Source organism: Streptomyces sp. NPDC043680 (assembly GCF_056436685.1).
Genome location: NZ_JBWKCE010000002.1, coordinates 209596 through 267266, shown reverse-complemented (window position 1 = coordinate 267266; position 57671 = coordinate 209596). Strand labels below are relative to the sequence as shown.

The window sequence follows — 57671 nt, the reverse complement described above, 5'->3', positions numbered from 1 at the left end:
CCACGGCCGCCGCGATCGACACGCTGCGCGACGGCACCTCGTTCGCCGTCATCGCCGGTACGCACGTGGCCAAGGAGGTCTACCCGGGCCAGGGCCGCCTCGCCGTCGCCGACCCCGCCACCCGCGCCCAGGCCAAGGAGGCGCTCCGGGCCCTGACTTCCGGCGGCGGCACCGCCATCGGCACCTGGCTGCGCCTCGCCGACGGCCTGCTGCGCCAGTCCACCGCGACCATCCGGCACGGCATCCTGCTCACCGACGGCCGCAACGAGCACGAGGACCCGGCCGCCCTCCGCGCCACCCTCGACGCGGTCGCGGGCCGCTTCACCTGCGATGCCCGCGGGGTGGGCACCGATTGGGAGGTCAAGGAGGTCACCGGCATCGCGAGCGCGCTGCTCGGCTCCGCCGACATCGTGGCCGATCCGGCGCACCTCACCGAGGACTTCACGCGCATGATGGAGAACGTCATGGGCAAGGAGGTCGCGGACGTCGCGCTGCGGCTTTGGACCCCGGTCGGCGTCGAGATCCAGTACGTGAAGCAGGTCGCGCCCACCCTCCAGGACCTCTCCGACCGCCGCAGCGAGGCGGGCCCGCGCGCCGGTGACTACCCGACCGGTTCCTGGGGGGACGAGTCCCGCGAGTACCACGTGTGCGTCCGCGTCCCGGCGGCCAACGTCGGCCAGGAGATGCTGGCCGCCCGGGCCACGCTCGTGCTGCCCGGCGCTGCCGGGGAGCCGGCGACCACGCTCGCCCAGGGACTCGTGCGGGCCGTGTGGACGAACGACCTGGCCGCCTCCACCGCCATCAACCCGCAGGTGGCGCACTACACGGGTCAGGCGGAGCTGGCGCAGGCTATCCAACAGGGCCTCGAAGCCCGCAAACTGGGCGATGTCGGCGGTGCGACGGCCAAGCTCGGCCGTGCCGTGCAGCTGGCGAGTGCCTCCGGAAACGCGGACACGGCCAAACTGCTGGCGAAGGTGGTGGATGTCGTCGACGCCGCGGCGGGTACTGTGCGGCTGAAAGCAAAGGTCGCGGATGCGGACGAGATGACTCTTGAAACGCGTTCGACGCAGACCGTTCGAGTGAAGAAGACCTGAGACACCTGAGAAGACCTGACGCGATGACGCAGGCTGAAGGGGGAAGAGCCGCCATGCCGACCTGCCCGAACGGGCACCAGTCCGCCTCCGACGACTGGTGCGAGGTCTGCGGCCACCGCATGGCTGCCGGCCCGGCTCCCTCCTACGGCTACCCGCCCACCACCGGCGAGCCCACGGCCCAGGCGGAGCTCTGCCCGCAGTGCCGGACGCCGCGCGAGGCCATGGCCCCGTTCTGCGAGGAATGCCGGTACAACTTCCTGACGCGTACGCCCACTGGCGCCGGGTTCACCCCGCCGCCGCCCCCGCCGCCGACGGCGGCCCAGGCCCCCTTCTCCCAGGACCACTTCGAGTACCAGGGCTCCCGCCCGTCCCGGGTCAACCGGCCGGCCGAGCCGCTGCAGCGCGAGGACGACTGGCTGCTGCCGCCTCCGGCGCACGAGCAGCACCAGATGCAGCCGACGCAGGGGGTGCAGGCGATGCACCAGGGGCAGGCCCAGACGTCTGCGCCGCCGTACCAGCAGCAGACCCCTGCGCCGCAGGAGTACCACCAGCCCTTCCCGCCCCAGAACGGCGGTTCCTGGACCGCGACGATCGGCCCCGACCGCTCGTACTTCATGGCGATGATGCAGCGCAGCGGCCCTGAGGCGGCCGGGCTCAACCTGCCCGCGTACTCCCCGGAGCAGCACCTGCCGCTGTCCGGCAGCCAGATCACGATCGGCCGCCGCCGCGCCTCCACGGGCGAGTCCCCGGACATCGACCTGTCGGTGCCCCCGGAGGACCCGGGCGTCTCGCACCAGCACGCGGTGCTGGTCCAGCAGCCCGACCGCAGCTGGGCGGTGGTGGACCAGAACTCCACCAACGGCACCACCATCAACGGCGGCGAGGAACCGATCCAGCCGTACGTCCCGGTCCCGCTCTCCGACGGGGACCGGGTCCACGTGGGCGCCTGGACCACGATCACCATCCGCCGGGGCTGAGCAGGCCCCGCGGGGCATGATCGGGCCGGGACCTGATCCGGCCTGGCCTGCGCGAAAGGCGGGCCCTCAGACCGTCTGCGGCTCCCCCAGGGGCCACACGTAGGGACCCTGGGGGTCGTCGAGCCACGACCACTGCCCCTCGGCGGTGACGGTCACCCCGAAGCGCTCCCGGCCCGGGCGGCCCTCACCGCGCCACAGGTCCAGCGCCTCGCGGGGGTGCAGCGTGCCCGCCGTCAGCAGCAGCATGAACTGGAAGCGCTCGTTCTCCACCATCTCGTACGGGAGCTCGTGCGCCGCCCCGGACAGCTCGGCGGGCGCCGCCGTGGCCCCGCGCAGCGGGACGAAGTACGCCGGGGTGTGCAGGAAGCGGCCTTCCGCCAAAGCGGCGTCCCGGACCGTCAGCGCGATCAGCCCGGTCGACAGGGGAGCCAGGATCCGCGCCCCCGGTCGGCACTGGCCGAGCCAGGCGTGCGGGATCAGCGGCAGGGTGCAGGTCACCAGGATCCGGTCGAAGGGGGCCCGGGAGGGGCAGCCGCGCGCGCCGTCGCCGGTGACCACGGTGGGCCGGTAGCCGAGCCGGGCCAGGTGCTCCCGGGCGGATTCGGTGATCTCCTCGTCGAGGTCCACGGTGGTGACCCGGTCGTCGCCGAGCCGGTGGCAGAGCAGGGCGGCGTTGTAGCCGGTGCCCGTGCCGATCTCCAGGACGCTGTCCCCCTCGCGCACGTCCAGCGCGTGCAGCATCTTCGCCATCAGGGAGGGCTGGCTGCTGGAGGACACCAGCACGCCGTCGCGCAGCCGGGTGGCGAGCGGGGTGTCCGCATAGACCCCGCGCAGCCAGCGGGCCCGGTGGGCGGGGTCGGGGTCCTCGCCCCACAGCCTCTCGTGTCCGGCGCCCCGGCCGGTGAAGAAGTACGGGACGAAGACGTGCCGGGGCACCGCCGAGAAGGCCGCCCGCCAGGCGGGGTCCTCCAGCACCCCGGCGGCGGTCAGCTCACGCACCTGGGCGGCGTGCGCGACCTCCCGCAGGTCCCGCGCCTCGGCGGGTGCGGTGCTGCCGTGTGTGCGTGCGGAGCGAGCGGAGTGGGCACCCATGGGTCCACTGTCCTGCGCGCGGGCCCGGGAGGCGAGCTCATGGGCCCGCGTACGGGCGAACGCACGTCCCGCGCCCCGGCGGACGGAGCAGCTGACGTACCGGTCCTAGGACCCCGGTCCTCCGTCCGGGTGTCTGAGACGATGGTCGGGTGAATGAGATTCCGCGGGGCACGCTTCAGGAGCAGACCTTCTACGAGCAGGTGGGCGGCGAGGAGACCTTCCGCCGTCTGGTCCGGCGCTTCTACGAGGGAGTCGCGCAGGACCCCCTGCTGCGCCCGATGTACCCGGAGGGGGACCTCGGTCCGGCCGAGGAGCGGTTCGCGCTGTTCCTCATGCAGTACTGGGGCGGGCCGAACACGTACAGCGAGAACAGGGGGCACCCGCGCCTGCGGATGCGGCACGCCCCGTTCCAGGTGGACGCGGCGGCGCACGACGCCTGGCTGGGGCACATGCGGGTCGCGGTGGACGAGCTCGGGCTGGCGCCGGAGCACGAGGCGCAGCTGTGGCGCTACCTGACGTACGCCGCTGCTTCGATGATCAACACGGCGGGCTGATCCGGCGCCGGGCGCGGGCCGGAGCGCTGGACCGGCCGGAGCGCTAGACCGGCCGGACCTGGAGGGCGCCCAGCGCGCCGGTCCCGCCGGGGCGGCGCAGCGCGATCGACCCGTACGGGGTCCGCAGCCGCAGCCAGCCGCCGGAGGCGAGCAGCGCCACCGGCTCCGGGGCACGGCCCGGTGCGGGCGCCCCGCTGGAGACGGTCGAGCGGACCGGCCGCAGGAAGCCGAGCGACTGCGCGGCGTGCACGGCGCGCAGGGGCAGTTCGGTGTCGCCCAGTGTCCGGGACCAGATCTCGCGGCCGATGCGGTCCCGCTCGGACCGGGTCCGGTGCTGCGGGGGCAGGGCCTCGTCGCGGGCCCGGAACTCGGCGACGGCGCCGGCCACGGCGGCCCGGATCGCCTCGGGGTCTGGCAGCCCCGGCACCTGCTGCCAGCCGCCGCGCGGCGGGAGGACCCCGGCCCACGGCGGGCCGGTGACCGGCCCGGGGACGAGGGCGCTCGCGGAGCCCTCGTCCACCGACTCCAGCAGCTCGCCGGCGGACACGGTGAGGTCCAGCGGCAGCGCCGCGGGTGCGGCGAGCCGCACCGTACGGATGGCGAGGACCTCGAACGACGGCGGGCGCCCGAAGACGGCGAGCGCCGCTCCGCCGCCCGCCTGGAGCCGGACGGCTGCGGCCCGGTCGTAGTGGACCAGCCGGCCCAGGAAGGCGGCGAGGTCCGCCGCCTCCCCGGAGTCGGCGAAGCGCAGCTGTCCGGTCATGCCGCGATGCGCCCTTCGGAGGTCTTCCGGGCGGCTGGCGCGGGCTCGTCGAGGTACTCCTCCAGGAAGCGCCTCTCCTCGGCCGTGATGCGGCGGGGCCGCCCCTCGGCGAGGTTGAAGGGCACGACCACGGTCTCCGCGCGGACGTAGACCGTCTCCGGCCGGTCCTCGGTCGCCTCGTCCTTGACCTCGTAGCGGATGGTCAGGGAAGCGGCGCCGATACGGGTCACCCAGGACTCGATGAGGACCGGCTCGTGGCGGTGCACGAGGGGCAGCTTGTAGTCGATCTCGTGGCGGGCCACGACGGAGCCGCCCGTGAAGGACTCACTGCCCTCCCCGGGCGCCAGGCGGAACATGAAGTCGATCCGCGCCTCCTCCAGATAGCGGAGGAAGACGACGTTGTTGACGTGCCCGAAGGCATCCATGTCCGCCCAGCGCAGGGGGCACCGGTAGTGGTGTCTGGCCATGGTGTCGGCCTCAGCCTCGCGTGAGCTTCTTGTAGGTGGCACGGTGCGGACGGGCCGCGTCCGGGCCGAGACGCTCGATCTTGTTCTTCTCGTACGACTCGAAGTTGCCCTCGAACCAGTACCACTTGGACTCGCCCTCGTACGCCAGGATGTGCGTGGCGACGCGGTCGAGGAACCAGCGGTCGTGGGAGATGACCACGGCCGCACCGGGGAACTCCAGCAGCGCGTTCTCCAGCGAGGACAGGGTCTCGACGTCGAGGTCGTTGGTGGGCTCGTCGAGGAGCAGCAGGTTGCCGCCCTCCTTGAGCGTCAGCGCCAGGTTGAGGCGGTTGCGCTCACCACCGGACAGGACGCCGGCCGGCTTCTGCTGGTCCGGGCCCTTGAAGCCGAAGGCGCTCACGTACGCGCGGGACGGCATCTCGACCTGGCCCACGTTGATGTAGTCCAGCTCGTCCGACACGACCGCCCAGAGGGTCTTCTTGGGGTCGATGTTGGCGCGGGACTGGTCGACGTACGAGATCTTGACGGTCTCGCCGACCTTGATGGCGCCGGAGTCCGGCGTCTCCAGGCCCTGGATCATCTTGAAGAGCGTGGTCTTGCCGGCGCCGTTGGGGCCGATGACGCCCACGATGCCGTTGCGCGGCAGCGTGAAGGACAGGTCGTCGATGAGGACCTTGTCGCCGAACGCCTTGGAGAGGTTGTTGACCTCGACCACGATCGAGCCCAGACGCGGGCCCGGCGGGATCTGGATCTCCTCGAAGTCCAGCTTCCGCATCTTGTCCGCCTCGGCCGCCATCTCCTCGTAGCGGGCGAGTCGGGCCTTGGACTTGGTCTGGCGGCCCTTGGCGTTGGAGCGGACCCACTCCAGCTCTTCCTTGAGGCGCTTCTGGCGCTTCTCGTCCTTGCGGCCCTCGACCTTCAGACGCGCGGCCTTCTTCTCCAGGTAGGTGGAGTAGTTGCCCTCGTACGGGTGGGCGCGGCCGCGGTCGAGCTCCAGGATCCACTCGGCGACGTTGTTCAGGAAGTACCGGTCGTGGGTGACGGCCACCACGGCGCCCGAGTACTTGGAAAGGTGCTGCTCCAGCCAGTTCACCGACTCGGCGTCGAGGTGGTTGGTGGGCTCGTCGAGGAGGAGCAGGTCCGGGGCCTCGATCAGCAGCTTGCAGAGCGCGACGCGGCGCTTCTCGCCACCGGAGAGGGTGGTGACGGGCCAGTCGCCGGGCGGGCAGCCCAGGGCGTCCATGGCCTGCTCCAGCTGCGCGTCGAGGTCCCAGGCGTTGGCGTGGTCCAGGTCCTCCTGGAGCTTGCCCATCTCTTCGAGGAGTGCGTCCGAGTAGTCGGTCGCCATCAGCTCGGCGACCTCGTTGAAGCGCTTGAGCTTCTTCATGGTCTCGGCGGCGCCGTCCTGGACGTTCTCCAGGACGGTCTTCGACTCGTCGAGCTGGGGCTCCTGCATGAGGATGCCGACGGTGAAGCCGGGCGACAGGAAGGCGTCGCCGTTGGACGGCTGCTCCAGGCCCGCCATGATCTTCAGGACGGTGGACTTGCCGGCGCCGTTGGGGCCGACCACACCGATCTTCGCGCCGGGCAGGAAGTTCAAGGAGACGTCATCAAGAATCACCTTGTCGCCGTGCGCCTTGCGCGTCTTGCGCATGGTGTAGATGAACTCAGCCAAGAGAAACCGTCCGGCAGATCGATGGTGGGCAGATACACCCCATCTTGCCTGACGTCCACCCCACGGGGGAAACCCGTTCAGGCTCGGGGGACGGGTGCGGGTGGTGCCGACGGGCGGTGTTCCGGCAGGTCAGCGGAGGCGGGGCAGGTCCGGGGCGGGCCCCGCGAAGTCGTCCGCCGGATCCCGGCCGGCGCCGGCCCCTCCGACCGGGTGCGGGCCGAGGGCCCCGGACCAGGGCCGGCCGGGAGCGCCGGGCCGCGGGCCGGGGCCGCGGGCCGCGGGCGCCGGGCCCGCCCGGGCGGCTCACCTGCTGTCCGCCGGGTGTCAGCGGGGGCGGTAGACGGTCAGGGCGTCCGGGAGTTTGTCGAGGACCAGGGCGGCCGGGGCCTCGGCGTACTCCCCGTCGTACGCGAAGGGGGTGCCCGGCGGGATGTCCGCGATGCGCAGGCTGCGCAGGTGGGTCGCGGTGTGGACCGGGGAACGGCTGAGGGGGCCCGCGAAGGCTGCGGCGAGCAGCCGGGGGCCGGGGCGGCCGCCTCCGTAGACGAGCCGGAGGTCGAGCACGTCCTCGCCGAGGTGCTCGCGGCGGCGGGGGGTCGGGCCGGTGCCGTGGTAGGTGCCGTTGCCCGCGAAGAGCAACCACACCCTGCGGGGCCGCCCGGCCAGCCGCACCCCCACGGGGCGCTCCGCCCGCAGCACCCGCCACGAGGCGAGCAGTGCGGCCGGGCCGCCGCCGATCCGGGGTGCCCAGCGCAGCCGGTGCCGCAGCAGTTCGGGGTAGGCGCCGATGCTGAAGGTGTTCAGGAAGTAGCCGGAGTCGTCGTTGCCCGGGCCGGTCTTTCCGCGGGGGCCGGGCGTGAAGCGGCCCACGCCGACGCGCACCGCCTGGCCCGCGGCAACGGCGCGGCAGGTGTCCTCGGCTCCGGTGAGGCCGAGGTCCAGCGCGAAGTGGTTCAGCGTGCCCCCGGGGAACACGGCGAGCGGCACCCCGGCCCGCAGCGCGGCGGTCGCGGCGGCGTTGACGGTGCCGTCGCCGCCGCACACTCCGAGCACGGTGGCCCGGGAGGCGGCCGCCGCCAGTTCCCCGGGCAGGTCCGCGCCGTCGCACTCGACCACCTCGGCCTTGGGCAGCCGCGCCCGCAGGACGTCGACCCCGGCGTCGTCGGCCGTGCCGGACCCGGTGTTGACCACCACGACGAGCCCGGACCCGTCGGGCAGCGCGGGAGCCCCGGAGGCGACCCGCTCGTCGCCGGGTACGACCCGCGCCTCCTCGACGCCGCGGGCGATCCGCCGTACGAGGAACCCGGCGCCCACTCCCAGCGCCGCCCCGGCGAGCACGTCGGAGGGGTAGTGGACCCCCGTGTAGACACGGGAGAACGCCACCGATGCGGCCACCGGAGCCACGAGCGCCCCCCAACCGGGCGACTCCAGCGCCAGCCCGGCGGCGAAGGCGAACGCCGATGCCGAATGCCCGGACGGGAACGAGGTGGTCTGCGGCTGCGTCGCCAGCTGCCGCACGGCGGGCACCCCGTCCAGGAGGGGCCGGGGCCGGCGTACGGACCACTTGCCGACGGTGTTGATGGTCGCCGAGGCCAGCGCCAGTGAGGCGGCGCCCCGCAGCGCGGCCTTCCGGGCCCGGGCCGAGCCGAAGACGGCGATCGCCGTGGCGGCCCCGCCCCACAGCACTCCGTGGTTGGCCGCCCGCCCGAGCCGCGGCAACACCCGGTCGGCGCCGGGCCAGTGCCGCCGGGCCACCGCGTCGAACAGCGCCCGGTCCCACCGCGCTGCCGCACCCCGCAAGGTCAGTTGTTGATCACCCATTGCCTTCGCCTACCCCGCGCCCCACCCCCCGAATCAACGCCCCGCCCACGGCCCCCGGGTGGCCCAGGCGCGGGCCGCGACGCGGCGGGCCCGCCGCCGACCCGCGGGCGCGCCGACCGGCTACGCCTGGTTTTCCTCGTCCAGGGGACGCTTGCGGACCAGGAGGACCACCAGACCGCCCAGCACCACCAGGCCGACCGCCAGGGAGGCGATGACCGGGGTCGCCGCCGAGCTGCCGCTGGTGGCGAGGCGCTCCTCGCCGGTGCCGACCGGGCCGGCCGGGGCCGCAGCGGCGGCGGAGGTCTGGTTCGCGGGCACCGCTTCGCCCCGGGCCGCCTCGGCCACGACCGGCTGCGGCCAGACCGCGGTCGCCGTCGCCGCCGCCGAGGACTGGCTCGATCCGGCGACGATCTGCGCCTGCGCCGGGACCCCGCTGGTGAAGACGCGTCCCACCGGGACCCTGGTCGAGCCCTGGACGGTGACCGAGGCCGTGCCGTCCGGCGTGCCGGCGGGGACCTCGAAGTACAGCCGGCTCCCGTTGGCGGCGCTGGTGAGCGGCTGCCCCTCGGCGTCGACCACCCGCACCCCCATCGCCACGGCCGCCGCGTCGGGGGCGACCGCCACGCTCTGCGCCCCCGTCCGCACGGTGACCGGGCCGATTCTGGTGCCCACCGCGCCCGAGACGCTGCCCGGCTCCAGCCTCAGCGAGGCCGGGGGCTCCGGGAGCCGCCCCGCCGACCGCTGGAGGTAGTCGGCGAGCTTCTGCGCGGCCGGGTCGGCGGCCTCCACCTGTGCTCCGTCCGCCAGCCGCCAGATCGCCACCTGGGTCCCGGCCGCGGCACTCTCCGCGGTGAGCGCCCCGGCACCGGCCGCCTTCGCCAGCCCGGCCAGGTCGTTCAGCTGGGGGTAGGAGTGCTCCAGCACCCAGCGGATGCGGCCGGCCTCGCCGTTCCCGGCGAGCGGGCTGCCGCTCCAGCCGCTCTCCGTGTAGTGGGCCTGGGGCTGTGCATTGCCGGCCACGCCGACCCCGTAGGTCTGGAGCATCCCGCCACCGTCGACCCGCATCTCGTAGAGCCCGGCCGGGATCTGCCGGACCGAGCCGTCACGGGCGTGCAGGACGGCCTGCCCGTACGTCTTCAGCCCGTCCAGCACGGCGCTCGCGCCCTCCGGGGTTCTGGACGCGGGTCCTCCGGAGTCGGCCGCCGCCGATGCGCCGGGCGCGGTGGCGAGGGCCGCGGCCAGCAGTGCCACCGCCAGCGGCCGCCGCGCGGAACCGCGTACGGGCGCTGTCGGCACCGCCCGGGCAGCAGGTCCGGTGCCGGCCACGGGGACAGCAGGAACCGCAGGGACGACAGGAGCCGCAGGAGCGGCCGCCGGCGCGCCGGGAGGCGTGGCGGCACGGTGGAGCGAAGAAGGAGCGGAACCAGGAGCGGAGGATGCGGGAACGGCAATCGACACAGTCTTCCCCTTCGGGCCAAAGACCCAAGTGCCCGTGAGTACCGGGGAATCCTAGCCGCCTCGAACACTCAGACCACCGCCGCCTTCTGAGTGGCCATCAGTGCCGGTTCCGCCTTCACGACCCGGCGGAACGCCGCCGTACCCCGGTTCAGGTCGTGCCCGACGGCGGTGGCGTCGATCTCCGCCGAGAACCACCCGCGGTTGCCGTCCCCGTCGGGCGGGTCCTCACGGACGCGCAGCCGTCCGTGCACCACCAGCGGCTCCCCTACCGATACGGAGCCGGCGAGGTTCACGGCGAGGGTGCGCCGGGCCCACACGGTGTAGAAGCTGGTGGAGCCGTCGGCCCAGGCGTCCTTGCGCCGGTCGAAGTACCTCGGCGTGACGGCGAACCGGAACCGGGCCGAGGGCCCGCTCACCGTCTCCTTGTAGTCGATCTGCGTGGCCACATGGCCGATCAGCGTCACCACGGTGTCGTTCATCGCGGCCGCCCTCCCCCGCACGTCCTCACCCGTACGGACCGTCCGCACGCGCTGGAACCCATGCTGGAGCCGGCCGCCGGTCCCCGCTCGGGCCTGTGGACTACTGGCGGGTTGTGGACAACTTGTTCCCCCCTGTGGCGACGGCCGCGTACTGTTCGCGCACCTCCCGGTAGCGCAGCAGCTCCGCCGCGACCGGCTCCAGCACCCGGGCCCGGCCGCAGCCGGCCGCCGCCTGCCGCAGCCGTCGCTCCGCGTCCTGCCCGTACCGCCGTGCCGGGCCCCGGGCCGCGAGCGAGCAGGCCCATTCCACCAGCGGCCCGCCGACGATGCCCGCCACCATCAGCAGCACGGGCGGCAGCAGGCGCGGCTCAAGCACCCCCACGATCTGCCCGGACAGCCACAGCCCGCCGAAGACCTGCAGCAGGGTCATGGCCGCCTGCGCCAGCACCGCCGCCGGCCACCATGCGGGGCGCGGCGGCTTGACCCGCGGCACCGTGACGGCCGCCCCCAGCGTCACCGCGATCTCGTCCAGCGCCTCCGGGAGGTCCTCGGCCCCGCGGACCGCGGTTTCGCGTACCGCCTGCGCCCAGGGGGCGGGCAGTCCGGCGGCCGCCGCGTCGGCGACCGTGCGTACGGCCTGCTCCACCCGCTGCCGGGCGGTGACCTCCTCCTCGTCCGGCCCGTCCGGGCCGGCGGCCCCGCGGCCCATGGCCGCCAGTGCGGCCAGCCCGGACAGCGTGCGCGGGGCGCGCCGGCTCTCGTACCACCGCCACAGCCGCAGCCACGGGGTGCCGCACGCCTTGCCCGCATTGCGCCGCCAGGCCCGCTCCGCGGCGAGCCCGGCCGCATGCGCGCCGACCGCCTCCGCGAGCCGGTCCTCGAACTCGGCGCGCGCCGCCTCCCCGATCTCCGGTGCGGGGCGACCGTCGACGACGTACAGCGGGCGCAGGCGCAGCGCCGCACGGTCGAGGTCGGCGGAGATGCGCCGGGTGGCGGCCCCCTTCTCCTGGGTGAACTGTCCGAGGAGCTCGCGCAGTTCCCCGACGCCCTCTCCGGTCAGCGCGGACAGCCCGAGGACGGTGGCCCCGGGCTCGTCGTGCTCACCGAGCGCGATGCCGTCCTCGTCCAGCAGGCGCCGCAGGTCGTCGAGGACGAGGTCGACCGCGTCCGCGGGCAGCCGGTCCACCTGGTTCAGCACGACGAACGTCACCTCGGCATGTCCGGCCAGGGGCCTCAGGTACCGCTCGTGCAGCACCGCGTCCGCGTACTTCTCCGGGTCCACCACCCACACCACCGCGTCGACCAGCGCCAGCACCCGGTCCACGTGTTCGCGGTGGGCGCCGACGGCGGAGTCCAGGTCCGGGAGGTCGACGAGGACCAGCCCGCGCAGCGCCTCGGCCTCCGAGGTCTCGCGGGGCCGCCGGCGCAGCCGTCCCGGGATCTCCAGCCGGTCGAGCAGCCCGGCCGCCCCGTCCGACCAGCTGCAGGCGATGGGCGCGGCCGTCGTCGGCCTGCGCAGCCCGGTCTCCGAAATCTGCACACCGGCGAGTGAATTGAAGAGCGTGGACTTGCCGCTTCCGGTGGCTCCGGCGATCGCGACGACCGTGTGCTGCGCCGACAGCCCGCGCCGCGCGGCGGCCTCGTCGAGAACCCGCCCGGCCTCGGTGAGGCTCTTGCCGTCGAGGATGCGGGTACGGGACAGCCCGACGAGCTGGCGCAGCGCGTCGAGGCGCAGCCGCAGGGCCTGCGCCTCGGGGCTCGGCGGCGGTGAGGGGACCTTGCCGCCGTCGCTGCCGGCCCCGGACAGGGCCCGTACCAGCGCGTCGTCATCGTCGTCGCCGTCCTCGTCCGTCCGCTCGCCGATCCGGCGCGAGCGGGCGATGAAGCCGTCGTCCCAGCGGTCTTCGGTGCGGTCGGCCAAGGCGCTCACCGCGTCACCTCTCCTTCTGCAGTACGGACAGCGCGGCGATCAGCTCGGCCTGTGGTTCCGGGCTCACTTCGAGCGCCTCCAGCGGCGCGAGCCGGCGGTCCCGTTCGGCGCGCAGGACCTGCTCCAGGTGTTCGCCGACCAGCTCGCCGCCCCGGTCGCGCAGCCGCACGGCGCTCTGTACGCCGATCCGCTCGGCGAGCTTCTCCCCGGCGGGCCGGGCCCGTCTGCCGCCGAGGAGGGCGGCGACCAGCAGGGCGGCGACCCCGTCGGGGTCGGGCGCGGGCTGCTTGTCGAGCCGGGCGACCTCCTCCTCGGCGAGCTCCTCCAGGACGCGCCGCCAGCGGCGTACGGCCAGGCCGATGCGCTCCGCCGCGTCCCGGTCGGGTGCGGGCAGCGGTACGGCCCCCGCGGCCGGTTCGCGCCGCCAGGCCTCGGCGATGCGCTCGTCGGCGGCGGCCACGGCGCACTGGAGGAGGGCGGCGAGCGATTCGGCCAGCGAGTCGAGCAGTTCGTCGGGGGTGGTGTCGAGGGGGTACCCGCGCCACCGGGTCAGCGCGTCACCGGCCAGTACGGCACCCTCGTCGAGCCGGTTGCGGACCCGCTTGCCCTCCGTGCGGAACGCCTCCTCCACCGCCGTGGTCAGCCGTACGGCGGCGGCGTGCTGGGCGGCGACGGCCGAAGCCAGCTCCGGCATCCGGCGCCCGAGGGAGTCCAGCGCGCCCAGCGCCGTGCGCCCGACGGCGTACTGGCGGGCGGCCGGATCCTGCGCGTGGTGGGCGAGCCAGGTGTACAGCGGGGCGACGGCACTGACCGGCAGCAGCCCGCCCCCGCCGGCCGACTCGGGCAGCTCCGGCACGGTGAACCGCGGTACGTCGCCCAGCCCGGCCCGCGTGAGCAGCGCCCCGTACTGCCGCGAGACCTCGGTGAGCACCTGGTGCGGGACGCGGTCGAGGACGATGACGAGGGTGGCCTTGTACTGCTTGGCGGTGCGCAGCAGGTGCCAGGGGACGGCGTCGGCGTACCGCGAGGCGGTGGTGACCATGACCCAGACGTCGGCGGCGCAGATGAGCTGGGCGGCGAGGGTGCGGTTCTCGACGAGGAGGGAGTCGACGTCGGGGGCGTCGAGGAGGGCGAGTCCGCGCGGCAGGGTGGCGACGGTCTCGATGCGCAGCTCGCGGGTGGCGGCGGTCTTCCCCCGACCGGGTCCGCGCGGCGGGTTCCGCTTCGGGGCGGGGACCGGGTCGTCCTCTCCGGGAGGCGCCCAGACCCGCAGCAGATCGGGCAGGACCCGCTTTCCCGCGAACCAGTGGTGGTCATCCGGATGGCAGACGAGTACGGGGACGCGCGTGGTGGGCCGCAGCACGCCGGCTTCACTCACCTGGCGGCCGACGAGGGAGTTGACGAGGGTGGACTTGCCGGCCCCGGTGGACCCGCCCACGACGGCGAGCAGCGGGGCCTCGGGCGCCTTCAGGCGGGGTACGAGGTAGTCGTCGAGCTGGGCGAGCAGCTCGGCTCTGGTCTGGCGGGCGCGGGGAGCGCCGGGCAGAGGCAGCGGCAGACGCACGGACGCGACCCGGTCGCGCAAGGCGGACAGGGCATCGAGCAGCTGAGGCCGAACATCCAAGGTCACCACATGCGAAGAATGCCCAATTTAGGACCATTTTTGAAGCTTATACGTCCTCTGCGCGCCGACCGCGACTCCAGGGGGACCTTTTGGATAGAGCGGACGAGTGGGACGCAGGCATAACGAGTGCACAACACCCAGGGCGCCGCGGCGCAAAAGCGGTGCGAGAATCGCACCTGCCTGCGATTATCGGGACCGCTTCACCGAACCTCCACATCGTGGCACGCGAGTGAAGCAACCGGGACAAGGCAACCGGAGCCCTATCCTTGACCCGGCACGGACCGCAGTCCCACCCCCACCCCGGGGCTCCAGGCCACCACGGCCACCTTCCGGCCCCCGTAGCTCAGTGGATAGAGCAGGTGCCTTCTAAGCACTTGGCCGCAGGTTCGAGTCCTGCCGGGGGCACTCTCCACTTCGCACCTCAAGCCCTCCCCCCGGGGAGGGCTTTTGCGCAGGTCAGGGCCACCTTTTCAGGTACGCTGCATCACCCAACCAGCCCCCGGGCCGCCCTCGGCGTGGGCTGGGGACGGTCCGGGCGTGTCCGGCTGTCACCGGGTTTCTACGGGTGGCTGCGGAGAATACGCCGCCTTGCGATGCACTGCATCGGACAACGCGACCCGGCAAACCTTCCCGGCCACAGCACCAGACATGAGAGGCACCAGAAAACTTCACCAAGGCCCGCGGCTCGTACTGGACGTACTTGCGCGGTCCGACAACGCAGCGAGGTGCCGTGCCGGGCGGCGCGACCCGGTGGACCTTTCCGGTCACAACACTAGGCGCCCACATCCGGCAGATCTCCCCCCTCCGCGATCCGTCGCTTCATATCAGCGAGCTGCCCGTCGATGCACCGTGCGCAGGTCGCCAGGAGGACTGAAACGCTGTTGCCGGCCCAGTCAGCCACTTGGGCCGGCGGGATGCCCCCGTTGAGCCAGTTCGTCAAGCAGGTGTTCCGCAGGTCGTGCACCCTTCTCCCGAGCGGCGACTCGAACTCATGCGAGTAAGAACCTTCTCGCGAGCCGTACGCCAGGCTCGGCGGATGACAGAGCCCGCGAACATGTCCCCCTTCTCCCCCTGGAACAGCAGGTCACCCGGCTTGAGGCCCTCGCGCTCAACGTGCTCGCGCAGGATCCTGGTCAAGGCCGGACGGCAAGGCACGGACCGCATGTCGTCTGCGGCCCGGCCTTTGAGTCCGCGCTCTTCGCGGATCTCACCCGAATCCGTCAGTTGCCACCCACCTCGGGCTGAGCCGTATGGATCAACAGTTCGCCCCACTGGTCTACGTCCCCCTCCACCAGCAGGCGTGCATCGGCGACGGCCAGCGCCACCGCCTCCTCAGGGCGAACGCCCAGGTAGTACAACGTCGCGAAAAGGGCGTGAAGTCGCTCTCCCCGCGGGGACGCCGGCGGATCGCGTCCAACAGGAGGGCGGCCTGGTGCGGGTTCACGAGGGACCGCTTGTCCATTTGTGGAAACGCCAGGTCCCGACGTCGTGCTGCGGCTTGCGCTTGACGGGGAGGGTGTAGCGGCGCGACTGGTCCGGGTTTGACGCGTTCCAGTCCTCTGCGCACACCTTGTGGACGGAGGCTGTAACGATCTCGACGTTCAGCCCGCGCCTTGGAAGCTCCCGGTGGCTAATCCCTGCGGCTCTCAATAGGCCACGAGTGATCGTTTCTCCGGTGAAGAGGCTCGCCCATCAGGGTGAGAATTCAAACGCCCTGGGTATGGGAGCGTACGCGTCTCCGCTATCACAGAGACGTGACACAAAAGACTGCACCTCACCAGGCAACTTGTCCGGGGGAACACAAGGCGCCCGCCCTCACGACGTCCACCCATATCGACGAAGTCGCCTATTCGACGGGGACAGATCCCCGCGCACCCCGTAAACGACACCACCCGCTTCCGTCGATGCCCGATCCGGCGGGCTCAAGACCGACAGACTCGACGAAGCCGCCAGAGATAGCTCAGCGCGATGGTGGCCGCCGCGCTTGCCTGCCACCGAACATTCCGTCACCGAAATGCGGTCAAATCCGGCCCTCTGGGACAGCAGTCGGGAAACATCGCCACGGCCAGCGCGAGTCCGCGGACCATAAAGCAGGTAGTTGACACCCACGGAGACGGACGCCTCGTGATCACCAAACAGAATTCGCCTCTACGCTATCGGTTCCTTTGCCGACTCCTCGTGCTTATCCTCCTCGCAGAAATTTCCCTCTTCACGTGGAGCGCCGTCTACGACGTAAAGGATTACGGAAAGGAGCAGGTTCTCTCAGCGCTCCTCAGATTCCTAATTACAGCCCTCAACATTGTCGCACTGCTCCAGATGTACCACGGGAGTTCTCTCGCCCACCTCCTGCGAAAGGTCTGCCGAATCCTACCTGGCGCGTCCCGTAGGCCAACCGGCCCGAGTGCCATTTCCGCCGCTATCCGAACAGCACGTAACCAACAGCGACGGCGCGACCGTGCGAGCGCAGCCACTCCCCCCGGCGCCACGATTCACAGCCCCTGGCATTACCCGATTGTGCTGCTATCTCAGGCTGCAGCTCTACCCATGCTGTTCATTCCGATCTGGATCGACCTGCACAGCCCGACACTGGACATGGAATGGCTAATTCCGACACTCATTCTCTTCCTTTGCGCCCTCATGCTAGTGATTAGCGCTGCGGTATATGGCCATCTAAATTTTGGCTGGGTGGCCCTGGGCACCCTTCTGCCACTCCTGGGTTTTTCCCAGTGGGCTTATATGACCTTTTATAAACCTGTAAACGAACGCCCAAAGGTCGACGTCTCCGCAACATTGGAGAAGATCAACACCTCGCGCAGGACCACCCGAATCCGCGGCGTTGTGACACTTAAAAACAATGGCGCAGCACCCGCGAAAACTTTGGGTGCCATTTATGTGGTCACAGGGCACCGAGTAGAGTCGGCGGAAGGCATGAGTGCCCGCAATGCAAGTGCAACGCTGGATCTGGGGAAGCCAAATCGACGACATTTTGGAAAGTATGAAACCCTCCTCAGTTTCGACGATTTGCTAGCCACGGGGGAGTCTTTGGCTCCTGGAGAGACACGGACCCACTCGTTCGTATTCGACGCAAATGACGGCAAACAAAATATCGTTCGACTGACTGCATACATTTCAATGTCTACGCCGAATGGAGATATGAAGCCGGGGAAATGCAAGCACGCCCCAGCGGCATCAGATGTCTGCACGCGAACGGATTTTGCCCCCACAAGCCTGGCCAAAAAGAAGCTGGGTGACGAGCCCTTCGCCGATACGGTGGTCCATTTTAGCGAGATGCAGGCGACGCCCCCGCGCCCTCCGTACCTATCCACAGCTTTTGGTGCCCGAGACCAGTCCAGTGACGACGAGAAGGCGCAGAACATTGACCCACTCGTGCGAGATCAGTTCACGCAGTCCATCACGGAACTTCGCTTGGATCCGTAACAACACTGGCTCTGGCACTGCACCTATATCACCGCGTGCTCACGGATTCCCAGCGGTGGCGGCGGCACACCCCGGTCCGGCCGTACAGGCGTTGTACTAGCGTGCGGCGCCCAGACGACGACGGCGCGCGCATCGCGCTCCCCTGGCGTCGGTGGCGGTGGGCCTGAGGCTGATCACACCTCGCACCGACCGGGTGATCGCTTCGATGAAGCTGGGCCCCAGGTCGGCGCCCACGCCGGCGGACTGCTGGCCGAGGCATCGGCGAGGTGACGGTATCCGCGGTTCGGAGTCTATGAGTCTGGCGACCAGCGATCCCTCGAAGCCGTAGGCGTGCGGCGTCAGGGGAATGCAGCATTCCGATGGATAGACGTGGAGGTGGCGTTCCAGAATTGCCCATGGGCGGCTACGGCCCTGGTCAGGGCCACACTGGAGCTGAAACACACCAGTCTCTTCTGAGCACTTGGCCGCAGGTTCGAGTCCTGCCGGGGGCACCCTCCACTTCGCACCTCAAGCCCTCCCCCCGGGGAGGGTTTTTTCTCATGATCGTCCGGCACGACTTCCCGCACCTTGGTCCGGACGCGCCGAAAGCCCGAGCGGGCCATGGGCGGCGTGAGCCTGCACGCACGCGCCCCTGCCCTGGCGAGGCCGCGGGCGGGGGCGCATGGGCTCGGTCGTACCGCACGGCGATCACGGGTGCGGTGGGGTTAGGGGCAGGTCGCCGGGAGTTCCGTGCCGGCGTAGGCCTCGATGGCTTCGGCAATGAACCGGCGACTACTGTGCGGGCTCAGCGCCTGTGCCTGCACATGCGCATACATGCCGCTGTAGAGCCGTACGTCGGATCGTTTCTCCAGATAGAGGTCGCTGGTGAACCTCTCCAGATACACCACGCTCACATCAGTGGCGTCGGCGAATTCGAGCAGTGAGAACTGTCCCGATACACCCGGGTGCGCTCCCACCTCGTGAGGAAGAACCTGCACGGTGATGTGCGGCTGGGCGCCGAGGTGGGTCAGATGCTCCAGCTGCTCGCGCATGATGTCGCGGCTACCCACGGTGCGCCACAGCGCGGATTCGTCCAGTACGGCCCACAGGCGCAGCGGGTTGCCGGGGGGAGCCAGTCGGTCCTGGCGCCGCAGCCGTACGTGCAGGCGTGCGGCGACCTGGTCGGCGGTGGCATGAGGGATCGTTCCTGCAATGACCGCCCGGGCATACGCGGGCGTCTGCAGCAGGCCCGGGATCACCAGGGGCTCGTAGGTCCGGATTGCGGCGGCCTCGGCCTCCAAGCCGATGTAGGCGCCGTACGGGACGTCACCGTAGGCGTTCCACCAGCCCTGTTGGGCCGATTCCCGGGCCAGTCGCATCAAGTCGTCGACGAGCCGCTGGTCCTCGACTCCGTACAGCAGGCAGAGATCGCGCACGTCGCGCGCCTTGATGAGGCGGCGGCCGTTCTCCAGAAGGCTGATCTTGGGTTGCGAGATCAACAGGTGCTCCGCCACCTGCTGCGTCGTCATGCCGCTGATCTGCCGGAGCCGGCGTAGCTCCGATCCCAGTCGGCGTCTGCTGACGGTGGGGTTGATGTGGGCGCCCACGGGATGCGTGCCTCCGCTCCGAGAACCTTGGTCTGGCGAGCAGACTCCCATGGTCCGGGGACAGTTGGACCTGCCGTGGCGCCGTGTCGCGCACCGGCGCCAAGCAGTTCGGTTCCGCCGTTGCCTCATGAATTCTCTTGGCTCTCGCCGAGGCCACAGGAATTTCAATTCAGCTATTTGTATTATTCACCTGTCGGCGCGAATGGCGGATCACGCAGAAATCGCCGAACGAATCCCAGCCCTTTGCGCGTTTCTGCGGCCCCTCGATGAGCCTGTGGGCCTCCAGGCCAGGAGCGACCTCGTCGTGGCGTACGGCACCTCACCCTGGACGGCGGGGGGCAACCCCAACGCCGTGTGGGTGTTCCAGGTCGGCTCGGGGCCGACGACGGCGTCCTCCAGCAACGGGTCCCTCAGCAACGGAGCCTTCCCCTGCGACGTCTTCTTGCAGTCGGGAGTCCGACCACTCTCGGCACCGAGACCAACTTGATCGGCCGAGGAGAATCCGCGCTCGTACCGGCTCGGCCCGGGCCGGCGGGATCGGTCAGGCCGACCATCGAAACCGTGAGCCGGCCTACCGGCGCGGCGACCGGAGCCGTCGACTTACCCGACGCCGGCGCGACCACGAGCCACGTGGCAGCCACGCCGCACGACGGTATCCGGCATGGGTGCCTTTTGCCGGTGCGCCCCCACCCGGAGAAAGGCTTCACCCACCGAAGTCCCACTGCCGGAATGTCGCCAGGAGGCATATGCTCGTAAACAGGTCGCCGCACTCTCACGTGTGGCGTCCGGAAGGGCGACCCCGGCGTGTGAATGTGCCGGGGTCGTTGCAGCACCGTTGTGGCAGTGGGCGAGGCGTGATCCGTTTCAGCTGATGCGTGAGTGGCGGGCACCGATCCGCGCTCTGGAAGCGATCTACGTGAACGCGGCCATCGATGGACCGGCCACGGCCCGGAGGTGGGGTTTGTCGGGTTTGCCCTGGGGGGTCAGCGGGATGTCCTTCAGCCAGTGGACCGTCGTCGGGCGGTGGGCCGGTGAGAGGGTGCGGGTGACCACGTCACAGGCCTCGGCGGCCGTCGTGGGGCTCGGGGGGTGGCCAGGGGCCGGGACGAGGAAGGCGCAGACCTCCTCGCCCGTCAGCGGGCTGGCACGGCCCACCACCACCGCCTGGGCCACCCCCGGATGGCGGGCCAGGGCGGCTTCGACCGGCAGGCAGTAGATGTTGTCGCCGTCGACCATCACCACGTCGGCGGCCCGGTCGTCGAGGTGGAGGTAGCCGTCCGGGTCGAGGTGCCCGAGGTCGCCCGTGCGCAGCCAGCCGTCCCGGATCACCTCCGCGCTCAGGTCGGGCCGGTTCCAGTAGCCCGTCATCATCGCCGCGGACCGGATCCACACCTGGCCCGTGCTCCCGGCCGGCAGCGGCCGGTTCCGCTCGTCGCGGACCTCGGTCTCCACGCCCGGCGCGGGCCGGCCGACCGAGGCGAGCAGCTCCGGCCGGTCCGCCACCGCCCTCTCGTGGTCGGCGGGGGTGAGGCGGCAGATCACCGCCGCCTCGTTCATGCCGTACCCCTGCTGCCAGCGGCCGCCCCAGCGGGTCACCGCCTGGCGCAGCCGTTCGGGCAGGACCGGCGCGGCGCCGTACGAGATCACGCTCAGCCCGGGGATCCCCTCGGCCGTCGCGGGATCGTCCAGCAGGCGGTAGATCATCGACGGCATCAGGTAGGTCGACACCGGTCCGAGGCGGCGGCAGGCGGCCGCGAACTCCCGGGTGGTGAACGGCGCGAGGAGCTCCACCCGGCCCCCGGAGCGCAGTTCCTCCAGGCAGCGGCCGCCGGCGCGCTGGGCGAGCGAGGTGACCGACAGGTACGTCGGCAGCTCCCCGCCCTCCCGGCTGCCGCGGCCGTCGGTGCGGGCCGCCAGCGCACGGAAGGTGGAGGCCACGCCCTTGGGGGTGCCCGTCGTACCGGCGGTGTACGTCACACGGGCCAGGTCGTCCTCCCTCGCCCGGACGGGCAGCGGCTTCGCCTCGCCCGCCGCTGCCGCGCGCAGCAGCTCGTCCAGGGGGAGCCGGGCCGCGCCCGTGTCGGGCACCGGCAGGTCGTGGACGACGAGGTGGGGGCGGCAGTCCCGGAGGACGAACTCCACGCCGTAGGTGCTGGGGTCGGTGACGATCTGGGTGAGCCGCGCGCCCAGCAGGTGGGCGGCCAGCCTGACCTGCACCACCTCGGCCCGGTTGCCGCCGAACACGCAGGCCAGGCCGGTACCGCGCGCCACCCCGCGATCGGCGAGCGCACCGGCCAGCCGGTACACGAGGTCCAGCAGCCCGGAGTACGTCAGCGGGGACGAGCCGGGGCCGCAGGTGCCGAGCGCGGGCCGGTCCGCGTACCGCTCCAACGCGCTGATCAGATCGGTGACGTAACGCGCGGTCATGGTGTCCGCCTCTCGGGGAACGGGGGGCACGTCAGGAGATGCCGAAGGCCTTGACCGCCTGGTAGTACGTCCATGCCGTGCTGTCGCAAGCGGTCTTCTTCGCCGGCGGGTACCCGGCGCAGACCCGCCTCATGTCCGCGTGGAAGGCGTCGTCGACACGGGACTTGTGGGTCTCGTACGCGCCCGCCGCCCGGTAGTTGCGGTAGCCGAAGTCGTGGCGGGCGCAGGCCAGGTGGAAGGGGAAGCCGAACGGGTTGTCGGGCGAGGCGGTGCAGAGGTCGGTCGACCAGTCGAAGCGGTACGCCGCCCACCTGGCCCGGTCCGTGCGCGCCCGGGCCCAGGCCTGGTAACTGGCGGCGCTGGTCTGCGTCCACCCGATCAGCACCTGCGGCTTGTCGGCCGGGACGGCCGGCGTGGCCGAGGTGGCCGCGGCAGCCGCGGCGGGCGGCGCCAGGGCGAGCACCCCGGCCGCGACCGCGGACACGAGGACGGGGGCGAGACGGCGGCGGCGCATGGGCGTTTCCCTCCGAGACGGCCGGTACGCAGCTATAACGCCGCCTGGCGGCAGGGGTGTCGGGGCGTCGCCCGGCCGGTGGAGCCACCTCTGAGGTAGGGGGCCGAGCCGTCAGCCGGCACTCGGGTAGGGGCCCGCATCAGACCTCAGTCAGAGAAAAAGCTCGTCCTGGGGTGTGACGCGCAGACGGGGCTCCAGGGCCGAGACTGGATCACATGAAGCGCCGTCCCCTCGCCATCGCCGCAGGCACCGTGGGCGTCCTCGCCACGGTTGCGTTCGCCCTCCCCAACCTTCCGCCCAATCCGGTGACCGACTCCGTCAACGACACGCTGTTCGAGGAGAAGAGCAGGCATTTCGTGACGGCTGCGGACGCGCCCCGGCACGAGAAGCGGGCGTTCGCCCTGCCGGCCTGGATACCCGCGGACGCCACCGACATACGCATACGCGAGCGCAGCTCCGGCAAGGCCCGGGTGATCCGCTTCACGCTCGGCGCGACGCCGCTGGACGGCCCGCAGTGCGCCTCGGGCACGCCGAAGCAGCAGAGCGGGCCGAAGCTGGGTGCCACGTGGTGGCCGCGCGGCACCCGCGCCGAGGAGCGGCCCGAGTGCCGGGACTTCTACCAGTACCAGGTCACGGTGCGCGGGAAGCGGGTCTACGCCTGGACCGACGGGACCCCGTCACCCACGGCCGGCTGAGCGCGGCCCCGGTCGGCGCCGCACCCCGAACTCCCCTGGCCGGGCGGGGCATCGGGAACGGCCGCAGCCGGGCCTGCCGGGAGCGGCTCGTCTACCCTCGTCGGGTGAGGACGTACGTGAACCAACTCGACGCGGACATACCGCGGATCGGCGCGCTTCCGACGGGCACGGCCGTGGCGGTGTGGTCCCTGGACACCACGCGGGAGGTGGTCGGCGGCCAGCGGGTCGCCGAGGCGCTGCCGATGCTGGACGCGAACGAACGCGAACGGGCCCGGCGGCTGATGCGGGACGCGGACCGGCAGCGCTACCTGGCTTCGCACGTGGGGCTGCGGGTGCTGCTCGGCGGCTACCTCGGGCTGGCGCCGGAGAAGGTGGAGCTGGTCCGGGAGGACTGCCCCTGCTGCGGCGAACCGCACGGGCGGCCGGCGGTGGCCGGGGGCGGGGTGCAGTTCTCGCTCTCGCACAGTGACGACCTGGCGTATGTGGCGGTGTCGGGCGTGACGGTCGGGGTGGACGTGGAGGTGCTGCCGGGCGCGGCGGCGGTCGCGGACGTGCTGCGGACGTTGCACCCGGCGGAGACGGCGGAGCTGGAGGCGCTGCCGGAGGCGGAGCGGCGGGTGGTGCTGGCGCGGGTGTGGTGCCGCAAGGAGGCCTACCTCAAGGCCACGGGCACGGGTCTGGCGGCGGGACTCGCGGAGCCGTACGTCGGCTCGGGCCGGGTGCCCGCTGCGGTCTCCGGCTGGACCCTGGCGGACCTGGCCGCGCCGGAGGGCTACGCGGCGGCCCTGGCGCTCCGCGCCTGAACCGGGCGGAGCGGCGGGCCGGCTTCCCGGGAGGCCCGCCACGCCGTGTCGAAATCACGGTCGCCACTGGTCATCCGGCCATTATCGTGACCGCCATGGACATCCGCCCCGCCCGTACCATCGCCGAACTACAGGCCGCGGAAGGGCTCTTCGACGGCCCCGTCCGCCTCGACCGGTCCGAGAAGTTCCTGGCCGCGCCCGGACACCTGATGCTCATCGCCTACGTCGACAACGTGCCGGCCGGCCTGGTCTCCGGGGTCGAGATGACCCACCCGGACAAGGGCACCGAGATGTGCCTGTACGAGCTCTCCGTGGACGAGGGCTACCGGCGCCGCGGGATCGGCCGCGCCCTGACCGAGGCCCTCGCCGCCGAAGCCAGGGCGCGCGGCTGCTACGGCATGTGGGTGGGGGTCGACACCGACAACGAGGCGGCCCTCGCCACGTACGGGTCCGCCGGAGCCCGCGACGAGGGCGTCTTCGCGATGCGCGGCTGGAGCCTCTCCGGCTGACCCGTACGGCGGCGTGTCGTGCGGCCACTCGGCGCACCCTCCGCGCGCCGTGTTCGTGCCTCGCCGAGCATCGGCCGCATGACCGCAATCACCGCGCTGCTTCCGGCCGCCGCTCTGCTGGCGGCGGCCACCGCCCTGCCGCCGCACACCGCCGCCGCCACCGAAACGCCCACCGCCGCCTACGTCGTCGTCCTCAAGGACAGCTCCGCACGCGCCCCGGCCCTCACCCTGGCCAACCAGGCCGCCGAGGCCGGCGACGACGTCGGGGCCGTCTACGACACCGCCCTGGACGGCTTCGCCGTCCGCACCACCGCGGCCCGGGCCGCCGCCCTCGCCGCCGACCCGCGGGTGGCCTCGGTGGAACCGGACGCCGAGTTCCGGATCGCCGGCACCCAGATCCCCGCGCCGTGGCCCCTGGACCGGCTCGACCAGCGCGACCTGCCGCTCGACGGCTCGTACACGTACGCCACCGGCGGGCGCGGTGTCACCGCGTACGTGGTGGACACCGGGATCAACACCGTGCACCGGGAGTTCGCAGGCCGGGCCCGGGCCGGGTACAACGGGGTGCGACGCGAAACCTCCGCCGACTGCAACGGGCACGGCTCGCACGTCGCGGGGATCCTGGGCGGGGCCACGTACGGGGTGGCGAAGGAGGTCACGCTCGTCGGGGTGAAGGTCGCCAACTGCAAGGGCTCCGGCTCGCTCACGTCCATCCTGGGCGGCCTGGAGTGGATGGTGAAGGACGCGAAGGCGGCCGTCGGCATCCCCGCCGTGGCCAACATGAGCATGGGCGGCAGTCGCAGCTACGCCCTGGACGCGGCGGTGAAGCGGGCGATCAAGGCCGGGATCACCTTCACCGTCGCTGCGGGCAACGCCGCCGGGGACGCCTGTGCGGGATCGCCCTCGGGCGTCACCGCCGCCGTAACGGTGGGCGCGACCGACGTCGCGGACCAGTGGGCGTCGTTCTCCAACCACGGCCGCTGCGTGGACCTGTCCGCGCCGGGCGTGGCCGTCACCTCGGCCTGGAAGGACTCGACCACCGCCCTCGCCCGGACGTCCGGCACCTCCATGGCCGCCCCGCACGTGGCGGGCGTCGCCGCGCTGATCCTGGCGCAGGGCCTGGCCAAGACCCCCACCGAGGTGGCCGCGGTGCTCGTACGGGACTCCGTACCGGACCGCATCACGGCCGTCCCGGCCGGTACCGCCAACCGGATGCTGCACATCCCGGCCGCGGCAGGCTAGGGACCACGCACGCCAGGGCCCGCTGCACGGCAAGGCCCGCGGCACGCCAGGGCCCGCTGCACGGCAAGGCCCGCGGCACGCCAGGGCCCGCGGCGCACGGCACGCCGGAGCCCGCCCCCGCGCACCCCCCGGGCCCCCCGCGCACCTCCGGGCCCCCGCGGCACGCCTGCCGCCCGGGCCCGGCCGGGTCCCGCAGCCCTGCCCTGATGGGACATCAATTTCTGTGCGCTTCCGGCGAAAGGAATCCATTGACTTCTCATCACCGCGACGCGTCAATGTCGGCCACCGCACCGGCTCGGCCTCCCCCACACAGCGGGTGGGGGGAGGGTTCGTCTGACGAAGGAGTCGCGACCCAGTGAGTACAACGTTCCGACGAAGAGTTCTGGCCGGGGCGGGCGCCCTGTCCCTGGCCCTGGCGGGCGGCGTGGTGGGCACGGCGGGCACCGCCCAGGCGGCGACCAAGACCACCCCCGTCTTCGAGAACTGCGACGCCCCGGCGCCGCAGCCGGACGGTGCGGGCAACCAGAACTACACGATCACCCTGCCCGACACGGCCAAGGCGGGCGATGTCGTCCCGATCACGATCGACCCGGGTGCGAGCCCGCTGATCCCCGGATTCTCCGTCACCACGGTCAACACCACCAAGATCACCCTCAAGGTCGGCTCGACGACCCAGGTGGTCACGAGCCCGCCCGAGACCGTCAGCGTCGTGGCCGGGACCCCCCTGGACCCCAAGGCGTTCTCCGGCACCATCAAGATCCCCGACGGCACCGAGGGCACCACGGTCGAGGTCAGGCTCGACCAGGCGGTCACCGACGCCGACCTCAGCGGTTCGGTCTTCACCACCACGTGCGTCCCGGCGCCCCGCCCGAGCGCCTCCATCGGCTCGGTCGCGGTGGAGGCCCTGCCCAAGGACCCGGTCACCACCAAGGTGACGCCGAACAGCGGCAAGGCCGGCACCGCGGTCACCGTCTCCGGCGCCAACTTCCCCGCCGGGGCGGTCACCTGCTCCGCCCTGCTCGCGGGCGCGGCCACCGGTGACACCGGCACCGGTACGGCGGATGCCTCGGGCGCCGCCACCTGCAACCTCACCGTCACCAAGAAGGCCGACGCCATCAAGATCGACGGCTCGGTCACCCCGTACAAGTCCTTCGTGTACCTGGAGGACCAGGCGGGCGTGAAGAACCCGGTCGACATCGAGGTCCTCCCCGGCCCGCTGGCCCTCGGCCCCAAGGACGGCCAGCCGGCCGTCGCCTTCCCGTCGGTCACCATCAACGGCAAGGCCCAGTCGGTGGTCGGCGTCTTCAACGCCGCGACCGTGCAGGACTTCCGCGGCGGCACCCTCGGCTGGGACGTGACGGCGACCCGTACGCCGTTCCTGAACCAGACGACCGGCCACGCCATGGCGAAGGCGCAGCTCGGCATCCAGCCGTCCTGCACCGTGACCAACCCGGACAGCCCGAGCACCTGCACCGCGGGCGCCCCCGGCGCGATCACCGACACCCCGATGAAGGTGGCCTCGCAGGCCGCCGGCGGGGACGAGCTGACCGGTGGCGAGTTCGCCGTCGGCGGCGCCGGGATGATCCAGCTGCCGCCGTTCATGTTCGCCGACACCTACCAGACGGTCGTCACCTTCTCGATCGCCTGATCACTGCCCTCGCGCCATCCCGGGTGGTGGGGGGGGGGCCCGCCCCCCCCCCCCCACCCCCCCCCCCCCCCCCACCCCCCCGCCCCCCCCCCCCCCCCCCCCCCCCACCACCCTTCCGCCATCCCGCGCCGCGCGCCGCGCCGCGCCGCCGAGTCCGCCGCGTACGCCGTGTCCGCCGAGTCGCCCGACTGGAGACCGCCCATGCGCTCCCGCACCCGTCCCCCTTCCGCGAACGGTCTCCTGCTCGGCCTGTTGCTGCTGTGCGCGGGCCTGTTCCTCCCGGCCGCCCCGGCGGCGGCCGCGGACAACGGCACCTGGGCGGTGTTCCCGACGCCCCCGGCCGGAGCCGCGACGGCCGACCGGGCGTACTTCTTCCACCAGGGCGGGGCCGGGACCACGGTCGGCGACAGCGTGACGATCCTGAACTCCTCCGACACGGAGCTGACCTTCCGGGTGTTCGCCACGGACGCCGGGAACACCCCGACCGGCGGGGCGTTCGCCCTGCTCCCGGTGGACCGGAAGCCGCAGGACGTCGGCGCGTGGGTCGCGCTCGGGCCGCAGGCGGCGACCACGGTGACCGTGCCGCCCAAGGGCCGCAAGGACATCCCGTTCACGGTGAAGGTGCCCCAGGACGCGGTGCCGGGCGACCACGTCGGCGGGATCGTCGCGCTGAACACCGCCCTGGAGGGCGCCCGGCAGGACGGCACGGTGCGGGTGGCGGTGCAGCGCCAGGTCGGTGCGCGGCTGTACTTCCGGGTGCCGGGGCCGATGGCACCCGGGCTGAGCGTGGAGGACGTCCGGGTCACCCGCTCGGCTCCGGTGCTGCCCTGGCTCGGGAAGGCCCGCGCCACGGTCTCGTACACCCTGGTCAACCGCGGCAACGTGGTGGTGGAGCCCAGGGTGGCCGTGTCCGCGCGGGGTCTGTTCGGCCGGACGCTGCGGGACGGGCCGGCCCGCGAGCTGAAGCTGGTGCTGCTTCCCGGCCGGCGGGTCGAGCTGACCGAGCCGTGGCCGGACGCTCCGCAGTCGGACCGGGTCGCGGTGACCGTCGCGGCGGGGGCCGCCGCCTACCCGGACCTGGCCTCCGAGGGGGAAGCGGAGTTCCTCGCCGTGCCGTGGCCGGCGGTGGGTGCGCTGCTGGTGCTGGCCGGCGCCGGGACCACCGTACGGGTCCTGCGCCGCCGGCGTGGCCGGGCCGGCGCGGATGCAGCCGAGCCCGCACCGGACCCGGCGGGGGCACGGGTGCGCTGATGCGGCTCGGCGGCGGCCCGGGGACGGGCCCGCCCCCCGCGTGAGGGTTGCGGGGGGCGGGCCGTTCCACCGGGCGTGCCGTCAGCGGCAGCCGCCGTCAGTGGTTGCGCGGGAAGCCGAGGTCGACGCCCGCCGGGGCCTCCGACGGGTCCGGCCAGCGGGTCGTGACGACCTTGCCCCGGGTGTAGAAGTGGATGCCGTCGTTGCCGTAGATGTGGTGGTCCCCGAAGAGGGAGTCCTTCCACCCGCCGAAGGAGTGGTAGCCCACCGGCACCGGGATCGGCACGTTGACACCGACCATGCCCGCCTGGATCTCCAGCTGGAAGCGGCGGGCGGCGCCGCCGTCGCGGGTGAAGATGGCGGTGCCGTTGCCGAACGGCGAGGCGTTGATGAGCGCCACGCCCTCCTCGTAGGTCTCGGCGCGCAGCACGCACAGCACCGGGCCGAAGATCTCGTCGCGGTAGGCGTCGGAGTCGGTCTTCACGCGGTCCAGGAGCGACAGGCCGATCCAGTGGCCGTTCTCGTAGCCGTCCACCGTGTACCCGGTGCCGTCCAGGACCACGTCGGCGCCTTGGTCGGCCGCGCCCTTGACGTAGGAGGCGACCTTGTCGCGGTGGGCGGCCGTGATCAGCGGGCCCATTTCGGAGGCCGGGTCGTTGCCGGGGCCGATCTTGATCTTCTCGGCGCGCTCGCGGATCTTCTCCACGAGGGTGTCGGCGATGGAGCCGACGGCGACGACGGCGGAGATCGCCATGCAGCGTTCGCCGGCCGAGCCGTAGGCGGCCGAGACGGCGGCGTCGGCGGCCGCGTCCAGGTCGGCGTCGGGCAGGACCAGCATGTGGTTCTTGGCGCCGCCCAGCGCCTGGACCCGCTTGCCGTGGGCGGAGGCGGTGGTGTGGATGTGGCGGGCGATCGGGGTCGAGCCGACGAAGGAGACGGCCGCGATGTCGGGGTGGGCGAGCAGCGCGTCGACGGCCACCTTGTCGCCGTGGACGACGTTCAGGACGCCCGCCGGCAGACCGGCCTCGGCCGCCAGCTCGGCCAGCTTGTTCGAGGCCGACGGGTCCTTTTCGCTCGGCTTGAGGATGAAGGTGTTCCCGCAGGCCACGGCCAGCGGGAACATCCACATCGGGACCATCGCCGGGAAGTTGAAGGGGGTGATGCCCGCGACGACGCCCAGCGGCTGGCGGATCGCCGAGACGTCGACCCGGTGGGACACGGACGTCGACAGCTCGCCCTTGAGCTGGGTGGTGATCCCGCAGGCCAGCTCGACGATCTCCAGGCCGCGCGCCACCTCGCCCAGCGCGTCCGAGTGCACCTTGCCGTGCTCGGCGGTGATCAGCTCGGCGATGGCGTCGCGGTTGGCGTCCAGCAGGGCGCGGTAGGCGAACAGCACCTTGGTGCGGGCGGCCAGCGAGGACTGGCCCCACGTCTCGAAGGCCTCCTTGGCGACCTGTACGGCGGCGTCGACCTCTTCGGCCGATGCCAGGGCGACCTGCGTGGTGACCTCGCCGGTGGCCGGGTCGGTGACCGGGCCGTAGTTGCCCGACGCGCCCTCGACGGTCTTGCCACCGATCCAGTGGTTGACGGTCTTCATTGCCTTGCTCCTTCACAGATGGCGACGTCGCTGCGCGGCTTGCCGGTCGTACTCTTCGCGGGCTCGGACCGCCGCCGCACGGGTCGCGGTCTCGGCCACAGGAACATCCCACCACGCCTGTGCCGGGGGCGGGCCCGACACAGTGTCGGGTGTTCGGGTCTGTGCGTAGACACATGTGGGCCGGTCCGCCGCACGCGCCTCGGCGAGGGCTTTGCGCAGGTCACCGAGGGTGCGGGTGCGGATGACGGCCATGCCGAGGGAGGCTGCGTTGGCCGCGAGGTCCACCGGCAGGGGAGCACCGTCGTAGGCGCCGTCCGGCCCGCGGAAGCGGTACGCGGTCCCGAAGCCCTCGCCGCCCACCGCCGCAGAGAGCCCTCCGATGGAGGCGTAGCCGCGGTTGTCGAGGATCACCAGCTTGATCGGGACGCCTTCCTGCACGGCGGTGACGATCTCGGTGGGGTTCATCAGGTACGTCCCGTCGCCGACCAGCGCCCAGACGGGGCGGCCGGGCGCGGCGAGGGCGGTGCCGAGGGCGGCGGGGATCTCGTAGCCCATGCAGGAGTAGCCGTACTCCACGTGGTACTGGTCGGCCGAGCGGGCCCGCCACAGCTTGTGCAGGTCGCCGGGGAGGGAGCCGGCGGCGTTGATCAGGATGTCGTCGGCGTCGACGAGCCCGTCGAGCAGTCCGAGCACCTGCGCCTGGGTGGGTGGGGCGTCCTCCTCGCCGGGGGGCACGGCGTACGCCTGGTCGACCCGCCGCTCCCAGGCCCTCTTGGCCTGCTGGTACGCCGTCTCGTACGCGGAGGCGACCCGGTGGCCCGCCACGGCGTGCCGGAGCTCGTCCAGGGCCTCCCGGGCGTCGGCGACCAGGGGCCGGGCGGCGAGCTTGTGGGCGTCATACGCGTCGAGGTTGAGGCCGATGAAGCGGACGGCCGGGTTCTGGAACAGGGTGGCCGAGGCCGTGGTGAAGTCCGTCAGCCGGGTCCCCGCGGCGATCACCAGGTCGGCGCCGCGGGCCAGCTCGTCGGCGGTGGCGGTGCCGGTGTGCCCGACGCCGCCGACATCGGCGGGGTGGTCGTACGGGAGGGCGCCCTTGCCGGCCTGTGTGGAGGCCACCGGGATCCCGGTGGCCTCGGCGAACGCGGCCAGGGCCGCCTGCGCCCCGCTGTGCCGGATGCCGCCACCGGCGATGAGGAGGGGGCGCGCGGCGGCCCGTACGGCCCGGGCGGCTTCGGCGAGCTCCTCCCGGTCGGGCCGGGGCCTGCGGACGTGCCACACCCGCTCGGCGAAGAACCCGGGCGGCCAGTCGTGCACTTCGGCCTGGACGTCCTGGGGCAGGGCGAGGGTCACCGCGCCCGTCTGCACCGGGTCGGCGAGCACCCGCGCGGCCTGCAGGGCGGCCGGGATCAGCGCCTCGGGGCGGGTGATCCGGTCGAAGTACCGGGAGACCGGGCGCAGGGTGTCGTTGACGGAGAGGTCTCCGGCGTGGGGGATCTCGATCTGCTGGAGCACCGGGTCGGCGGGCCGGGTGGCGAAGGTGTCGCCGGGCAGCAGCAGGACCGGGATGCGGTTGACGGTGGCGAGGGCGGCGCCGGTGACGAGGTTGGTGGCGCCGGGGCCGATGGAGGTGGTGACGGCATGCGCGGACAGCCGGCCGCACTGGCGGGCGTATCCGACGGCGGCGTGCACCATGGCCTGCTCGTTGCGGCCCTGGAGGAAGGGCATGGCGGTGGGGCCGGTCTCCAGCAGCGCCTGTCCGATGCCCGCCACGTTGCCGTGCCCGAAGATCCCCCAGGTGGCGGCGATCAGCCGGTGCCTGTGGCCGTCGCGTTCGGTGTACTGGGCGGCGAGGAAGCGTACGAGGGCCTGGGCGGTGGTGAGCTTCACCGGGTCGCGTCCTCCGCTCGGTAGAAGGGCAGTCGGGGGTCGATGTCCTGGTCCGGCCAGTCGTCCCGGATCCATCCGTGGTCGGGGTGGTCGCGGATGAGCCACTGCCGGGGCTGGTCCGGGGGGCCGGCCATGACGTTGAGGTAGTACATGTCGTGTCCGGGGGCGGCGATGGACGGCCCGTGCCAGCCGTCCGGGATGAGCACGGCGTCTCCGGTGCGCACTTCGCCGAGGATGTCGGTCTTCCCGGCCGGGGAGGGGCTGACACGCTGGTAGCCGAGGCCGGGGACCTGCCCGTGCGGGGCGATCTCGTAGTAGTAGATCTCCTCCAGGCGGGATTCCCGGCCGGGGTGGTACTCGTCGTGCTTGTGGGGCGGGTACGAGGACCAGTTGCCGCCGGGGGTGAGGACTTCGACGGCGATGAGGCGGTCGCAGGCGAAGACGCCGGCGGCGGCGAAGTTGTTGACCTGGCGCGAGCAGGTGCCGGCCCCGCGCAGCTCGACGGGGACGTCGGAGGCCCGCCCGTGGCGGGCGGGCAGCACGTTCTCGCACCGGGCCCCGGCGAGCGCGAAGCGCCCCCCGGCGGGGGAGGTGACCGAAGCGTGCCCGTCCCGGGGGAGGTACGCGAAGTCGGTCGCCGCCGTGAACACGCCGTCCCGCCCGCGCAGTTCGATCACGGCCTCCTCCGCGGGGAGCCCTCCCCGGGCGGGCTCGGCGCAGCGGACCCGGCAGGCTCCGGCCAGCGGGAGCACGATCCACTCCGCGTCGCCGCACTCGAACCCGTACGTCTCTCCCGGCTCCAGGGCCAGCACCCGCAGCCGGGTGTGGGCCATCCCCCACTCAGACACCACCGGCACGGCCGAGCACCTCCTCCACTTCCTGCGGGTACGGCATCGCCGAGGAGCAGGCCAGCCGCGAGGCCACGATGGCACCCGCCGCGTTGGCGTAGCGGACCACCCGCTCCAGGTCCCAGCCCGCGAGCAGGCCGTGGCAGAGGGCGCCCCCGAAGGCGTCGCCCGCGCCCAGGCCGTTGACCACCTCCACCGGCACCGGTGCCGCCTCCACCACCGTTCCGTCACGCCGGGCCGCCAGCACGCCGTCCGGTCCGCGTTTGACCACCGCCAGCTCCACCCCGGCGGCCAGCAGGGCCCGCGCCGCCGCGCGGGGGTCGGACTCCCCCGTCGCGATCGCGCACTCCTGTGCGTTCCCGACGGCCACGGTGGCCAGCCCCAGCGCGTGCGCGTACGGCCCGCCCGGTTCGTCCTCCCACAGCATCGGCCGCCAGTCCAGGTCGAAGACCGTGATCCCGGCCTTGGCCCGTGCCTCCAGCGCGGCGAGGGTCGCGGACCGGCTCGGCTCCGCGCTCAGGCCCGTTCCGGTCATCCAGAACACCCGTGCCGCCCGTACCGCCGCCAGGTCCAGCTCCCCGGTCCCGATCTCCAGGTCGGGCGCCTTCGGCCACCGGTAGAAGTACAGCGGGAAATCGTCCGGCGGGAAGATCTCGCAGAACGTGACCGGCGTCGGGTACCGCTCCACCTCCTCCACCCACCGGTCGTCCACCCCGAACGCCCGCAGCTCACCGCGCAGATACGCCCCGAAGGGATCGGCTCCGGTCCGGGTGATCACCGCCGCCCGGCGGCCCAGGCGCGCCGCCGCGACCGCGACGTTGGCCGGCGAGCCGCCCAGGAACTTCCCGAAGGTGTCCGCCTCCGCCAGCGGTACGCCGGTTTTCAGCGGGTAGAGATCCACCCCGATCCGCCCCATCGCGATCAGGTCGAACATGACTTCGTCCGCGGTGGTCACACGCAGTCCTCCCACTCGTCCCACACCCCTAAGGTGGCCGTCATGACGTCCTCCCCACCCCCGTTGACCCGTATCCGCATCGGTTCGGCTCCGGACTCCTGGGGTGTCTGGTTCCCCGACGATCCCTTGCAGACCCCGTGGGAGCGTTTCCTCGACGAGGTGGCCGAAGCCGGGTACGAGTGGATCGAACTCGGGCCCTACGGCTACCTCCCCACCGATGCCGCCCGGCTGACCGAGGAGACCGCCAAGCGCGGCCTGCGCGTGTCCGCGGGCACCGTCTTCACCGGACTCCATCACGGGCCCGCCGTCTGGGAGCAGACCTGGGAGCACGTGTCGCGCATCGCGGAGCTCACCCAGGCCATGGGCGCCGGGCACCTCGTCGTGATCCCCTCGTTCTGGCGGGACGACAAGACCGGCGAGGTGCTGGAGGACCGCACCCTCACCCCCGGCCAATGGCGTGAACTGGCCGGGCAGACCGAGCGCCTGGGCCGGGAGGTGCACGACCGGTACGGGCTGCGGATCGCCGTCCACCCGCATGCCGACACCCACCTGGACACCCCGGAGAACGTGGCCCGCTTCCTGGACGCGACGGACCGCGACCTGGTCTCCCTCTGCCTGGACACGGGGCACTACGCGTACTGCGGCGGCGACAGCGTCCAGGCCGTCGAGACCTTCGGCGAGCGGATCGGCTACCTCCACCTCAAGCAGGTGGACCCGCGGATCCTGGCCGAAGTCGTCGCGGACCAGGTGCCCTTCGGGCCGGCCGTGGCCCGCGGGGTGATGTGCGAGCCGCCGTCGGGGGTGCCCGCGCTGGAACCCGTGCTCGCCGCCGCGCAGCGGCTCGGGGTGGACCTGTTCGCCATCGTGGAGCAGGACATGTACCCGTGCCCGCCCGACCGGCCCCTGCCGATCGCCCGTCGCACCCGCGCCTACCTGCGCTCCTGCGGCGCCCGCTGACTCCGAGCCGCACCGAAGGGAACCCACACCATGAGCATGCTCGGCATCGCCGTCCTCGGTACGGGGAAGATGGGCGCCGACCACGTCCGGCGGATCGGGCGGACGGTCGGCGGAGCCCGGGTGGTGGCGGTCGCCGATCCGGACGCGGACCGGGTCAAGGAGGTCGCCGCGGGTCTCGACGGCGCGAGCGCGCACACCGACCCGGCGGCCGCGATGGCCGCTCCCGGCGTCGAGGCCGTGCTGATCGCCTCCCCCGGGCCCGCCCACGAGGAAGCGATCCTGCACGCCCTGCGGCGGGAGCTGCCGGTGCTGTGCGAGAAGCCGCTGACCCCGGATCCGGAGGGGGCGCTGCGGGTGATGGAGGCCGAGCAGCGCCTGGGCCGAAGGCTGGTGCAGGTGGGGTTCATGCGGCGCTTCGACGCCGAGTACGAGCGGCTCAAGGAGCTGCTGGACGCGGGCGGGATCGGCCGGCCGCTGTTCCTGCACTGCCGGCACCGCAACGCGGCCTCACCGTCCTTCTTCACCAGCGACATGCTGATCAGCGATTCCGTGGTGCACGAGGTCGACGCGGCACGCTGGCTGCTGGGGCAGGAGATCACGGCGGTGTCGGTGTTCTCCCCCACGGCGACCGCGGCGGCTCCCGAAGGACTGCGCGACCCGCGGCTGGTCCTGCTGGAGACCTCCGGCGGGGCGGTCGTGGACGTGGAGATCTTCGTGAACTGCGGGTTCGGCTACGAGGTCCGCTGCGAGGCGGTGGGCGAGGCCGGCAGCGCGCTCATCGGAGGCGGTGAGGGGATGCTCGTCCAGTCGGCGGGGCGCCGGTACGGGGAGATCGCCCAGGACTTCACCGTCCGCTTCGCCGACGCGTACGACCGCCAGCTGCGGCGGTGGGTGGCCGCGGCGGCCCGGGGCCGGGTGGCCGGGCCCGACGCGTGGGACGGCTACGCGGCGGCCGCCGTCTCCCGGGCGGGCATCGCGGCCGCGCGCGGCGGCGTACGGGCAGCGGTGGAGCTGGTGGAACGGCCGGGGCTCTACCGCTGACCCGGCCGGGCCCGCTCCGCCCGTCACGTGTCACGTACGTCACGGGTGTCGCGCGCGTGTCACGCATGTCCGCGTAACGCGGGATCTCCGTCACAGACGGTCGACAGCCGCTCCCCCGCCTTCACCGTCCGTCGTTCTCCGGGCACTACCCGAGTGATCGTCTGTGTCCGCGCGCGGGCTCCCCCGACGGCCTCCCGGCCGGCCCCCGTGGCGTGGACAAGGAGGTGTCGTGCATGAGCGACCGGCAGCTGTGGTCGTACAAGGAGATCGCCGCCCACATCCGGGTCCGACCGGACACGGTGCGCTCGTACCGCAAGCACGGGCTGCTCCCCGCGCCCGACCACGTGGAGGGCGCCAAGCCGTACTGGTACCCCGCCACGATCCACGCCTGGGTGGCCCGCCGTCCCGGGAACCGGGGGCGCCGCGAGGAGTGACCCCGGCAGGACCGTGCCCCGCGCGGTGCCGGCGAGCGCGGCGCCGCGTGGGGGCGGCGAGCCGCGCCCCCACGGACCGGAGCGCGGGCAGCCCTCGCATTTATACCCCCTAGGGGTATAGTCTTCGTGTGTCGGGAGGACCGTGGCGTGACACCGTGGCCTTCCGCGACCCGACACGCCCTTGAAGAGGAGAACGACATGACCGCCGAGACGGACACCCAGACCACCACCGTCTACCGGGTGACGGGCATGACCTGCGGCCACTGCGAGGGCGCGGTGACCACCGAGCTCTCCGCCCTGCCCGGCGTCAGCTCGGTCAAGGCCGTCGCCGCCACCGGCGAGGTCACCGTGGTCTCCGCGGCCCCGCTCGCCGAGGAGGACGTACGCGCCGCCGTGGACGAGGCCGGATACGCGTTCGCGGGGACCGCCTCCGGGCGCTAGTGCTGTGACCGGATAGGTCCACCGGGTCGCGCCGCCCGGCACGGCACCTCGCTGCGTTGTCGGACCGCGCAAGTACGTCCAGTACGAGCCGCGGGCCTCCGCCTTGCGATGCACCGCACCGGACAACGCGACCCGGCAAACCTTCCCGGCCACAGCACTAGCCGGCCCGAGCCGAGCCCGGGCCCGGCTCGGGCCCGCCGTCCCGCCGCCCCTCCGTGCAGTACCCCGCCGAGCCGTACCGGCCAGCTGATACTGGACCTGTACGGCTCGGCCCACCCCCTGGAGCCGGATCAGCATGAGCACGCACACCAGCAGCCCCATAGCCGCGGCGCCGCCCGCGGACACCTCCGAGGTCGAGCTGTCGATCGGCGGGATGACCTGCGCCTCCTGCGCGGCCCGCATCGAGAAGAAGCTGAACCGGATGGACGGGGTCACCGCCACGGTGAACTACGCCACCGAGAAGGCCCGCGTGTCCTACGGCGGCGCGGTCCAGGTCGCCGACCTGATCGCGACCGTCGTGAAGACGGGGTACACGGCGGCCGAACCCCCGCCGCCGCAGCCCGAACCGGCGGCGGCGCCGCCGGGGGAAACGACCTCCGCGCCGGCCGCCGAGGACCCCGAAACGGCCGCGCTCCGCGTACGGCTGCTGGTCTCCGCCCTCCTCGCCCTGCCCGTCGTGCTGCTCGCGATGGTCCCCGCCCTCCAGTTCGACAACTGGCAGTGGCTCTCCCTGACCCTGGCCGCCCCGGTGGTCGTCTGGGGCGCCCTCCCCTTCCACCGGGCCGCCTGGACCAACGCCCGGCACGGCGCCGCCACCATGGACACCCTGGTCTCGGTCGGCACCCTGGCCGCCTTCACCTGGTCCCTGTGGGCCCTGTTCTTCGGGCACGCCGGAATGCCGGGCATGCGGCACGGCTTCACCTTCACCGTCACCCGTACGGACGGCTCCTCCACGATCTACCTGGAGGTCGCCGCCGGAGTCGTCGCCTTCATCCTGCTCGGCCGCTACCTGGAGGCCCGCTCCAAGCGGAAGGCGGGCGCGGCCCTGAGGGCCCTGATGGAGCTCGGCGCCAAGGACGTCGCCGTCCTGCGCGGCGGCAGCGAGGTGCGGATCCCGGTCGGGCAGCTCGCGGTCGGCGACCGGTTCGTCGTGCGCCCGGGAGAGAAGATCGCCACCGACGGGACGGTCGTCGAGGGCAGCTCCGCCGTGGACGCCTCCATGCTGACCGGCGAATCCATCCCGGTGGAGGTCGCCGTCGGCAGCCTGGTCACCGGCGCCACCGTGAACGCCTCCGGCCGCCTCGTGGTCCAGGCCACCCGGATCGGCGCCGATACTCAGCTCGCCCGGATGGCCAGGCTGGTCGAGGACGCGCAGAACGGCAAGGCCGAGGTGCAGCGGCTCGCCGACCGCATCTCCGCGGTCTTCGTCCCGGTCGTCCTGCTGCTGGCCCTCGGCACCTGGGTCACCTGGCTGCTGATCACCGACGACCCGGCCGCCGCCTTCACCGCCGCCGTGGCCGTCCTGATCATCGCCTGCCCGTGCGCGCTGGGCCTGGCCACCCCGACCGCCCTGATGGTCGGCACCGGACGGGGGGCGCAGCTCGGCATCCTGATCAAGGGGCCGGAGGTGCTGGAGTCCACCCGCCGCGTCGACACCGTCGTCCTGGACAAGACCGGAACGGTCACCACCGGCCGGATGACCCTCGCCGGGGTGCACGCCGCGGCCGGGACGGACGAGCGTGAACTGCTGCGCCTGGCCGGCGCCCTGGAGCACGCCTCCGAACACCCGATCGCCCGCGCCATCGCGGCGGGGGCCGCCGAGCGGGCAGGAGCGCTGCCCGTGCCCGAGTCCTTCGACAACCTCGCCGGGCTCGGCGTCCAGGGCGTCGTGGACGCGCACGCCGTCCTGGTCGGCCGCGAGCAGCTGCTGGCCGAGTGGTCGATCGGCCTTCCCGGCGAGCTCGCCGCGGCCAAGGCGGAGGCGGAGGCGGCGGGCAGCACCGCCGTGGCCGTGGCCTGGGACGGCCGGGCACGGGGGATCCTCACCGTCGCCGACGCGGTCAAGGAGACCAGCGCCGAGGCGGTGTCCCGGCTGCGGGCGCTCGGCCTCACCCCGGTCCTGCTGACCGGCGACAACAAGGCCGTCGCCGAGACGGTGGCCCGGCAGGTCGGCATCGACGAGGTGATCGCCGAGGTGCTCCCCGAGGACAAGGTGGACGTCGTACGCCGCCTGCAGGCCGAGGGCCGTACGGTCGCCATGGTCGGCGACGGGGTCAACGACGCGGCGGCCCTGGCCCAGGCCGACCTGGGGCTCGCCATGGGCACCGGGACGGACGCCGCGATCGAGGCGGGCGACCTGACCCTCGTACGGGGGGACCTGCGGGTCGCGGCGGACGCGATCCGGCTCTCGCGGAGGACCCTGGCCACCATCAAGGGCAACCTGTTCTGGGCCTTCGGCTACAACGTGGCGGCGCTGCCGCTGGCGGCCGCAGGCCTGCTCAACCCGATGATTGCGGGGGCCGCAATGGCGTTCTCCTCCGTTTTCGTGGTGAGCAACAGCCTGCGGTTGCGATCCTTCCGGTAGGGGTCCCTCCTCCCCACTCCGTCCACACTTCCTTCACAGGAGACGCAGATCACAGTGACTGCAACGTAACCATCGGGCACTGGAGTGGGTCTAATGGGGCGGTGCCAGGAACGTCTTGGGGGACGTTCACGGAGGTCTTGGGGGACGTCCGTGGCACCAGCCGGCCGGGACGCGTGCCCGCGGGAAGCTTTGAGCGGCCCTCCCGACCCGAACGGGTCCCGGCACACTGACGCCCCGGCTCGGGTCCCGTGGGGGGAATCCGTTCCGGGGAAAGGAAAGCGCCCCGCCCGTCGACCCGTGGGGGGATCGACGGCGGGGCGCTTTTCGTACGCGCGGGGAGAGCCTCGGGTCAGCGGGCCTCGACCGGGACGAAGTCGCGCAGGACCTCGCCGGTGTAGATCTGGCGCGGGCGGCCGATGCGGGAACCCGGCTCCTTGATCATTTCCTGCCACTGGGCGATCCAGCCGGGGAGGCGGCCGAGCGCGAAGAGCACCGTGAACATCTCGGTCGGGAAGCCCATGGCCCGGTAGATGAGACCGGTGTAGAAGTCCACGTTCGGGTAGAGGTTGCGCGAGACGAAGTACTCGTCGGCCAGCGCGTGCTCTTCCAGCTTGAGCGCGATGTCGAGCAGCTCGTCGCTCTTGCCGAGCGAGGACAGGACGTCGTGCGCCGCCGCCTTGATGATCTTCGCCCGGGGGTCGAAGCTCTTGTAGACGCGGTGCCCGAAGCCCATCAGGCGGACGCCGTCCTCCTTGTTCTTCACCTTGCGGATGAAGGCGTCGACGTCGCCGCCGTCGTTCTTGATGCCTTCGAGCATCTCCAGGACGGACTGGTTGGCGCCGCCGTGCAGCGGGCCCCACAGGGCCGAGATGCCGGCGGAGATCGAGGCGAACATGTTCGCCTGCGAGGAGCCGACCAGGCGCACGGTGGAGGTCGAGCAGTTCTGCTCGTGGTCCGCGTGCAGGATCAGCAGCTTGTCGAGCGCCGAGACCACGACGGGGTCGAGGTCGTATTCCTGGGCGGGCACGGAGAAGGTCATGCGCAGGAAGTTCTCGACGTAGCCGAGGTCGTTGCGCGGGTAGACGACCGGGTGGCCGACCGACTTCTTGTACGCGTAGGCCGCGATCGTCGGCAGCTTGGCCAGCAGGCGGATCGTCGAGAGGTGGCGCTGCTTCTCGTCGAACGGGTTGTGGCTGTCCTGGTAGAACGTCGACAGCGCGCTGACCACGGAGGACAGCATCGCCATCGGGTGCGCGTCGCGCGGGAAGCCGTCGTAGAACCGCTTGACGTCCTCGTGCAGCAGCGTGTGCTGGGTGATCTCGTTGCGGAACGACGCGAGCTGGTCGACGGTCGGCAGCTCACCGTTGATCAGCAGGTACGCGACCTCGATGAAGGACGAGCGCTCCGCCAGCTGTTCGATCGGGTAGCCGCGGTAGCGCAGGATGCCCTGCTCACCGTCGAGGTAGGTAATCGCGGACTTGTAGGCCGCGGTGTTGCCGTAGCCGCTGTCCAAGGTGACGAGCCCGGTCTGGGCCCTCAGCTTCGCGATGTCGAAGCCCTGGTCACCGACGGTGCTCTCGACCACCGGGTAGGTGTATTCACCGTCCGCGTACCGGAGTACTACAGAGTTGTCGCTCACGTCATCCCTCACCGACGTAGTGCCTCTTCTTCGAGGTGCCCTGACTGCCTCTACCTTCCCCCATTTGGCGCAGGAGAGTGCACTCGGGGTCGGCCTTTGGTCCTTTTGACGGCACTGAGTGCCTTCAACCTGCTCATCCTGCCCCCTCCGCACGGGTGGCGGAACCCCAAATGATCGATCATTTAGGTGATGTTTCCCACCGGTATGCGGCCGGACAGCCTGGGGGCGACCGCCGTGTACCTCCTGCCTGCGGAAACCGTACGCACAGCCTGGCCGAGGGCCTTGCGGGACCCGACCAGGACGACCAGTTTCTTCGCCCTGGTCACCGCCGTGTAGAGCAAGTTGCGCTGGAGCATCATCCAAGCCCCCGTGGTGACGGGGATCACCACGGCCGGGTATTCGCTCCCCTGGGAGCGGTGGATGGTGACGGCGTAGGCGTGCGCCAGCTCGTCCAGCTCGGCGAACTCGTACCCGACCTCCTCGTCCTCCTCCGTCCGGACCGTCAGCCGCTGTTCGACCGGATCGAGGGCGGTGACCACGCCGACGGTGCCGTTGAAGACGCCGTTGGCCCCCTTGTCGTAGTTGTTCCGGATCTGGGTGACCTTGTCGCCGACGCGGAAGACCCGGCCGCCGAACCGCTTCTCCGGCAGATCCGGCCGGGCCGGGGTGATCGCCTGCTGGAGCAGGCCGTTGAGGGTCCCGGCGCCCGCCGGCCCGCGGTGCATCGGCGCGAGCACCTGTACGTCGCGCCGCGGGTCCAGCCCGAACCTGGCCGGGATCCGGCGGGCGGCCACGTCCACGGTGAGCCGGCCGGCCTCCTCGGTGTCCTCCTCGGGGAAGAGGAAGAAGTCCGGCAGCCCGTCGGTCAGGGGTGGCAGGCCGGTGTTGATCCGGTGGGCGTTGGTGACCACGCCCGACTGCTGGGCCTGCCGGAAGATCCGGGTCAGCCGGACCGCTGGCACCGGGCCGTCCTCGGCCAGCAGGTCCCGCAGCACCTCCCCGGCGCCGACCGAGGGCAGCTGGTCGACGTCCCCGACCAGCAGCAGATGGGCACCGGGCGCCACGGCCTTGACCAGCTTGTTCGCCAGCAGGAGGTCCAGCATCGAGGCCTCGTCCACCACCACGAGGTCGGCGTCCAGCGGCCGGTCCCGGTCGTACGCCGCGTCCCCGCCCGGCTTGAGCTCCAGCAGCCGGTGCACGGTGGAGGCCTCGGCGCCGGTGAGCTCCGAGAGCCGTTTCGCGGCCCGGCCGGTGGGCGCGGCGAGCACCACCTTGGCCTTCTTGGCGCGGGCCAGCTCCACGATCGAGCGCACGGTGAAGGACTTGCCGCAGCCGGGCCCGCCGGTGAGGACGGCGACCCGGCGGGTGAGGGCCAGCTTGACGGCGTCCCGCTGCTCCGGCGCCAGCGTGGCCCCGGTGCGCGTCGCCAGCCAGGCCAGCGCCTTGTCCCAGTCCACGTCCCGGAAGGAGGGCATCCGGTCCTCCTCGGCCTGGAGCAGCCTGCGCACCTGCCCCACCAGCGACAGCTCGGCGCGGTGGAAGGGCACCAGGTAGACGGCGGTGAGCGGCGGCCCGCCCTGCGGGTCGGGCACCGGTTCGCGGACCACGCCCTCCGGGTCCGCGGCCAGTTCGGCCAGGCATTCGATGACCAGCCCGGTGTCGACCTGGAGCAGCTTGACCCCGTCGGCGATCAGCCGCTCCTCGGGCAGGAAGCAGTGGCCCTGGTCGGTGGACTGGGACAGGGCGTACTGGAGGCCGGCCTTGACCCGCTCGGGGCTGTCGTGCGGGATGCCGACGGACTGGGCGATCTTGTCGGCGGTGAGGAAGCCGATGCCCCACACGTCGGCGGCGAGCCGGTACGGCTGGTTCCGGACCACCGAGATGGAGGCGTCGCCGTACTTCTTGTAGATGCGGACGGCGATGGAGGTGGAGACGCCGACGCCCTGCAGGAAGACCATGACCTCCTTGATGGCCTTCTGCTCCTCCCACGCGGCGCCGATCATCTTCGTCCGCTTGGGGCCGAGCCCCGGCACCTCGATCAGCCGCTTCGGCTCGCTCTCGATCACGTCGAGGGTGTCGGTGCCGAAGTGCTCGACGATGCGGTCGGCGATCCTCGGACCGATGCCCTTGATCAGGCCCGAGCCGAGGTAGCGCCGGATGCCCTGGACGGTGGCCGGCAGGACGGTGCGGTAGTTCTCCACCGTGAACTGTTTGCCGTACTGGGGGTGGGAGCCCCAGCGGCCCTCCAGGCGCAGCGATTCGCCGGGCTGCGCGCCGAGGAGGGCGCCGACGACCGTGAGCAGGTCACCGCTGCCGCGGCCGGTGTCGACCCGGGCGACGGTGTAGCCGCTCTCCTCGTTGGCATAGGTGATGCGTTCGAGGACGCCCTCGACCACCGCCAGTTGCACCGCCCCGTGGTTTGCCATGGCACGAAGCTACCGCCCGGCGCGGACAACCCGTCAGGCCTGTGGACAACGGGGAACGGAACGGCCCCGGAAACCCAGAAGGGGGTCCGGCCTCGCGGCCGGACCCCCTCACGGTTACCCCTCCCGTGCCGGACTTCCCGATCCCCCCAGATCCTCCCCCGGAAGTACCGACGCACCATACGACCCGCCATGGCGCCCGGGGGTTGCACGTCGATCCGGAACTTTACGTTTCCATTACCTGACGGCCCGTACGGCGGGCACCCGGGCGGCCCGGCGGTCCGCCGCGGCGGCGGCGCTATCCTCGGGCGCCATGGACACCTCCGGCGCACGCGTACTGCTGCGGGACCCGCAGCCCGGGGAGTTGGGCTGGATCGTGCAGCGGCACGGCGCGCTGTACGCCGCCGAGTACGGCTGGAACACCGATTTCGAGGCCCTGGTGGCGCGGATCGTCGCCGATTTCGCCGAGGACCACGACCCGTATCTGGAGCGGGTGTGGATCGCCGAGCTGGACGGCCGCCCGGTCGGCTCGGTGATGTGCGTACGCGAGGACGGCTCGCCCGGCACCGCGCGGCTGCGGCTGCTCCTCGTCGACCCGGAGGGCCGCGGGCACGGCATCGGGGCCCTGCTCGTGGACACGGTCGTCTCCTTCGCCCGCTCGGTGGGCTACCGCGAGCTGGTGCTGTGGACCAACGACGTGCTGACCTCGGCCCGTTCCCTCTACCTGCGCGCCGGCTTCACCCTGGTCGCCGAGCGCCCACACCGTTCGTACGGGGTGGAGCTCACCGGGCAGGACTGGCGGCTGCCGCTGCAGGAGGACTCCCCGCGCTGACCCCGGCCGCAGCGGCCCCCTCCCCGCGGGCTCCGGTACGGGTTGCCGCGCGGGCGGGGGCCAGCGAGGTCAGGGCCACCCCGCCGACCAGCAGGACCGCGGCCAGCCAGCGCAGCCCGGAGACCCCCTCGCCCAGGACCAGGGCGGCCGAGGACATCCCGAACACCGGCACCAGCAGCGAAAACGGCGCAACGGAAGAAGCCGGGTAGCGGCGCATCAGATGGCTCCAGGCGCCGAAGCCGAACACCGTGGACACCCAGGCGACGTACACGATGACGCCCGCCCCCGACCAGTCCAGCCCGCGCAGCGCGGCCAGGTCCCGCTCGGGCCCCTCCAGCAGCAGCGAGAGCGCGAACAGCGGCAGCACCGGGACCGTGCACACCCACACCATGAAGTTCATCGCGTCGGGCGGAGCGGCCTTGCGGGTGAGCACGTTGGACACGCCCCAGCAGGCGGCCGCGGCGACGACCAGGGTGAAGCCGAGCACCGGCCCCGAGGTGCCCCCGTCGACGGCGGCGACGACGATCCCGGCCAGCGCGACGACCATGCCGGCCACCCGGACCCGGCCGGGCCGCTCGCGCAGCACGACGGAGGCGAGGGCGGCGGTGAAGACGGCCTGGACCTGGAGGACCAGGGAAGAGAGCCCGGCCGGCATCCCCGCGGCCATGCCGGTGAACAGCAGGCCGAACTTGGCGACTCCGAGCGCCGCCCCCACCCCGAGGATCCACTTCCAGGCGACCTTGGGCCGGCCGGTGAAGAAGACGGCGGGCAGGGCGGCGACGAGGAAGCGCAGGGCGGACAGGAGCAGCGGCGGGAAGTGGCCGAGACCGATCTGGATGACGACGAAGTTGAAACCCCAGACGGCGGCGACGAGTACGGCGAGAGCGGTGTGTACGGGACGCATGCTCCGAGCATCGGCGCCCCGACCATGTAGCACCAGCGCCGATTTCTTCCGGGATGGATGAAGCGTTGCTTACGCCTACGATGGGCGCATGCTCGATCTCGCCCGGCTGCGCGCCCTCCACGCCGTCTCCGTCCACGGCTCGGTCGCCGGGGCGGCGGCCGCCCTCGGCTACACCCCCTCCGCGGTGTCCCAGCAGATCGCCAAGCTGGAGCGGGAGACCCGGACCACGCTGCTGGAGCGGCGCGGACGCGGGGTCGCCCTGACCGAGGAGGCCCGGCACCTGGCGGACACGGCCCGGGAGTTGCTGGCGATCGTGGAGCGGGCCGAGACCACGCTGGAGGAGCGGCGCGGGCGGCCGAGCGGGCTGCTGACCGTCGCCGCGTTCGCCTCGGCGGCGCGCGGGCTGCTGCCGGGGGTCCTGGCCGATCTGGCGCACCGCCATCCGGCGCTGGACGTACGCCTCACGGAGGTGGACCCCCATCTGTCGGTGGATCTGGTGGCCCGGGGCGTCACCGATCTGGCGGTGGCCCACGACTGGGACATCGCCCCGCTGCCCGCGCCCGAGGGGGTCGAGCAGGCCGTGATCGGGGACGACCGGTGCGACCTCGTCGTCCCCGAGGGGCATCCGTTCACCACGCGGGCGGTCATCCGGAGGGCGGACCTCGGCGGGTTGCGCTGGGTGTGCCAGCCGCCCGGCCGGGTCTGCCACGACTGGCTGGTGCGGACGCTGCGGACGGCCGGGTTCGAGCCCGACATCGCCCATGTCGCCGAGGAGAACCACACCATCGTCGCGCTGGTCGCGGCCGGGCTCGGGGTGGCGGTGGTGCCGCGGCTCGGCACCGGTGCGCTGCCCGCGGGCGCGGTGGCCGTACCGCTGGAGCCGGGTCCCGTCCGCAGGTTGTACGCCCTGTGGCGGACCGGGGCGGCCCGCCGGCCCGCGATCACCGAGGCGGTGCGGACCCTTCAGGAGCACTGGGCCGGGTCCGCCCCGGCGTGAACCCGTCCGGGGGACCTCCCGAGTGTCCCGCGGCTCCCGGGGCGCGGCCCGGCATAGGGTCCGGCGCGTGCCGAACCACGCTTCCCGCCGGTCCCTGCTCACCGCGGCCGCCGCGGCCGCCGTCACGGCCGCCGGGGTCGCCTCGTACTCCGTGGGCGGGGGCGGCCCGGACGACCCCCGCCCCGGCGACCGCGCTCCGGGTCCTGCCCCCGACCGGGCGCGGCTGCGCCGGGTGGTGGCGGCCATGACCCTGCCCGAGCTGGTCGGGCAGTTGTTCGTGTCCCGGGCGTACGGGCATTCGGCGACGGATCCGGACCCGGCGGACGCCGAGCAGAACACCGCCCTGTTCGGGGTGCGCACCGCCGCGGAGGTGGTCTCCCGCTACCACCTCGGCGGGATCATCTACTTCGCCTGGGCGCACAACACCCGCAGCCCGCAGCAGGTCGCCGAGCTCTCCAACGGCCTCCAGCGGGCGGCGGCCGACTCCGGGGCGGGGATCCCGCTGCTGCTCTCCACCGACCAGGAGCACGGCGCCGTCGCGCGGATCGGCAGACCGGCGACGCTGCTGCCCGGGGCGATGGCGCTGGGCGCCCTGCACGGCCCGACGGCCGGCGCGCCCGGTGCGATGGCCGCCCCGACCGCCTCCCCCGGCGCGGCCACGGGCGGGGCGGATTCCCCCGCCGAGGCCCGGCGGGCCGCGCGCATCGCGGGGGCCGAGCTGGCCGCGATGGGGATCCGCCAGGACTACGCGCCGGTGGCCGACGTGAACGTCAACCCGGCCAACCCGGTGATCGGCGTACGGTCCTTCGGCTCCGACCCGCACGCCGTCGCGGCCCTGGTCGCCGCCCAGGTGCGCGGCTACCAGGGGGTCGGGGTGGCCGCCACCGCCAAGCACTTCCCCGGCCACGGGGACACCGAGACCGACAGCCACGTCGGCCTGCCGGTGATGCGGCACACCCGCGCGCAGTGGGAGGAGTTGGACGAGCCGCCGTTCCGGGCTGCCGTGGAGGCGGGCGTGGACGCGGTGATGACGGCGCACATCGTCTTCCCCGCGCTCGACCCGTCGGGGGACCCGGCCACCCTCTCCCGGCCGATCGTGACGGGCATCCTGCGCGAGCGCCTGGGCTTTCGCGGGGTGGTGGTCACCGACGCCCTCGACATGGCGGGGGTCCGCCAGAAGTACGGGGACGACCGGGTGCCGGTGCTGGCCCTCAAGGCGGGCTGCGACCAGCTGCTGAACCCGCCGGACCTGGGGCTCGCGCACCGCAGCGTGCTCGCGGCGGTCGAGTCGGGCGAGGTGTCGCGGGCCCGGGTCGAGGAGTCCGTGCTGCGGATCCTGGAACTCAAGGCCCGGCGGGGCCTGTTCGGGGAGGCGTACACCACCTCCGCCCGGGTGGAGGCCGCCGTGGGCGTGCCGGCGCACCTGGCGGCCGCCGACGAGATCGCGGCCGGTACGACGACCCTGCTGGCCAATCCGGCGGGGCTGCTGCCGCTGGACCCGTCGGCCGCGCCCCGGCTGCTGGTGACGGGGACCGACCCGGTGTCCCCCAGTGGTACGACGGGCCCCCCTACCGCGGTCCTGGCCCGGGAGCTGACCGCCCTGGGCTGTACGGCGGTGGCGGTGGCGCCGGCCCGGGCGGCGGCCGCGGCGCCCGGCAACGCGGCGGTGCTGGTGTGCACGTACAACGTCCCGGAAGGGGAGAGTCCGCAACGCACCCTGGTCACCGAACTCCTGGCCACCGGTGTGCCGGTGGTGGCGCTGGCGATCCGCAATCCGTACGACCCGGCCCGCCTTCCGGCGTGCGCCGCGGAGCTGGCCACGTACACCTGGGGCGACGCGGAGATGCGGGCTGCCGCCCGGGTGATCACCGGGGCGGCACGGCCCGCGGGCCGGCTCCCGGTCCCGGTGCCGGGCCGCTACCCGCTGGGCCACGGGCTGACGTACGGCTGAGGCGTACGCCGGGCCCGTGGCCCGGGCTGCCGACCGGGGACCGGCCGGCAGCCGCGGTGCGCTACGGGCGCAGCTGCAGCTCGCGCTCCAGGTCCTGCTGGTCGAGCTGCGGGTCGGGCTTCGCCAGGGGCTGCGCCGTCGCCTTGCCGGTGAGGGTGGCGGCCGGGGCCACACCCGCCCACTGGAGGATCTTCGCGGTGGCCAGCTCGCGCTCGCCGTCCTGGAGCTTGGCCACGTTCGCACCGTGGTTGGCGCCCGGCGCGATCATCACGTAGCTGTCGCGCACGGTGTAGCCGAGGTGGAACGGTTCAGCACCCCACGGGTCGTTCTGCCCGTACACGAACAGCATCTGGTTGGCGTTGTTCCGCACCCACTTGTCCACGTCCGCCATGACCCCCGGCTGGAAGGTCATCGGGATGTCGCGGGGCACGAAGTTGCGCGGCGGCTGGTAGCCGTAGCGGCTCAGGTTGCCCAGGTGCGGCTGCTTGATGTCGGGCGAGCCGAGCTGCGTCCCCGCCTGGTAGTAGTACGGCGTGTAGGTCTCCAGGCCCTGGTCGGCGTAGGCCGAGAAGCCGGAGATCGCGTCGACCGAGTCCCAGATCTCCTGGTCGCTCGCGGTCGCGGCGGTCGGGACGGTGGCGCAGTCGGCGAGCAGGCTGTACTGCCAGAAGGCCCAGACGTAGTCGAGCACGACGGCCTCGAACGCCTTGTCGAGGCTGCCGACGGTGGTGAAGGTCCAGCCGTTCGCGGCGGCGGCGGCCGCGTACTTGGCCTCCAGCGGCTCACGGCGCACCAGGGCCTCGCGCTGCACCGCGTTCAGCTTGTCGCGGCACTCCTTGGTGCCGACCTTGGCGAAGAACCGGTCGTAGGCCGAGTCCTCCTTGTTGACGACGTCGTTGGGCGCGACGTACGCGACGACACCGTCCATGTCCCGTGGGTAGAAGCGCTCGTAGTACGTGGCGGTCATACCGCCCTTGCTGCCGCCCGTGGCCAGCCAGTTCTTCTTGTAGACCTTCTTCAGGGCGGTGAAGAGGCGGTGCTGGTCGCTGGCGGCCTGCCAGATGTCCAGGTTCGCCCAGTTGGCCGGGTCGGGCCGGGAGGGCGTGAAGAATCGGTACTCCAGCGACACCTGGTTGCCGTCGACGATGGTCGTCGGCTCGCTGCGGCGCGGGTTGGTGTTGACGTTGTACCCGGAGGTGTAGAAGACCGTGGGCCGGGAGACGTCCTTGTGCAGCAGGGTGAAGCGCTGCTTGAAGGTGCCCTTCGAGGGCTGACGGTGGTCCACCGGCTGCTCGTAGTTGAGTACGAAGAAGCGGTAGCCGGGGTACGGCTTCTCCTCGATCAGACTCATCCCCGGGATGGCGAGGATCTCGTCCTTGATGTCCGTGGCGACGGACGGCCCTGCGGCGGTGGCCGCCTGGGCCGTGAAGCCGGCCGCGCCCATGGTGCCGATCAGCACCACGAGCGACAGGAGCCAGCCGAGCGTCTTGCGCATTCACCCTCCCCTTGAGTTCACTGCGGTCGCCCGTGAACCTAGCGGGGTCAACGCGGCGCTGACCAGACCCAGTTGGGCCGCTCCTTCAGCACAGGATCCAGCCGGATTCCACCGATCCGGCCGCAATGCTCCCCTTTACATACACGCAGCGGTTGATCGCACCGACGGTGACGGGTCCGGCATACCGGGTGAACTGCCCGGCATCGCGGACCGGGACGCCGCCGCGCGGCTGGATGCTCACCGACATCGGCCGGCGCGGGCCCGGATCGCCGACGACGGTCATCGCACAGGCCTGGGTGCGGCTCTTGTACACGCGCACCTCGCCGCCGGAGAACGGCAGGGTCTGCACCAGCTGCCCTCCGCAGCCGGACGCGGCCTGTGCGGACGGCGCGGTCAGCAGGCCGCCGGCGCACAGCGCCAGCACCGCGGTCACCACCGCCGCGCCGGCGCTCCCCCCGCGGCGCGCCTTGGGTCCGTGCTGCGTCCGCCCGTACTGCGTCCGCCCGTACTGCGTCTGCCCGTCCTGCGTCCGCCCGCGCTTCTTCCACCCGTGCTTCACACTGTCCCCCGATCGGCCGTACGTAACACGTACGCACGTACGACGCGCCGGCCCCCCGGAAGGTTGCGCACGGCAAGCTCCGGGGGGCCGGTTTCGGTCAGGGGCGGTTCAGGCCGCGGCGCGCTCGTCCTCGCCGGCGAAGGTCCGCCACAGTTCGGCGTACCGGCCGCCGTGCGCGAGGAGTTCGGCGTGCGTGCCGTCCTCCACGACGCGGCCGCGGTCCATGACCACGACCCGGTCGGCGCGGGCGGCCGTGGTCAGCCGGTGGGCCACCACGAGGGTGGTGCGCTTGCCCGCGAGCCGGTCGGTGGCCTGGTTCACCTGGGCCTCGGTGGCCAGGTCGAGCGCGGCGGTGGCCTCGTCGAGCAGCAGCACGTCCGGGTCGACGAGTTCGGCGCGGGCCAGTGCGATCAGCTGCCGCTGGCCCGCCGAGAGGTTGCGGCCGCGCTCGGCGACGGTGTGCAGGTACCCGCCGTCGAGGGTGGCGATCATGTCGTGCGCGCCGACCGCGCGGGCCGCCGCCTCGACCTCGGCGTCGCTCGCCCCGGGCCGTCCGTAGGCGATGGCGTCGCGGACCGTCCCCGGGAAGAGGTACGGCTCCTGGGGGACGACCCCGAGCCGGTGGCGGTACGCCGAGAGGTCGACCTCCCGCAGATCGATGCCGTCGGCGGTGACCCGGCCCGAGGTCGGGTCGTAGAACCGGGCCACGAGCTTGACCAGGGTGGACTTGCCGGCGCCGGTCTCGCCGACGAAGGCCACGGTCTGCCCGGCGGGTATCCGCAGGCTGATTCCGGCCAGCGCCTCCCCCTTCTCGCCGCGCTCCTCGGCGGTCCCGTACGCGAACCGCACGTCGTCGAAGGCGATCTCGCCGCGCAGCTCGGGCAGCGGGCGCGGGTCGGCGGGGCGCGGGGTGGTGGTGGGCTCGCGCAGCAGCTCCTGGATCCGACCGAGGGAGACGGTGGCCTGCTGGTATCCGTCGAACACCTGGGAGAGCTGCTGGACGGGGGCGAAGAACAGGTCGATGTAGAGGAGGTACGCCACCAGCGCGCCGGTGGTGAGGGTCCCGGCCTCCACCCGGCCCGCGCCCACGATCAGCACCGCGGCGGCCGCGCCCGAGGACAGCAGCTGGACGAAGGGGAAGTAGACGGATATCAGCCACTGGCCGCGGACCCGGGCCTCGCGGTACGCGTCACTGCGCCCGGCGAAGCGGACGGCTCCGTCCCGCTGGCGGCGGAAGGCCTGCACGATGCGCAGCCCGGAGACGGACTCCTGGAGGTCGGCGTTGACCAGGCTGACCCGGTCGCGGGCGAGCTCGTACGCGGCGACCGACTTGCGGCGGAAGACGATCGTGCCGATGACCAGCAGGGGCAGGGTGGCGAAGACGATCAGTGCGAGTTCGACGTCGAGGACGAGCAGGGCGATGAGGATGCCGAAGAAGGTGAAGACGGAGACGACGGCGGTGACGAGCCCGGTCTGCAGGAAGGTGGACAGCGCGTCCACGTCGGTGGTCATCCGGGTCATGATCTTGCCGGTCAGTTCGCGCTCGTAGTAGTCGAGGCCGAGGCGCTGGAGCTGGGCGAAGATCTTGACGCGCAGGGCGTAGAGCACGCGCTCACCGGTGCGCCCGGTCATCCGGGTCTCGGCGAACTGGGCGGCCCACTGGGCGAGGACGACGGCGAGGGCGAGCCCGGCCGCCACCCAGACGGCGCCGAGCGCGGCCTGCTCCACGCCCTTGTCGATCCCGTGCCGGATCAGGATGGGCAGCAGCAGGCCGGCCGCCGCGTCGACGGCGACCAGGGCGAGGCTGACGGCGAGCGGCGCCCAGAAGCCGCGTAGCAGCCGGCGCAGGTTGTAGCTGTCCTCGGCGGAGGCGGCGCGGGCCTCGTCCACGCCGGGCTCGTCGTCGGCGGGTGGCAGGGCGGCGACCTGCGCGAGCAGTTCCGGGGTGGCCGGCGTTCCGGCGACGGCCCCGGCCATGGAGTGACCGGCGCCGGGGGCGGCGGGCGCCCCGGGAACGGCCGTGGTGGTGGTGCCGGCGCCCTCCTCACGGCGGCGCCACAGCTCGGGGGTGACCCCGTCCACGGGACGGCGCTTGGCACTGACCGGCTCGGAGTCGATCTCGGCCTCGATCTCGATGTCCCGTTCGAGGTCGCGCTCGAACTCGGCCATCGCGGGGGCGTCGGCGGTGCGCGGGGAGCCGGCGGCGAGCGCGTCCGGGTCGGTGAGCAGCCGCCGGTACAGGGGCGAGCGGCGTTCCAGCTGCTCATGCGTACCGATGTCGGCGAGCCGCCCGTGCTCCAGTACGGCGATCCGGTCGGCCAGCGCGAGCGTCGAACGGCGGTGGGCGATGAGGAGGGTGGTGCGGCCGGCCATGACGGCGCGCAGCGCCTCGTGGATCTCGTGCTCGACGCGGGCGTCGACGGCGGAGGTGGCGTCGTCGAGGAGCAGCAGCCGGGGGTCGGTGAGGAGGGCGCGGGCGAGCGCGATGCGCTGGCGCTGGCCGCCGGAGAGGGTGAGCCCCTGCTCGCCGACCTTGGTGTCGTACCCGGCGGGCAGGGCCTCGACGAACCCGTGGGCCTGGGCGGCGCGGGCGGCGGCCTCGATCTGCTCGTCGGTGGCGCCGGGGTGCCCGTAGGCGATGTTGGCGCGGATGGTGTCGGAGAAGAGGAAGGAATCCTCCGGTACGAGCCCGATGGCGGCGCGCAGGGAGTCGTACGTCAGCTCCCGCACGTCGTGGCCGCCGATGCGGACGGCGCCGCGGTCGGGGTCGTAGAAGCGCGGGAGCAGCAGGGAGACGGTGGACTTGCCGCTGCCGGAGGATCCGACGACGGCGACGGTCTCGCCTTCCCCGATCGAGAGGGAGAAGCCGTTCAGGACGGGCCGCGCGGGGTCGTAACCGAAGACGACGTCCTCGAAGGCGACGGTGGCGGGCGCGTCGGCCGGCAGCTCGCGCTCCCCCTCGCGGATGACGGGCTCGGTGTCGATGAGCTCGAAGACGCGCTCCACGCCGGCGCGGGCCTGCTGCGCGACGGTGAGGACCATGGCGAGCATGCGGACGGGGCCGACGAGCTGGGCGAGGTAGGTGGAGAAGGCGACGAAGGTGCCCAGCGTCACCTGGCCGTTGGTGGCCATCCAGCCGCCGAGGGCCAGCATGGCGACCTGTGCGAGGGCGGGGACCGCCTGGAGGGCGGGGGTGTACTTGGAGTTGAGCCGGATGCTCCGCATCCGGCCGGCGAACAGGCGGCGCCCGGCGGCGCGCAGTTTGCCGGTCTCCTGCTCCTCCTGGCCGAAGCCCTTGACGACGCGGACGCCGGTCACGGCCCCGTCGACGACTCCGGCCACGGCGGCGGCCTGGCCCTGCGCCCACCAGGTGGCGGGGAACAGCTTCTTGCGGCTGCGCTTGGCGATGAACCAGAGGGCCGGGGCCATCAGCAGGGCGACCAGGGTCAGCACCGGCGACAGCGCCAGCATGATCCCGAGGGATATCCCGAAGAGGAGGAAGTTCCCGATGGTCATGGGGAGCATGAACAGCAGGCCCTGGATCAGCTGGAGGTCGCTGGTGGCCCGGCCGACGACCTGACCGGTGGACAGCTCGTCCTGCCGGCGCCCGTCGAGGCGGGCGATGGTGTCGTACATGTCGGTGCGCAGGTCGTGCTGGACGTCGAGGGCGAGGCGGCCGCCGTAGTACCTGCGTATGTAGGTGAGCGCGTACACGAGGACGGCCGCGCCGATGAGCATCCCGGCCCAGGGGCCCATCGGCTTGCTCTGGTCGCCGATGACGTCGTCGATGATGACCTTGGTGACGAGCGGGACGATTGCCATGACGGCCATGCCGGCCAGCGAGGACCCGAGCGCGAGCAGCACATTGAGCTTGTAGCGCCAGGTGTAGGAGGCGAGCCGCCTGCCCCAGCCCTGTTTCCGGTCGGTCGCCGTCTTCGCCGCCACCACGTGGTGCCTCCCCGTTCGTCCTGTCCTGCCGCCTCCCCCAACGCCGTGACCGGCGGATTTCATCCCCCTGCAACAATCGGGCCGGGACTATGCGACGACGCCCCGGGGCGCCAGCCACGTCGCCGCCTGGCCGGTTGCCCGGGCGATGGTGTCGAAGTCGGCGTCGTAGTGGAGCAAAGTCAGCCCGGACAGTTCGGCCGTCGCGGCGACGAGCAGGTCAACGGGTCCCGCACTCCGGTGCTCGCCACGGTCGGTGAGCAACCGCTGGACGGCCCGGGCCCGGGCGTAGACGTGGTCGGGCACGGGCGTCCAGTTGAAGAACTCTGCGAGCAGTTCTTCCTTCTCCAGACGATCGGCCAGCGAACGGGCGGAAAAGAGGATCTCCAGCTCCGTGATCTCACAGATGCCGATCACGCCTTCTGCCAGATGTTCCTGCCAACCCTTTCGAACGCCTTCGTTCGTCAGGATCCGGGCCACCGCCGACGTATCGACGAGGTGAGTCATGAGGCTCATCGCCGGTAGTTGGCCTTGTCCATGAGCACGTCGAAGTCGCCGCGCTCGCCCATTTCAACGAGCCGCTCCAAGGCCTTCAGCCGCTTGTGCCGCCGGGTGACCTCTTGCAGGGCGGCATTGACGGTGTCCTTCTTGGACTTGGTGCCCAGTATCGACGCGGCCTCGGCCAGGGCATCGTCGTCGACTTGCACGTACAGGTTCGACATCGCATATACCTCCTAGGTCAGCGCCATATAAAGCATAGCGCCGCGCCGGAGGACGGGCTCGCCTCACCACGAGAGCCCTTCGGCGCGCCCCACGAGCGGAAACGGCGGAGCACCGGGGCCGAGTGAGGTCAGAGGTGCGTCGGGGTGAACATCCTGAGGGTGGTGGGGAGGACCAGGACGGAGGGGCCCGGGGTGGTCAGGGCCGTGGTGAGGTCCTCGGTGAGGGTGGCTGCCGTGGTGGTGGCCGCCGGGACGCCGAAGGACGCCGCCAGGGACACGAAGTCGGGGCCCGGCAGGTCCGTGCCCGTGGCGCAGCCGTACTCGCGCAGGATGCCGTAGCCGCCGTCGTCCACGATCAGCCAGGTGACGTCCAGGTCGTGCTGCTTCGCGGTGGCCAGCTCCGCGATCGAGTACATGGCGCCGCCGTCGCCGGAGACGGCCAGCACCGGCGTGCCCGGTTCCGCCGCGCACGCGCCGAGCGCCGCGGGGAAGGCGTAGCCGAGGCCGCCCGCCCCCTGCGCCGAGTGCATGGTGTTGGGGTGCTTCGCGTCGAACGCCGACCAGGCCCAGTAGGACAGGATCGTCATGTCCCAGAAGGACGGCGAGCGCGGCGGCAGCGCGGCCCGGATGGAGGTCAGGAGCTGCTGCTCCAGCTCCACGTCCTGGGCGGCGAGGCGCGCCGCGATGTCCGACAGGACCTTCCGGACCCGGGCGGGCGCCGAGGGGTCCTCCCGCTCGGACACCGTTTCCAGCAGGGCCTGGAGGGCGAGCCGGGCATCGGCGTGGATGCCGAGGCCCGGGTGGTTGGACTCCAGCTTCCCGAGGTCCGCCTCGATCTGGACGACCCGGCCCCGGGGGAAGAACGTGTGGTAGTTCGAGGAGAGTTCCCCCAGGCCGGAGCCGACCACCAGGAGGACGTCCGCGTCCTCCAGGAAGTCCGTCATGTGGCGGTCCTCCAGCCAGGACTGGAGCGAGAGGGGGTGGGTCCAGGGGAAGGCGCCCTTGCCGCCGAAGGTGGTGACCACCGGCGCGTTCACCCGCTCGGCGAGTTGGCGCAGCTTGCCCGCCGCGTCGGAGCGGATCACCCCGCCGCCCGCGATGATCACGGGGCGGGCGGCCGTCTCCAGCCAGTGCGCCGCCAGGGCCGTCAGCTCGGGGCGCGGGGCGAGCTCGTGCGGGGTGGCGTCCATGCCCGTCACCTGGGGGACGAGGGTCTCCGCCCGCAGGACGTCCTCCGGGATCTCCACCCAGACCGGCCCGTGCGGGGCCGTGAGCGCCGATTCCCAGGCCGCGGCGACGGCGGAGGGGATCTGGGAGGGGGTGCGGGCCGTGTGGACCGACTTCACCACGTCGCGGAAGGACGCCGCCTGGTCCCGCAGCTCGTGCAGGTGCCCGCGCCGGCCGCCGCCCAGGCCGACCACCGGGACCTGGGAGGAGATCGCCAGGACGGGGGCGGAGGCGGCCGCGGCCTCCGCCAGGGCGGGCAGCGCCATCAGCGCGCCCGGCCCGGTGGACAGCAGGAGCGGAACGGCCTCGCCCGTGATCCGGCCGTACGCGTCCGCCGCGAAGCCCGCGTTGTTCTCCGTGCGCAGCCCGACCAGCCGCAGATCGGAGCGGCCCACCGCCTCGAAGAGGGCGAGCGCGTGCTGTCCGGGCAGCCCGAAGACGGTGGTGGCGCCCAGCGAACGCAGCGTTTCCACGACCAGGTCCCCGCCCGTGCGCCCCGGCGGCGGCGCGAGCGCTGCCGCCGTCTGGGCCTCGGTCGGCCGGAGTACCAGGTCGTGGTCGTGCGTCACTTCGCTACTTGCCCTTCGACTGCGCGATCTGCCGGCTCATGATCGTGGTCAGCTCGTACGCGGTGTGCGAGGCCGCGACCGAGGTGATCTCGGCGTGATCGTACGCCGGGGCGACCTCGACGACGTCCGCGGATACCAGGTTGCAGGAGGACAGGCCGCGGATGATCTCCAGCAGCTCGCGGGAGGTCATGCCGCCCGCCTCCGGGGTGCCGGTGCCGGGCGCGTGGGCCGGGTCCAGCACGTCGATGTCGATCGAGATGTAGAGCGGACGGTCGCCGATGCGCTGACGCAGCTGGTCCGCGACCTCGTCGGCGCCGCGGCGGTAGACGTCCGCCGAGGTGACGATGCCGAAGCCCATCTTGGCGTCGTCGTCCAGGTCCTGCTTGCCGTACAGCGGGCCGCGCGTACCGACGTGGGACAGCGCCTCGGTGTCGAGGATGCCCTCCTCGACGGCGCGGCGGAACGGGGTGCCGTGCGTGTACTCGGCGCCGAAGTACGTGTCCCAGGTGTCCAGGTGCGCGTCGAAGTGGAGCAGCGCCACCGGGCCGTGCTTCTTCGCCACCGAGCGCAGCAGCGGGAGCGCGATGGTGTGGTCGCCGCCCAGGGTCATCAGGCGGGAGCCGGCGCCGAGGAGCTCGTCGGCGGCGGCCTCGACCGTCTCGACGGCCTCGTTGATGTTGAAGGGGTTCACGGCGATGTCGCCGGCGTCGGCCACCTGGGCGAGGGCGAAGGGGGAGGCGTCCTGCGCCGGGTTGTACGGGCGCAGCAGGCGGGAGGCCTCGCGGATGGCGTTGCCGCCGAAGCGGGCGCCGGGACGGTAGGAGACCCCCGAGTCGAACGGCACACCGACGACGGCGACGTCCGCGGAGCCGACCTCGTCCAGGCGGGGCAGCCGGGCGAAGGTGGCGGGGCCCGCGTAGCGCGGGATGCGGGAGGAGTCGACGGGGCCGCGCGGCTGCGTGCTCATGGGAAGGCCTTCCGGGTCGGGAGGGGGGTGCGGTGCTTCGAGCGTAAGCCGCGGTGCGCCCGCCGCGAAGTGTACGTTTCATCCAGTGGGCCAAGCCGACCTGTACGGAGTATCCATGCCGATCTCTGCGCCGACCTCGTCCGAAGCGCCGCTCACCCCGCCGGTGCCGCTGTCGGCGCTCCTCGGCGAGCAGGCGCTGGGGCTGCGCCGGCTCGCCGGGCCGGCGCGGGCGGAGGTACACGGGGTGCACGCCTCCGAGATGGCGGACCCGTCCCCGTACCTGCTCGGCGGCGAGCTGCTGCTCACGGCGGGCGCGGGCCTCACGGAGCCGGAGGCGGACGTACGCCACCCCGACGGGTCGGCCCCGGCGGCCGGCCCCGTGGTGCAGGGAGGCTCGGCTGCGCGTGAGCACCCGGCCGGTCCGGCCGATGCGTACGTCCGGCGCCTGGTCGCCTCCGGCGCGGCCGCACTCGGGTTCGGCGTGGCACCGCTGCACGCCGAGGTGCCCCCGGAGCTGGCCGCCGCCTGCGCGCGGCACGGGCTGCCGCTGCTGGAGGTGCCGCAGCGGACCCCGTTCACCGCGGTCGCCCGCGCGGTGGGACGGCTGATGGCGGAGGCCCGCACCCGCGAGCTGCGCCGGGTGACCGAGG

45 protein-coding genes, 1 tRNA gene and 1 pseudogene (2 of these 47 only partly in view) are annotated in these 57671 nt (G+C 72.5%); 21 read left to right on the top strand and 26 right to left on the bottom strand.

From position 1 onward, the window contains the following. Positions 1 to 1094, top strand: partial view of a vWA domain-containing protein gene (locus AC0666_RS04625; RefSeq protein ID WP_468968042.1) — the 3' portion only. Its footprint begins 229 nt before the window's first position; 1094 of the gene's 1323 nt are visible here — the last part of the coding sequence; its start codon lies beyond the left edge, outside the window; its stop codon occupies positions 1092 to 1094. A gap of 53 nt (positions 1095 to 1147) precedes the next feature. Then, on the top strand, positions 1148 to 2071 hold the full coding sequence (locus AC0666_RS04620) for an FHA domain-containing protein (RefSeq protein ID WP_468968045.1): 924 nt from the start codon (positions 1148 to 1150) through the stop codon (positions 2069 to 2071). A 66-nt stretch (positions 2072 to 2137) separates the two neighbouring features. Here the strand turns inward: AC0666_RS04620 and AC0666_RS04615 are convergent, their stop codons facing one another. Continuing rightward, positions 2138 to 3163, bottom strand: coding sequence for a methyltransferase domain-containing protein (locus AC0666_RS04615; protein WP_468968047.1), 1026 nt, complete (start codon positions 3161 to 3163; stop codon positions 2138 to 2140). Positions 3164 to 3312: 149 nt separating this feature from the next. Here AC0666_RS04615 and AC0666_RS04610 point away from each other — a divergent pair, with 149 nt between their 5' ends. Further along, the gene (locus AC0666_RS04610) at positions 3313 to 3717 is read left to right on the top strand and encodes a globin (protein WP_356850635.1); all 405 of its coding nucleotides are present in this window, start codon (positions 3313 to 3315) and stop codon (positions 3715 to 3717) included. 43 nt (positions 3718 to 3760) lie between these two features. Here the strand turns inward: AC0666_RS04610 and AC0666_RS04605 are convergent, their stop codons facing one another. The 8 genes from AC0666_RS04605 to AC0666_RS04570 form a co-directional block, all read right to left on the bottom strand. Beyond that, complete coding sequence (locus tag AC0666_RS04605) at positions 3761 to 4480, bottom strand: DUF8010 domain-containing protein (RefSeq protein ID WP_478707085.1); 720 nt, start codon at positions 4478 to 4480, stop codon at positions 3761 to 3763. After that, positions 4477 to 4947: an acyl-CoA thioesterase gene (locus AC0666_RS04600; protein WP_361713563.1), complete on the bottom strand. Its 471-nt coding sequence runs from the start codon at positions 4945 to 4947 to the stop codon at positions 4477 to 4479. Before AC0666_RS04600 ends, AC0666_RS04605 begins: the two co-directional genes overlap by 4 nt. Before the next feature lie 10 nt (positions 4948 to 4957). Next, positions 4958 to 6622, bottom strand: coding sequence for an energy-dependent translational throttle protein EttA (gene ettA, locus AC0666_RS04595; protein WP_361713561.1), 1665 nt, complete (start codon positions 6620 to 6622; stop codon positions 4958 to 4960). Positions 6623 to 6946: 324 nt separating this feature from the next. After that, complete coding sequence (locus AC0666_RS04590) at positions 6947 to 8443, bottom strand: phosphatase PAP2 family protein (protein ID WP_478707084.1); 1497 nt, start codon at positions 8441 to 8443, stop codon at positions 6947 to 6949. Between the two features lie 120 nt (positions 8444 to 8563). Further along, positions 8564 to 9769 carry a thioester domain-containing protein gene (locus AC0666_RS04585; RefSeq protein ID WP_478707083.1) on the bottom strand — a complete coding sequence of 402 codons (1206 nt, stop codon included), beginning with the start codon at positions 9767 to 9769 and terminating at the stop codon, positions 8564 to 8566. A gap of 200 nt (positions 9770 to 9969) precedes the next feature. After that, a complete protein-coding gene (locus AC0666_RS04580) occupies positions 9970 to 10380 on the bottom strand; it encodes a single-stranded DNA-binding protein (RefSeq protein ID WP_356853714.1) in 411 nt (136 codons plus the stop codon). A 100-nt stretch (positions 10381 to 10480) separates the two neighbouring features. Then, positions 10481 to 12310 (bottom strand): GTPase, encoded by a 1830-nt coding sequence (locus AC0666_RS04575; RefSeq protein WP_468968058.1) that lies wholly within the window; start codon positions 12308 to 12310, stop codon positions 10481 to 10483. A gap of 4 nt (positions 12311 to 12314) precedes the next feature. Further along, on the bottom strand, positions 12315 to 13934 hold the full coding sequence (locus AC0666_RS04570; RefSeq protein ID WP_478707082.1) for a dynamin family protein: 1620 nt from the start codon (positions 13932 to 13934) through the stop codon (positions 12315 to 12317). A 332-nt stretch (positions 13935 to 14266) separates the two neighbouring features. Here AC0666_RS04570 and AC0666_RS04565 point away from each other — a divergent pair. Continuing rightward, a tRNA-Arg gene (locus AC0666_RS04565) sits at positions 14267 to 14339 on the top strand. A gap of 2139 nt (positions 14340 to 16478) precedes the next feature. Then, positions 16479 to 17372, top strand: a complete 894-nt coding sequence (locus tag AC0666_RS04560; RefSeq protein WP_478707081.1) for a hypothetical protein — start codon at positions 16479 to 16481, stop codon at positions 17370 to 17372. Between the two features lie 704 nt (positions 17373 to 18076). On the opposite strand, the gene AC0666_RS04555 is transcribed toward AC0666_RS04560, so the two are convergent. Further along, complete coding sequence (locus AC0666_RS04555; protein ID WP_478707080.1) at positions 18077 to 18958, bottom strand: helix-turn-helix domain-containing protein; 882 nt, start codon at positions 18956 to 18958, stop codon at positions 18077 to 18079. Here AC0666_RS04555 and AC0666_RS04550 point away from each other — a divergent pair. Next, positions 18879 to 19445, top strand: a complete 567-nt coding sequence (locus AC0666_RS04550) for an ice-binding family protein (RefSeq protein ID WP_478707079.1) — start codon at positions 18879 to 18881, stop codon at positions 19443 to 19445. The genes AC0666_RS04555 and AC0666_RS04550 overlap by 80 nt on opposite strands. Before the next feature lie 425 nt (positions 19446 to 19870). On the opposite strand, the gene AC0666_RS04545 is transcribed toward AC0666_RS04550, so the two are convergent. Then, positions 19871 to 21385 carry a class I adenylate-forming enzyme family protein gene (locus tag AC0666_RS04545; protein WP_478707078.1) on the bottom strand — a complete coding sequence of 505 codons (1515 nt, stop codon included), beginning with the start codon at positions 21383 to 21385 and terminating at the stop codon, positions 19871 to 19873. 31 nt (positions 21386 to 21416) lie between these two features. Then, positions 21417 to 21899 carry a phospholipase gene (locus AC0666_RS04540; protein WP_478707077.1) on the bottom strand — a complete coding sequence of 161 codons (483 nt, stop codon included), beginning with the start codon at positions 21897 to 21899 and terminating at the stop codon, positions 21417 to 21419. A gap of 215 nt (positions 21900 to 22114) precedes the next feature. Here AC0666_RS04540 and AC0666_RS04535 point away from each other — a divergent pair, with 215 nt between their 5' ends. From AC0666_RS04535 to AC0666_RS04510, 6 genes are all read left to right on the top strand, one after another. After that, positions 22115 to 22594: a hypothetical protein gene (locus AC0666_RS04535; protein WP_468582922.1), complete on the top strand. Its 480-nt coding sequence runs from the start codon at positions 22115 to 22117 to the stop codon at positions 22592 to 22594. A 104-nt stretch (positions 22595 to 22698) separates the two neighbouring features. Beyond that, a complete protein-coding gene (locus tag AC0666_RS04530; RefSeq protein ID WP_468968071.1) occupies positions 22699 to 23397 on the top strand; it encodes a 4'-phosphopantetheinyl transferase family protein in 699 nt (232 codons plus the stop codon). Between the two features lie 95 nt (positions 23398 to 23492). Continuing rightward, positions 23493 to 23906 (top strand): GNAT family N-acetyltransferase, encoded by a 414-nt coding sequence (locus AC0666_RS04525; protein WP_478707076.1) that lies wholly within the window; start codon positions 23493 to 23495, stop codon positions 23904 to 23906. Between the two features lie 78 nt (positions 23907 to 23984). Beyond that, complete coding sequence (locus AC0666_RS04520; protein ID WP_478707075.1) at positions 23985 to 25148, top strand: S8 family peptidase; 1164 nt, start codon at positions 23985 to 23987, stop codon at positions 25146 to 25148. Between the two features lie 355 nt (positions 25149 to 25503). Continuing rightward, positions 25504 to 26796 (top strand): hypothetical protein, encoded by a 1293-nt coding sequence (locus AC0666_RS04515; protein ID WP_478707074.1) that lies wholly within the window; start codon positions 25504 to 25506, stop codon positions 26794 to 26796. 201 nt (positions 26797 to 26997) lie between these two features. After that, positions 26998 to 28047 (top strand): WxL protein peptidoglycan domain-containing protein, encoded by a 1050-nt coding sequence (locus AC0666_RS04510; RefSeq protein WP_468968082.1) that lies wholly within the window; start codon positions 26998 to 27000, stop codon positions 28045 to 28047. 97 nt (positions 28048 to 28144) lie between these two features. On the opposite strand, the gene AC0666_RS04505 is transcribed toward AC0666_RS04510, so the two are convergent. From AC0666_RS04505 to iolC, 4 genes are read right to left on the bottom strand one after another with little or no spacing between them, the layout of a single operon-like run. Further along, positions 28145 to 29644: a CoA-acylating methylmalonate-semialdehyde dehydrogenase gene (locus AC0666_RS04505; RefSeq protein ID WP_468968085.1), complete on the bottom strand. Its 1500-nt coding sequence runs from the start codon at positions 29642 to 29644 to the stop codon at positions 28145 to 28147. Positions 29645 to 29656: 12 nt separating this feature from the next. After that, entirely contained in the window at positions 29657 to 31606 is a 1950-nt protein-coding gene (iolD, locus tag AC0666_RS04500; protein WP_468968088.1) for a 3D-(3,5/4)-trihydroxycyclohexane-1,2-dione acylhydrolase (decyclizing), read from the bottom strand. After that, entirely contained in the window at positions 31528 to 32364 is an 837-nt protein-coding gene (gene iolB, locus AC0666_RS04495) for a 5-deoxy-glucuronate isomerase (RefSeq protein ID WP_478707191.1), read from the bottom strand. The genes iolD and iolB overlap by 79 nt, the downstream gene beginning before the upstream one ends. A gap of 7 nt (positions 32365 to 32371) precedes the next feature. Beyond that, positions 32372 to 33313, bottom strand: coding sequence for a 5-dehydro-2-deoxygluconokinase (iolC, locus tag AC0666_RS04490; RefSeq protein ID WP_468968537.1), 942 nt, complete (start codon positions 33311 to 33313; stop codon positions 32372 to 32374). Between the two features lie 63 nt (positions 33314 to 33376). On the opposite strand from iolC, the gene AC0666_RS04485 reads away from it, so the two are divergent. The 5 genes from AC0666_RS04485 to AC0666_RS04465 all read left to right on the top strand — a co-directional run bounded on the left by AC0666_RS04485 (position 33377) and on the right by AC0666_RS04465 (position 38791). Continuing rightward, on the top strand, positions 33377 to 34291 hold the full coding sequence (locus tag AC0666_RS04485) for a sugar phosphate isomerase/epimerase family protein (RefSeq protein ID WP_468968091.1): 915 nt from the start codon (positions 33377 to 33379) through the stop codon (positions 34289 to 34291). Between the two features lie 30 nt (positions 34292 to 34321). Then, positions 34322 to 35332 (top strand): Gfo/Idh/MocA family protein, encoded by a 1011-nt coding sequence (locus AC0666_RS04480; RefSeq protein WP_478707073.1) that lies wholly within the window; start codon positions 34322 to 34324, stop codon positions 35330 to 35332. A 233-nt stretch (positions 35333 to 35565) separates the two neighbouring features. Then, the gene (locus AC0666_RS04475; protein ID WP_468968097.1) at positions 35566 to 35766 is read left to right on the top strand and encodes a helix-turn-helix transcriptional regulator; all 201 of its coding nucleotides are present in this window, start codon (positions 35566 to 35568) and stop codon (positions 35764 to 35766) included. A gap of 198 nt (positions 35767 to 35964) precedes the next feature. Further along, complete coding sequence (locus AC0666_RS04470; RefSeq protein ID WP_361713521.1) at positions 35965 to 36207, top strand: heavy-metal-associated domain-containing protein; 243 nt, start codon at positions 35965 to 35967, stop codon at positions 36205 to 36207. Between the two features lie 295 nt (positions 36208 to 36502). Then, positions 36503 to 38791 (top strand): heavy metal translocating P-type ATPase, encoded by a 2289-nt coding sequence (locus AC0666_RS04465; RefSeq protein ID WP_478707072.1) that lies wholly within the window; start codon positions 36503 to 36505, stop codon positions 38789 to 38791. Positions 38792 to 39140: 349 nt separating this feature from the next. Here AC0666_RS04465 and AC0666_RS04460 read toward each other — a convergent pair whose 3' ends face one another. Both AC0666_RS04460 and recD2 read right to left on the bottom strand, forming a co-directional pair. Then, positions 39141 to 40430: a citrate synthase gene (locus AC0666_RS04460; RefSeq protein ID WP_356846725.1), complete on the bottom strand. Its 1290-nt coding sequence runs from the start codon at positions 40428 to 40430 to the stop codon at positions 39141 to 39143. Positions 40431 to 40612: 182 nt separating this feature from the next. After that, complete coding sequence (gene recD2, locus AC0666_RS04455) at positions 40613 to 42856, bottom strand: SF1B family DNA helicase RecD2 (protein ID WP_468968102.1); 2244 nt, start codon at positions 42854 to 42856, stop codon at positions 40613 to 40615. Positions 42857 to 43187: 331 nt separating this feature from the next. Here recD2 and AC0666_RS04450 point away from each other — a divergent pair. Beyond that, positions 43188 to 43685: pseudogene (locus AC0666_RS04450) on the top strand (GNAT family N-acetyltransferase); the annotation flags it as partial. Here AC0666_RS04450 and AC0666_RS04445 read toward each other — a convergent pair. Then, positions 43636 to 44589 carry an EamA family transporter gene (locus AC0666_RS04445; protein ID WP_478707071.1) on the bottom strand — a complete coding sequence of 318 codons (954 nt, stop codon included), beginning with the start codon at positions 44587 to 44589 and terminating at the stop codon, positions 43636 to 43638. The pseudogene AC0666_RS04450 and the gene AC0666_RS04445 overlap by 50 nt on opposite strands. 88 nt (positions 44590 to 44677) lie before the next feature. On the opposite strand from AC0666_RS04445, the gene AC0666_RS04440 reads away from it, so the two are divergent. Together AC0666_RS04440 and AC0666_RS04435 are read left to right on the top strand one after the other, a co-directional pair. After that, the gene (locus AC0666_RS04440) at positions 44678 to 45586 is read left to right on the top strand and encodes a LysR substrate-binding domain-containing protein (protein ID WP_468582901.1); all 909 of its coding nucleotides are present in this window, start codon (positions 44678 to 44680) and stop codon (positions 45584 to 45586) included. A 67-nt stretch (positions 45587 to 45653) separates the two neighbouring features. Beyond that, entirely contained in the window at positions 45654 to 47537 is a 1884-nt protein-coding gene (locus tag AC0666_RS04435) for a glycoside hydrolase family 3 protein (RefSeq protein ID WP_478707070.1), read from the top strand. A gap of 61 nt (positions 47538 to 47598) precedes the next feature. Here AC0666_RS04435 and AC0666_RS04430 read toward each other — a convergent pair whose 3' ends face one another. From AC0666_RS04430 to speB, 7 genes are all read right to left on the bottom strand, one after another. Beyond that, positions 47599 to 49032 carry a S28 family serine protease gene (locus AC0666_RS04430; protein ID WP_468968112.1) on the bottom strand — a complete coding sequence of 478 codons (1434 nt, stop codon included), beginning with the start codon at positions 49030 to 49032 and terminating at the stop codon, positions 47599 to 47601. Between the two features lie 85 nt (positions 49033 to 49117). Further along, positions 49118 to 49591 (bottom strand): hypothetical protein, encoded by a 474-nt coding sequence (locus AC0666_RS04425; RefSeq protein WP_478707069.1) that lies wholly within the window; start codon positions 49589 to 49591, stop codon positions 49118 to 49120. A gap of 108 nt (positions 49592 to 49699) precedes the next feature. Further along, positions 49700 to 53539 (bottom strand): ABC transporter ATP-binding protein, encoded by a 3840-nt coding sequence (locus tag AC0666_RS04420; RefSeq protein WP_478707068.1) that lies wholly within the window; start codon positions 53537 to 53539, stop codon positions 49700 to 49702. Positions 53540 to 53626: 87 nt separating this feature from the next. Then, on the bottom strand, positions 53627 to 54052 hold the full coding sequence (locus AC0666_RS04415; RefSeq protein WP_478707067.1) for a PIN domain-containing protein: 426 nt from the start codon (positions 54050 to 54052) through the stop codon (positions 53627 to 53629). Further along, a complete protein-coding gene (locus AC0666_RS04410; protein WP_468582892.1) occupies positions 54049 to 54258 on the bottom strand; it encodes a type II toxin-antitoxin system VapB family antitoxin in 210 nt (69 codons plus the stop codon). The genes AC0666_RS04415 and AC0666_RS04410 overlap by 4 nt, the downstream gene beginning before the upstream one ends. 128 nt (positions 54259 to 54386) lie before the next feature. After that, positions 54387 to 56054 (bottom strand): thiamine pyrophosphate-binding protein, encoded by a 1668-nt coding sequence (locus tag AC0666_RS04405; protein WP_468582890.1) that lies wholly within the window; start codon positions 56052 to 56054, stop codon positions 54387 to 54389. 4 nt (positions 56055 to 56058) lie between these two features. Beyond that, complete coding sequence (gene speB, locus AC0666_RS04400; RefSeq protein ID WP_361713502.1) at positions 56059 to 57021, bottom strand: agmatinase; 963 nt, start codon at positions 57019 to 57021, stop codon at positions 56059 to 56061. 115 nt (positions 57022 to 57136) lie between these two features. Between speB and AC0666_RS04395 the strand changes: the two genes are divergently transcribed. Further along, a protein-coding gene (locus AC0666_RS04395; protein ID WP_478707066.1) for a helix-turn-helix domain-containing protein crosses the window boundary here: on the top strand, positions 57137 to 57671 show its 5' portion. Its footprint extends 1136 nt past the window's final position; the window shows 535 of its 1671 coding nt (coding positions 1-535); its start codon is at positions 57137 to 57139; the stop codon falls past the right edge of the window.

Excerpts from the sequence above, each read along its gene's own strand:
- AC0666_RS04620 (WP_468968045.1), top strand. The coding sequence starts at position 1,148 with ATGCCGACCTGCCCGAACGGGCACCAGTCCGCCTCCGACGACTGGTGC.
- AC0666_RS04615 (WP_468968047.1), bottom strand. The coding sequence starts at position 3,163 with ATGGGTGCCCACTCCGCTCGCTCCGCACGCACACACGGCAGCACCGCA.
- AC0666_RS04605 (WP_478707085.1), bottom strand. The coding sequence starts at position 4,480 with ATGACCGGACAGCTGCGCTTCGCCGACTCCGGGGAGGCGGCGGACCTC.
- AC0666_RS04600 (WP_361713563.1), bottom strand. The coding sequence starts at position 4,947 with ATGGCCAGACACCACTACCGGTGCCCCCTGCGCTGGGCGGACATGGAT.
- AC0666_RS04590 (WP_478707084.1), bottom strand. The coding sequence starts at position 8,443 with ATGGGTGATCAACAACTGACCTTGCGGGGTGCGGCAGCGCGGTGGGAC.
- AC0666_RS04580 (WP_356853714.1), bottom strand. The coding sequence starts at position 10,380 with ATGAACGACACCGTGGTGACGCTGATCGGCCATGTGGCCACGCAGATC.
- AC0666_RS04560 (WP_478707081.1), top strand. The coding sequence starts at position 16,479 with ATGCTGTTCATTCCGATCTGGATCGACCTGCACAGCCCGACACTGGAC.
- AC0666_RS04550 (WP_478707079.1), top strand. The coding sequence starts at position 18,879 with ATGCCGCTGATCTGCCGGAGCCGGCGTAGCTCCGATCCCAGTCGGCGT.
- AC0666_RS04545 (WP_478707078.1), bottom strand. The coding sequence starts at position 21,385 with ATGACCGCGCGTTACGTCACCGATCTGATCAGCGCGTTGGAGCGGTAC.
- AC0666_RS04540 (WP_478707077.1), bottom strand. The coding sequence starts at position 21,899 with ATGCGCCGCCGCCGTCTCGCCCCCGTCCTCGTGTCCGCGGTCGCGGCC.
- AC0666_RS04535 (WP_468582922.1), top strand. The coding sequence starts at position 22,115 with ATGAAGCGCCGTCCCCTCGCCATCGCCGCAGGCACCGTGGGCGTCCTC.
- AC0666_RS04525 (WP_478707076.1), top strand. The coding sequence starts at position 23,493 with ATGGACATCCGCCCCGCCCGTACCATCGCCGAACTACAGGCCGCGGAA.
- AC0666_RS04520 (WP_478707075.1), top strand. The coding sequence starts at position 23,985 with ATGACCGCAATCACCGCGCTGCTTCCGGCCGCCGCTCTGCTGGCGGCG.
- AC0666_RS04510 (WP_468968082.1), top strand. The coding sequence starts at position 26,998 with ATGCGCTCCCGCACCCGTCCCCCTTCCGCGAACGGTCTCCTGCTCGGC.
- AC0666_RS04505 (WP_468968085.1), bottom strand. The coding sequence starts at position 29,644 with ATGAAGACCGTCAACCACTGGATCGGTGGCAAGACCGTCGAGGGCGCG.
- iolD (WP_468968088.1), bottom strand. The coding sequence starts at position 31,606 with ATGGATCCGGGACGACTGGCCGGACCAGGACATCGACCCCCGACTGCC.
- iolB (WP_478707191.1), bottom strand. The coding sequence starts at position 32,364 with ATGGCCCACACCCGGCTGCGGGTGCTGGCCCTGGAGCCGGGAGAGACG.
- iolC (WP_468968537.1), bottom strand. The coding sequence starts at position 33,313 with ATGTTCGACCTGATCGCGATGGGGCGGATCGGGGTGGATCTCTACCCG.
- AC0666_RS04485 (WP_468968091.1), top strand. The coding sequence starts at position 33,377 with ATGACGTCCTCCCCACCCCCGTTGACCCGTATCCGCATCGGTTCGGCT.
- AC0666_RS04480 (WP_478707073.1), top strand. The coding sequence starts at position 34,322 with ATGAGCATGCTCGGCATCGCCGTCCTCGGTACGGGGAAGATGGGCGCC.
- AC0666_RS04475 (WP_468968097.1), top strand. The coding sequence starts at position 35,566 with ATGAGCGACCGGCAGCTGTGGTCGTACAAGGAGATCGCCGCCCACATC.
- AC0666_RS04470 (WP_361713521.1), top strand. The coding sequence starts at position 35,965 with ATGACCGCCGAGACGGACACCCAGACCACCACCGTCTACCGGGTGACG.
- AC0666_RS04465 (WP_478707072.1), top strand. The coding sequence starts at position 36,503 with ATGAGCACGCACACCAGCAGCCCCATAGCCGCGGCGCCGCCCGCGGAC.
- recD2 (WP_468968102.1), bottom strand. The coding sequence starts at position 42,856 with ATGGCAAACCACGGGGCGGTGCAACTGGCGGTGGTCGAGGGCGTCCTC.
- AC0666_RS04445 (WP_478707071.1), bottom strand. The coding sequence starts at position 44,589 with ATGCGTCCCGTACACACCGCTCTCGCCGTACTCGTCGCCGCCGTCTGG.
- AC0666_RS04440 (WP_468582901.1), top strand. The coding sequence starts at position 44,678 with ATGCTCGATCTCGCCCGGCTGCGCGCCCTCCACGCCGTCTCCGTCCAC.
- AC0666_RS04430 (WP_468968112.1), bottom strand. The coding sequence starts at position 49,032 with ATGCGCAAGACGCTCGGCTGGCTCCTGTCGCTCGTGGTGCTGATCGGC.
- AC0666_RS04415 (WP_478707067.1), bottom strand. The coding sequence starts at position 54,052 with ATGAGCCTCATGACTCACCTCGTCGATACGTCGGCGGTGGCCCGGATC.
- AC0666_RS04410 (WP_468582892.1), bottom strand. The coding sequence starts at position 54,258 with ATGTCGAACCTGTACGTGCAAGTCGACGACGATGCCCTGGCCGAGGCC.
- speB (WP_361713502.1), bottom strand. The coding sequence starts at position 57,021 with ATGAGCACGCAGCCGCGCGGCCCCGTCGACTCCTCCCGCATCCCGCGC.